Source organism: Streptococcus mitis, assembly GCF_946188695.1.
Classification (GTDB): domain Bacteria; phylum Bacillota; class Bacilli; order Lactobacillales; family Streptococcaceae; genus Streptococcus; species Streptococcus mitis_DF.
This window is the reverse complement of record NZ_CAMHWI010000012.1, coordinates 1-57671: the sequence shown is the minus strand read 5'-3', so window position 1 is coordinate 57671 and position 57671 is coordinate 1. Positions and strand designations below refer to the sequence as shown.

At 40.4% G+C, this 57671-nt stretch carries 52 protein-coding genes, 1 pseudogene and 1 riboswitch (1 of these 54 running past the window's edge); of the genes and pseudogenes, 42 read left to right on the top strand and 11 right to left on the bottom strand.

Annotated features, from left to right (window positions below):
* A protein-coding gene (rpoC, locus tag N8L33_RS06405; protein WP_050261998.1) for a DNA-directed RNA polymerase subunit beta' crosses the window boundary here: on the top strand, nt 1-706 show its 3' portion. Its footprint begins 2972 nt before the window's first position; 706 of the gene's 3678 nt are visible here — the last part of the coding sequence; its start codon lies off the left edge, out of view; its stop codon occupies nt 704-706.
* 106 nt (nt 707-812) lie between these two features.
* Nucleotides 813-1226 (top strand): nucleoside-diphosphate kinase, encoded by a 414-nt coding sequence (gene ndk / locus N8L33_RS06400; protein ID WP_033678439.1) that lies wholly within the window; start codon nt 813-815, stop codon nt 1224-1226.
* 508 nt (nt 1227-1734) lie between these two features.
* On the opposite strand, the gene N8L33_RS10170 is transcribed toward ndk, so the two are convergent.
* The 5 genes from N8L33_RS10170 to N8L33_RS06375 form a co-directional block, all read right to left on the bottom strand.
* A complete protein-coding gene (locus N8L33_RS10170) occupies nt 1735-2013 on the bottom strand; it encodes a competence protein ComA (RefSeq protein WP_314725985.1) in 279 nt (92 codons plus the stop codon).
* A gap of 140 nt (nt 2014-2153) precedes the next feature.
* On the bottom strand, nt 2154-2786 hold the full coding sequence (locus N8L33_RS06390) for an ABC transporter ATP-binding protein (RefSeq protein ID WP_261059290.1): 633 nt from the start codon (nt 2784-2786) through the stop codon (nt 2154-2156).
* Nucleotide 2787: 1 nt separating this feature from the next.
* Nucleotides 2788-4803, bottom strand: coding sequence for a bacteriocin-associated integral membrane family protein (locus N8L33_RS06385; RefSeq protein ID WP_261059289.1), 2016 nt, complete (start codon nt 4801-4803; stop codon nt 2788-2790).
* Nucleotides 4804-4979: 176 nt separating this feature from the next.
* Entirely contained in the window at nt 4980-5399 is a 420-nt protein-coding gene (locus N8L33_RS06380; protein ID WP_049493769.1) for a GNAT family N-acetyltransferase, read from the bottom strand.
* Between the two features lie 70 nt (nt 5400-5469).
* Entirely contained in the window at nt 5470-5640 is a 171-nt protein-coding gene (locus tag N8L33_RS06375) for a PhrA family quorum-sensing system peptide (protein ID WP_261059288.1), read from the bottom strand.
* A gap of 190 nt (nt 5641-5830) precedes the next feature.
* Here N8L33_RS06375 and N8L33_RS06370 point away from each other — a divergent pair, with 190 nt between their 5' ends.
* The 9 genes from N8L33_RS06370 to N8L33_RS06330 all read left to right on the top strand — a co-directional run bounded on the left by N8L33_RS06370 (nt 5831) and on the right by N8L33_RS06330 (nt 14635).
* Nucleotides 5831-6694 carry a helix-turn-helix domain-containing protein gene (locus N8L33_RS06370; protein ID WP_261059286.1) on the top strand — a complete coding sequence of 288 codons (864 nt, stop codon included), beginning with the start codon at nt 5831-5833 and terminating at the stop codon, nt 6692-6694.
* A gap of 263 nt (nt 6695-6957) precedes the next feature.
* Nucleotides 6958-7578 carry a hypothetical protein gene (locus N8L33_RS06365; protein ID WP_261059285.1) on the top strand — a complete coding sequence of 207 codons (621 nt, stop codon included), beginning with the start codon at nt 6958-6960 and terminating at the stop codon, nt 7576-7578.
* Between the two features lie 219 nt (nt 7579-7797).
* A complete protein-coding gene (tsaE, locus tag N8L33_RS06360; RefSeq protein WP_000288241.1) occupies nt 7798-8241 on the top strand; it encodes a tRNA (adenosine(37)-N6)-threonylcarbamoyltransferase complex ATPase subunit type 1 TsaE in 444 nt (147 codons plus the stop codon).
* Nucleotides 8231-8749 carry a GNAT family N-acetyltransferase gene (locus tag N8L33_RS06355; protein WP_261059283.1) on the top strand — a complete coding sequence of 173 codons (519 nt, stop codon included), beginning with the start codon at nt 8231-8233 and terminating at the stop codon, nt 8747-8749. The genes tsaE and N8L33_RS06355 overlap by 11 nt, the downstream gene beginning before the upstream one ends.
* A gap of 7 nt (nt 8750-8756) precedes the next feature.
* On the top strand, nt 8757-9773 hold the full coding sequence (gene lytR, locus N8L33_RS06350; RefSeq protein ID WP_060805191.1) for a glycopolymer--peptidoglycan transferase LytR: 1017 nt from the start codon (nt 8757-8759) through the stop codon (nt 9771-9773).
* Nucleotides 9774-9858: 85 nt separating this feature from the next.
* Nucleotides 9859-11115 (top strand): competence/damage-inducible protein A, encoded by a 1257-nt coding sequence (locus tag N8L33_RS06345; RefSeq protein ID WP_261059281.1) that lies wholly within the window; start codon nt 9859-9861, stop codon nt 11113-11115.
* A gap of 54 nt (nt 11116-11169) precedes the next feature.
* Nucleotides 11170-12336, top strand: a complete 1167-nt coding sequence (recA, locus tag N8L33_RS06340) for a recombinase RecA (protein WP_261023959.1) — start codon at nt 11170-11172, stop codon at nt 12334-12336.
* A gap of 115 nt (nt 12337-12451) precedes the next feature.
* Nucleotides 12452-13822, top strand: a complete 1371-nt coding sequence (locus N8L33_RS06335; RefSeq protein WP_261059280.1) for an MATE family efflux transporter — start codon at nt 12452-12454, stop codon at nt 13820-13822.
* A gap of 96 nt (nt 13823-13918) precedes the next feature.
* Complete coding sequence (locus tag N8L33_RS06330; protein WP_000532883.1) at nt 13919-14635, top strand: YebC/PmpR family DNA-binding transcriptional regulator; 717 nt, start codon at nt 13919-13921, stop codon at nt 14633-14635.
* A 55-nt stretch (nt 14636-14690) separates the two neighbouring features.
* Here the strand turns inward: N8L33_RS06330 and N8L33_RS06325 are convergent, their stop codons facing one another.
* Nucleotides 14691-15332: a CD20-like domain-containing protein gene (locus N8L33_RS06325; protein WP_261059279.1), complete on the bottom strand. Its 642-nt coding sequence runs from the start codon at nt 15330-15332 to the stop codon at nt 14691-14693.
* Nucleotides 15333-15545: 213 nt separating this feature from the next.
* On the opposite strand from N8L33_RS06325, the gene N8L33_RS06320 reads away from it, so the two are divergent.
* From N8L33_RS06320 to N8L33_RS06250, 15 genes are all read left to right on the top strand, one after another.
* A complete protein-coding gene (locus N8L33_RS06320; RefSeq protein ID WP_261059278.1) occupies nt 15546-16007 on the top strand; it encodes a MarR family winged helix-turn-helix transcriptional regulator in 462 nt (153 codons plus the stop codon).
* Complete coding sequence (locus tag N8L33_RS06315; protein ID WP_261059277.1) at nt 15991-17760, top strand: ABC transporter ATP-binding protein; 1770 nt, start codon at nt 15991-15993, stop codon at nt 17758-17760. Before N8L33_RS06320 ends, N8L33_RS06315 begins: the two co-directional genes overlap by 17 nt.
* Nucleotides 17750-19510, top strand: coding sequence for an ABC transporter ATP-binding protein (locus tag N8L33_RS06310; RefSeq protein ID WP_261059274.1), 1761 nt, complete (start codon nt 17750-17752; stop codon nt 19508-19510). Before N8L33_RS06315 ends, N8L33_RS06310 begins: the two co-directional genes overlap by 11 nt.
* Before the next feature lie 234 nt (nt 19511-19744).
* Nucleotides 19745-20248 carry a phosphatase PAP2 family protein gene (locus N8L33_RS06305; protein WP_261059272.1) on the top strand — a complete coding sequence of 168 codons (504 nt, stop codon included), beginning with the start codon at nt 19745-19747 and terminating at the stop codon, nt 20246-20248.
* A gap of 219 nt (nt 20249-20467) precedes the next feature.
* Nucleotides 20468-20914 (top strand): LytTR family DNA-binding domain-containing protein, encoded by a 447-nt coding sequence (locus N8L33_RS06300; RefSeq protein WP_000776607.1) that lies wholly within the window; start codon nt 20468-20470, stop codon nt 20912-20914.
* A gap of 4 nt (nt 20915-20918) precedes the next feature.
* The gene (locus N8L33_RS06295; protein WP_261059271.1) at nt 20919-21593 is read left to right on the top strand and encodes a hypothetical protein; all 675 of its coding nucleotides are present in this window, start codon (nt 20919-20921) and stop codon (nt 21591-21593) included.
* A 105-nt stretch (nt 21594-21698) separates the two neighbouring features.
* Entirely contained in the window at nt 21699-21887 is a 189-nt protein-coding gene (gene rpmB / locus N8L33_RS06290; RefSeq protein WP_001140948.1) for a 50S ribosomal protein L28, read from the top strand.
* Between the two features lie 155 nt (nt 21888-22042).
* Nucleotides 22043-22408 (top strand): Asp23/Gls24 family envelope stress response protein, encoded by a 366-nt coding sequence (locus tag N8L33_RS06285; protein WP_000216437.1) that lies wholly within the window; start codon nt 22043-22045, stop codon nt 22406-22408.
* A gap of 2 nt (nt 22409-22410) precedes the next feature.
* Nucleotides 22411-24078 carry a DAK2 domain-containing protein gene (locus N8L33_RS06280; protein WP_000036655.1) on the top strand — a complete coding sequence of 556 codons (1668 nt, stop codon included), beginning with the start codon at nt 22411-22413 and terminating at the stop codon, nt 24076-24078.
* A 200-nt stretch (nt 24079-24278) separates the two neighbouring features.
* The gene (locus tag N8L33_RS06275; RefSeq protein ID WP_000411735.1) at nt 24279-25979 is read left to right on the top strand and encodes an acetolactate synthase large subunit; all 1701 of its coding nucleotides are present in this window, start codon (nt 24279-24281) and stop codon (nt 25977-25979) included.
* A complete protein-coding gene (ilvN, locus tag N8L33_RS06270) occupies nt 25972-26448 on the top strand; it encodes an acetolactate synthase small subunit (RefSeq protein ID WP_001253803.1) in 477 nt (158 codons plus the stop codon). Before N8L33_RS06275 ends, ilvN begins: the two co-directional genes overlap by 8 nt.
* Before the next feature lie 171 nt (nt 26449-26619).
* The gene (ilvC, locus tag N8L33_RS06265; protein ID WP_000290683.1) at nt 26620-27642 is read left to right on the top strand and encodes a ketol-acid reductoisomerase; all 1023 of its coding nucleotides are present in this window, start codon (nt 26620-26622) and stop codon (nt 27640-27642) included.
* 83 nt (nt 27643-27725) lie between these two features.
* Nucleotides 27726-28082, top strand: a complete 357-nt coding sequence (locus tag N8L33_RS06260) for a hypothetical protein (protein ID WP_001027897.1) — start codon at nt 27726-27728, stop codon at nt 28080-28082.
* A gap of 50 nt (nt 28083-28132) precedes the next feature.
* Entirely contained in the window at nt 28133-29383 is a 1251-nt protein-coding gene (gene ilvA / locus N8L33_RS06255; protein WP_000952975.1) for a threonine ammonia-lyase IlvA, read from the top strand.
* Between the two features lie 828 nt (nt 29384-30211).
* Complete coding sequence (locus N8L33_RS06250; RefSeq protein ID WP_001130036.1) at nt 30212-30427, top strand: capsule biosynthesis transcriptional regulator; 216 nt, start codon at nt 30212-30214, stop codon at nt 30425-30427.
* A 204-nt stretch (nt 30428-30631) separates the two neighbouring features.
* Here the strand turns inward: N8L33_RS06250 and N8L33_RS06245 are convergent, their stop codons facing one another.
* Nucleotides 30632-31372 (bottom strand): amino acid ABC transporter ATP-binding protein, encoded by a 741-nt coding sequence (locus N8L33_RS06245; protein WP_000189477.1) that lies wholly within the window; start codon nt 31370-31372, stop codon nt 30632-30634.
* Nucleotides 31372-32937: an ABC transporter substrate-binding protein/permease gene (locus N8L33_RS06240; protein WP_261059270.1), complete on the bottom strand. Its 1566-nt coding sequence runs from the start codon at nt 32935-32937 to the stop codon at nt 31372-31374. Before N8L33_RS06240 ends, N8L33_RS06245 begins: the two co-directional genes overlap by 1 nt.
* Nucleotides 32938-33075: 138 nt before the next feature.
* Here N8L33_RS06240 and N8L33_RS06235 point away from each other — a divergent pair, with 138 nt between their 5' ends.
* Together N8L33_RS06235 and N8L33_RS06230 are read left to right on the top strand one after the other, a co-directional pair.
* Nucleotides 33076-34965 (top strand): DUF2207 family protein, encoded by a 1890-nt coding sequence (locus tag N8L33_RS06235; RefSeq protein WP_261059267.1) that lies wholly within the window; start codon nt 33076-33078, stop codon nt 34963-34965.
* Between the two features lie 61 nt (nt 34966-35026).
* Nucleotides 35027-35872: an undecaprenyl-diphosphate phosphatase gene (locus N8L33_RS06230; RefSeq protein ID WP_247942156.1), complete on the top strand. Its 846-nt coding sequence runs from the start codon at nt 35027-35029 to the stop codon at nt 35870-35872.
* A 138-nt stretch (nt 35873-36010) separates the two neighbouring features.
* On the opposite strand, the gene dinB is transcribed toward N8L33_RS06230, so the two are convergent.
* Entirely contained in the window at nt 36011-37072 is a 1062-nt protein-coding gene (gene dinB / locus N8L33_RS06225) for a DNA polymerase IV (RefSeq protein WP_261059265.1), read from the bottom strand.
* A 238-nt stretch (nt 37073-37310) separates the two neighbouring features.
* Here dinB and pflB point away from each other — a divergent pair, with 238 nt between their 5' ends.
* Complete coding sequence (pflB, locus tag N8L33_RS06220) at nt 37311-39635, top strand: formate C-acetyltransferase (protein WP_000260631.1); 2325 nt, start codon at nt 37311-37313, stop codon at nt 39633-39635.
* 340 nt (nt 39636-39975) lie between these two features.
* Here the strand turns inward: pflB and N8L33_RS06215 are convergent, their stop codons facing one another.
* Both N8L33_RS06215 and trkA read right to left on the bottom strand, forming a co-directional pair.
* Nucleotides 39976-41415, bottom strand: coding sequence for a TrkH family potassium uptake protein (locus N8L33_RS06215; RefSeq protein ID WP_261059264.1), 1440 nt, complete (start codon nt 41413-41415; stop codon nt 39976-39978).
* 3 nt (nt 41416-41418) lie between these two features.
* Complete coding sequence (gene trkA, locus N8L33_RS06210; protein ID WP_070482190.1) at nt 41419-42768, bottom strand: Trk system potassium transporter TrkA; 1350 nt, start codon at nt 42766-42768, stop codon at nt 41419-41421.
* 188 nt (nt 42769-42956) lie between these two features.
* On the opposite strand from trkA, the gene N8L33_RS06205 reads away from it, so the two are divergent.
* From N8L33_RS06205 to N8L33_RS06145, 13 genes and pseudogenes are all read left to right on the top strand, one after another.
* Nucleotides 42957-43805, top strand: a complete 849-nt coding sequence (locus N8L33_RS06205) for an SAM hydrolase/SAM-dependent halogenase family protein (RefSeq protein ID WP_261059263.1) — start codon at nt 42957-42959, stop codon at nt 43803-43805.
* Nucleotides 43806-43823: 18 nt separating this feature from the next.
* Entirely contained in the window at nt 43824-44372 is a 549-nt protein-coding gene (locus N8L33_RS06200; protein ID WP_000403160.1) for an ECF-type riboflavin transporter substrate-binding protein, read from the top strand.
* Nucleotides 44373-44540: 168 nt separating this feature from the next.
* On the top strand, nt 44541-46223 hold the full coding sequence (locus tag N8L33_RS06195; protein WP_261059261.1) for an ABC transporter ATP-binding protein: 1683 nt from the start codon (nt 44541-44543) through the stop codon (nt 46221-46223).
* The gene (locus N8L33_RS06190; protein ID WP_261059259.1) at nt 46208-47038 is read left to right on the top strand and encodes an energy-coupling factor transporter transmembrane component T family protein; all 831 of its coding nucleotides are present in this window, start codon (nt 46208-46210) and stop codon (nt 47036-47038) included. The genes N8L33_RS06195 and N8L33_RS06190 overlap by 16 nt, the downstream gene beginning before the upstream one ends.
* A gap of 192 nt (nt 47039-47230) precedes the next feature.
* Entirely contained in the window at nt 47231-47734 is a 504-nt protein-coding gene (locus N8L33_RS06185; protein ID WP_261059258.1) for a tRNA (cytidine(34)-2'-O)-methyltransferase, read from the top strand.
* Between the two features lie 59 nt (nt 47735-47793).
* Nucleotides 47794-48028: riboswitch (FMN riboswitch) on the top strand.
* A gap of 164 nt (nt 48029-48192) precedes the next feature.
* The gene (locus N8L33_RS06180) at nt 48193-48756 is read left to right on the top strand and encodes an ECF transporter S component (RefSeq protein ID WP_000185823.1); all 564 of its coding nucleotides are present in this window, start codon (nt 48193-48195) and stop codon (nt 48754-48756) included.
* Nucleotides 48746-49396: a phosphatase PAP2 family protein gene (locus tag N8L33_RS06175; protein ID WP_261059256.1), complete on the top strand. Its 651-nt coding sequence runs from the start codon at nt 48746-48748 to the stop codon at nt 49394-49396. The genes N8L33_RS06180 and N8L33_RS06175 overlap by 11 nt, the downstream gene beginning before the upstream one ends.
* 27 nt (nt 49397-49423) lie before the next feature.
* Nucleotides 49424-49766 (top strand): annotated as a pseudogene (locus N8L33_RS06170) (chromosome partitioning protein ParB).
* A gap of 4 nt (nt 49767-49770) precedes the next feature.
* Complete coding sequence (locus N8L33_RS06165) at nt 49771-50220, top strand: GNAT family N-acetyltransferase (protein ID WP_261059292.1); 450 nt, start codon at nt 49771-49773, stop codon at nt 50218-50220.
* Nucleotides 50221-50490: 270 nt separating this feature from the next.
* Nucleotides 50491-51537: a phenylalanine--tRNA ligase subunit alpha gene (gene pheS, locus N8L33_RS06160; RefSeq protein WP_031237702.1), complete on the top strand. Its 1047-nt coding sequence runs from the start codon at nt 50491-50493 to the stop codon at nt 51535-51537.
* Nucleotides 51537-52046 carry a GNAT family N-acetyltransferase gene (locus tag N8L33_RS06155; RefSeq protein ID WP_000619949.1) on the top strand — a complete coding sequence of 170 codons (510 nt, stop codon included), beginning with the start codon at nt 51537-51539 and terminating at the stop codon, nt 52044-52046. Before pheS ends, N8L33_RS06155 begins: the two co-directional genes overlap by 1 nt.
* A gap of 76 nt (nt 52047-52122) precedes the next feature.
* Nucleotides 52123-54528: a phenylalanine--tRNA ligase subunit beta gene (gene pheT / locus N8L33_RS06150; protein ID WP_261059255.1), complete on the top strand. Its 2406-nt coding sequence runs from the start codon at nt 52123-52125 to the stop codon at nt 54526-54528.
* 468 nt (nt 54529-54996) lie between these two features.
* On the top strand, nt 54997-57671 hold a 2675-nt coding region (locus N8L33_RS06145), incomplete at its 3' end, for a SasC/FmtB family protein (protein WP_261059253.1).

Sequence of the window (57671 nt, the reverse complement as noted above, 5' to 3'; positions counted from 1 at the left end):
GAAAGTCTTTGTTAAGGGCGAAACTGGTGAAGGTGAATATGTCGTTCCATTTACTGCTCGTATGCGTGTTGAAGTTGGAGACCAAGTAGCGCGTGGTGCCGCTCTGACAGAAGGTTCTATCCAACCAAAACGTCTCCTTGCAGTTCGTGATGTCTTGTCAGTTGAAACTTACCTTCTCGGTGAAGTACAAAAAGTTTACCGTAGCCAAGGGGTAGAAATCGGTGACAAACACATCGAGGTAATGGTTCGTCAAATGATCCGTAAAGTCCGTGTCATGGATCCAGGTGATACAGACCTTCTCATGGGTACCCTTATGGATATCAATGACTTTACAGATGCTAACAAAGATGTCCTTATCGCAGGTGGAGTTCCAGCGACAGGTCGCCCAGTCCTTATGGGAATTACCAAAGCCTCACTTGAAACCAACAGTTTCTTGTCAGCGGCTTCCTTCCAGGAAACAACTCGTGTCCTTACGGATGCGGCTATCCGTGGTAAGAAAGACCATCTCCTTGGACTTAAAGAAAATGTTATCATCGGTAAGATCATCCCAGCAGGTACTGGTATGGCCCGTTACCGTAACCTTGAACCACATGCTATCAACGAAGAAGAATACCTTAACCCTCCAGTAGAGGAAGAAGGAAATGAAGAAACAACAGAAGTAGTTGTGGATACTGCCGTTGAAACTGTGGAAGAAACAGTAGAATAAAAGAGAATGGAGAACCTTCGGGTTCTCTTTTCTTTTCTGAAAACTTTCTCCGTTTTTCCATAAAATGTGGTAAAATAAAAGAAAGAAGCTGACAAAGGAGACAGGTATGGAACAAACATTTTTTATCATTAAACCAGATGGTGTAAAAAGAGGACTAGTAGGTGAAGTGTTGAAACGCATCGAACAGCGTGGCTTTACAATCGAAAAATTGGAGTTGCGTACAAAGGTTTCAGAAGAGTTGATTGACCAGCACTATCAGGACTTGGTTGGTCAGAGTTTTTACCCACCGATTCGTGAATTTATGACTTCAGGACCGGTTCTTGTAGGTATCATTTCGGGTCCCAAAGTAATCGAAACTTGGCGGACTATGATGGGTGCGACTCGTCCAGAAGAAGCTTTACCAGGAACGATTCGAGGTGATTTTGCAAAAGCTGCTGGAGAAAACCAAGCTATTCAAAATGTTGTACATGGTTCAGATTCAGAAGAGTCAGCTAAGCGAGAAATTGCTCTTTGGTTTTAAGAGTGGATTGGCTCAATCAATTGGTTAAAAGCTCATTTGAATAGAAAGTATAGTCAATTAGTTTAAGACATGACGCATGATATCAAACTTTTTAGTTTTTGATATGGTGCGTTTTTTGATTATGTAACTATTAGTCCGTCTCGCTCCGTTAGGTGCGAGACAAAAAAACACCCGCTATGCGGGTGCGCGTCGAAGGTTATACCAAAAAAACTCCAAACGCGATACAATAAAGGTGTTCAAGCCAATTGTAAAGCGAAAGGAGAAAAATATGGCACAAAAGGTTCTTTTGTCCTGTTCTTGTTTCAATTGACTATATTTCTATACTTTTTCTTCCTTTCTCTGTGAAAATCGCAAGTTTTTCCCACCTTTTCTCAATACTGAAACAACATCTTTCCAGAACTTCAATAATTTCTTTTTGTGTTAAATCATTATTTAACTAAATCTTTGGAGGTAATACGTTTTCAAAGCTACTTTTTTACCATAGATTTTGAGCCTTCAACACAGATTACTAAGCCAAAAATGCTCTAAATTTTTGAAATTCTAACAAATCCCACTCAACTTCATCATCATCTTTGACTTTCACAATATCTTCCTCAAAATAACATGGAATAAAGATAGTTTTCTTTTGAAACGGTTGTAGGAGGAAAAACTCTCCTACACTATTATTGATTCTGAGAGAAAATTGCAAAATATCATCTACCAAACTTTCAATTATTAAGATTTTTTGCAGTTTATCTGAATTAGAATCGCAAGGCTTCTCAATAATATAATTGTCGAATTTTTTCAATTTAACTTCCTCTCCACTATTTCTTCCTTTATCAAGAAAAAGTTACCTCAATATTAATAAAGTACAATTCTAAATTAACTCCAATTATTGATTCATGATAATATTTCAGTAACTCATCGTGCAATTAAAAACAAGGATTTTTATTTCAGACGATCCATCGTGAACACTTCATCAGCCATCTCCCAAATTGCCGAATTATGTGTTGCAATAATGATTAGCCTATTATCATCTCGAAGAGATAGCAAAATCTCCATAATCAACTGAGAGGTTGCTGGGTCTATTGAAGCTGTTGGCTCATCTGCCAGAATAAGGGGTGGATTCTTTAAGATAACTTTTGCCAAGGCAACCCGTTGCGATTCTCCGCCCGATAACTCAAAGATGCGCTTATTTAGGTCAAGATAAGCCAGGCCGACCTGTTCTAAAGCCTGCTTCTGCCTCAACCGCTGTTCCGACCGACTCAACTTTTGACCAATGAGACCTAGCTTAAGGTTTTCTTCAATACTTTGGTTTTCAATTAAGCCAAAGTTCTGGAAGAGGTAGCCCAATTCGTGACGGAAAAAAACACTCGATTTATAATTGGCCAAGTCTTTACCTCGGTAAAAAATCGTGCCATCATAAGATTCTAATTTCCCAATCATGTTCATCAAGGTTGTTTTTCCGCTACCACTTGAACCAATTAAGGCATAGACTTTTCCAGCCTCAAATGTTATTGAAAGATTCGAAAATAACTCTCGTTCTCCAAAAGATTTACTCACCTGTTTAAGTTCAATCATATTAACCTCCCTTCAAAACAAGCATGGACATCTTGTTTTCTTTCTGCATTTGGACATGTAACTGTAAAAGAGATAGACCAGTAAAGAGTAACGAGACTAAGAAAGCAACTACTATCTCTACCATGAGAAATACACTCGCAATAAATCCCAGTAAAAACACACCCAGTTGAGCAAAGAGATAAGTGCGATGGATTTCTAAGAACCTGAGACCTGCAATGCGTTTGATAAAAATGGCACGTCTAAATTCTTCAAAGTAGAGCCTATTCATAGTGTTAAACAACAAGATTGAAGTTGCAATCCCAAGCACAGCTCCTGCTAGCATTACCCAACGTTCCCTCTGGATATTATCCAATAATGTGATGTAGTTGTGGTAACCTGTTTGCATTTCTGAGACCCAATTTTCAATGCCTTGTCTCTGGATAAGCTCCTGGGCATCAGACAATCGATTAAAGAGAACGTAGTTCTGTACTGCGTCTACCCAAAACAAAACGGACTGTGGACCAGTTGATTGGGGTGTTATAACAATGATGATTGGATCTTTCAAAAACTGCTGGTAAGAAATAGGGGTCGTATTATACACAAAACGATCCTGACCTGATTCCAAATAACCTACCGTAGCAGTCATTTGCTGTCGTTCATCTCGACTAGACACGCGACTGGTTAAGTCGTCTTCAAAAACAGATTTATAATGTTCTTCCTCTGAACGGAGGTGTTCAGGCAGCAATAAGACAAACTCCCCTACATTAAGGTGATTCATCTTTTGCTCAATAGTTGTATCTACAGGAATGTTTTGACGCTCCAAGTATTGCGGTGTGACGATAAGGACATTGCCATTTGGGTTGTAATCGTGCCATTCTGTAGAGGTTATAAAGTTTTTGGAGGAAGCCATGCCATTTTGCAAAGTACGGTCAATTAACTGGTGTCTAGATAAGAAAGCCTTTTGTTCTGAAACAGCCAGATCCATCAATTGATACCAAGTTCTGAGTTTCCTTTGAGCTTGTTCATCAAAACCAGGACTCGTTCCTTCACGGCTGATTGATAGGGTAATCAGTTGCCTTTCCTGGCTCCAAGCCTCTTGTCCAATCCGATGCTGTTGCCAGGCTTGGGAATACTTTAAGCTACTCCCTATTCCCAGCGTTACAATAATAATCGCTAATAGTTGACCGATTAAAATCAAACTAATGATTCCTCTGACAGGCACTTGCCCTTTTATAATCTGCATCAGGTGTATCTTTTTTATCCCAACTGCGAAGAGTTGAGCGAAAAACAGGGAGATCGACAACAAGATGAGATTATAACTGAGCAAGCCTTCTCCTATGGTCATTAGGGATTGCGTTGGAAGCGACAGAATTTTTTGCATAAGAATGGCGAGCACGCCAGCTAAACTGAAACCAACAGCTATCCCTTTCAAATCCTCACCAACTGGTCTAAGGAAAATGGACCACCGTTTCTCTCCTGAAATGAGGCGAATGCCCGACGACCGTAATTGGCTAATTTGACTAATTAAAGTCAGTGCTCCAAAGGTTAAGATGAAAATCAATAGACTGATTAACTGAAATCCGTTACTAAAGATAGCCATTAACGTAGATAGTTTAGATGGAATTGTCAGGTGCATGTTAGTCAAGCCAAGTTGACTTAGCTCCTCCCTTAGCAAGTGAATATCTAGGTTTCCATCGAATACAAAATAGTTTGTTTCAACACTACTACTTTGAGCATCTTCTAGATTTTTTTCCTGAAGCCCATCAGGCAACTTTCCGTTCCCAAAGGTTGTATAAGAAAACACTGGAGCACCTTCTGAGTTAGGATCCTGGTGTTGAATCGCAATAAAGCTATCCGTTTCTTCTGCTAGTTTTTTCAAGCGTGTAGCAACATGCTGAAAAGTTGTTTCAGGGGAAGAATCACGTACAACAACGTTGGGGTAATAATAGGAGACATATGTATCAGTCCAAATGGTAAATACCCAAACAAAGAACAAACTAGCAAGTAGGTTGGATATGAGTATAAATAATTTTTTCATAGTGCATTCCTTATTCTAAAACAGAGGGCAGAAATACCCCTTCCCTCTATAAACTAACAAGCTTACTAAACTATTGATAAAATAATCTTCTTCATTATATACTAACAGTGGTGTCTTAAGATTATTTTCATTAACTAGATTAGTAAAATCAATATTAGAATTTTTATAAAACATTTTTATTTCTCTATTCTTTTACTCAAAAAGTATTCTTTATGCCCATCTGGAGAGTCATTAAGAATTCCAAAAACTTCAAAACCTTGACTTAAGTAGAAATCTAAACCTTGGAAGTCAAAGGTGCTTAAATGAACAATACTACATCCGTAATTTTTGGCACTTTCTAAAACATTATTTAACAATGCAGTTGCTATCCCTTGACGTCTATAAGTGTTTTTAACCCAAAGTGTATCAATATATAATATTTTCCAAATAACCGAATAAGCTACGATGCCACCTACTATCTCTTGATTATTCTCAACAATAAAAGCAATCTGTTTATAGTCCTCATCCTGACATGAAGGTAAACATTTCTTATTGTGTTCCAATAGCATTTCTTCTATGTAGTCAATATTTTCATTATTTGCATCAGTAATCTTCATTCTTGCACCTACAATTTTTAATGAATAATAAAAGAGAATATACTAGAGACTAATTCTATTCCATTATTCTTTAATCTGCCTTTCCAACATCAAGTCCATTCGATTTTTTTTGTGATTGTACTCGAACTTCCAATTGTCTATTCTTCTGAACAAACTGTTGATAGGGAATTGTATTACCAAATGCAAGAACACATAGTAATACAAATATAACTATTTTTTTAATTCCACGATTTTTCTTCATTCGTGAAACCCTTTTCTTTTTCATTATCCTTATTTTAACAGATATATTTTATTTAGCCAAGTATTTTTATGCAATTTTTGACTTTTTTTTTTGTTTATTACTATAAAGAATTATTTATTTCTTTAACTTGCTATTCTGAACTAAAAATTTTATAATGAAATTAAGCAAATAGGAAGGTTTATTATCTTTAATGAATACACTCGCAGAGAAATTCAGATTGAAAAGAAAAGAGCTGAGACTCTCCCAACAAACTCTTGCAGAAGGAATTTGTGAACAAAGCCAGATTAGTAAAATTGAGAGAGGGCATTTCATTCCCTCCGCAGACCTTTTGTTCAAACTCTCACAACGACTTGAAGTGCCATTAGATTATTTTTTTAATGAACAAATTGAAATTAAATCTAACCTCTCTAATTTCAAGCAACTATCTGCTCGACTATTAGATGACAGAAATTATGACAATTTGGAATATATTTATAGAATAGAGATTGAACGAAGTACTTTTCTAACACTAGAAGACCGAACTTACCTTGAATGGATTAAAGCTATTATTGACTTCTATCAATATGACAGTAAGTATGAGGCTATTTCTTCATTGGAAAATATATTATTAGAAGTCTCCTCAAATACTCTGATTTATTTAAAGGCATTGAATACTCTATCGAATTTCTATTCCTTAGTGGGTCGTGAACAAGAATATGAGGTAAACTACTTTCATTTAATGGAGTTATATCAGACAAAAAATTTTGATCATCAAGAGTTTTTATTTGGCTACATCAGAGTTCGTTACAACTACGCTCACTACCTAGTATCAAAGGAAAAATATAACGAAGCCATCCAAGAAGCTCTTGAGACGATTGAATTCTGTAAACAAAGACAGACAAGCTACCAACTGGCTCCCCTACTTATTCTTGTAGGAAATGCTGGAGCCAAATTTCTAGATAAAGAACAAGTCAAAAATTATTATATAGAAGCAAGAGAGTTATGTAAGATTTATAACAATCCTTTAATGTTGATGAAGATAGAAAATTATTTAAAGGAATTAGATACTGTTTAGTTAATCTTGACATTATAGTTTTTCTGAAACGTTAAATAACCTGTAAGGCTGATAGTGAAATTAATACTATCAGTCTTATTTCAAGTTTATATTCTTCTAAAATCTCTTCAAACCACGTCAGCTCTAGCCGCAGGTTGCTCTTTGATTTTCATTGAGTATTAGTCTCTGGTGTTTGTTTAGCGTCTTAAAGAGACATTTGAGAAGATTGGAAACAGTTCCCTCTTTTCTCCTAGTATAATGATTGGTAGGAGGGGAGAGAAAAGATGAAATCAATGAGAATCTTATTTTTGTTAGCTTTAATTCAAATCAGTTTGAGTAGCTGTTTCCTATGGAAGGAATGCATCTTGTCCTTTAAACAAAGTACAGCTTTTTTTATCGGAAGTATGGTCTTTGTTTCAGGAATCTGTGCTCGGGTAAATTATCTTTATACTCGTAAGCAAGAAGTCCATAGTGTCCTAGCCAGTAAGAAGTCAGTGAAGCTTTTTTACAGTATCCTGCTCTTAATAAATTTGTTAGGAGCTGTCCTTGTTTTGTCAGACAACTCGTTCATCAAAAATACGTTGCAGCAAGAATTAGTTGACTTTTTATTGCCATCCTTCTTTTTTCTGTTTGGGCTAGATTTGTTGATTTTTTTACCCTTGAAAAAATACATGCGCGATTTGCTTGCTATGCTAGATAGAAAAAAGACGGTGTTGGTGACTATTTTAGCAACACTTCTTTTCTTAAGAAATCCAATGACCATTGTCTCACTTCTGATTTATATTGGACTGGGTTTGTTTTTTGCAGCCTATCTTGTCCCAAATTCTGTTAAAAAGGAAGTTTCCTTTTATGGTCATATTTTCCGAGATCTTGTATTGGTCATTGTTACGCTCATTTTCTTTTAGAGCAAGCTTGTTTTTATGGATGTTATGATGGTAATACTCTTCGAAGATCTCTTTATAAACTACGTCAGCTCTATCTGCAACCTCAAAACAGTGTTTTGAGCAGCCTACGGCTAGCTTCCTAGTTTGCTCTTTGATTTTTATGATTTTCTTTGATTTTCATTGAGTATAAGTTTAGCAGGAAAATAGACACAGAAGAAAAGTTTTTGGTATAATAAGAGTATGTACACAAAAAATGAAGAAGAGCTACAAGCCTTAGGGGAACGATTGGGTCATTTATTAGAAAAGAATGATGTTTTAATCTTAACTGGAGAACTGGGTGCAGGTAAAACGACCTTTACTAAGGGACTTGCTAAAGGTTTACAGATTTCTCAAATGATTAAAAGTCCAACCTATACTATCGTAAGAGAGTATGAAGGTAGACTGCCACTTTATCACCTAGATGTTTATCGTATTGAAGGAGATGCGGATTCTATCGACTTGGATGAGTTTCTCTTTGGTGGCGGAGTAACTGTCATTGAGTGGGGCAATCTCTTAGGAGATGCCTTGCCAGATACTTATTTAGAGTTGGAAATTCTAAAAGAAGAAGACGGTCGCAGATTAAATTTCCAAGCAAAGGGTTTGCGTGCAGAAAAGCTTTTAGAGGAGCTTCAACATGGAGTATGAATTGCTCATTAGGGAAGCAGAGCCTAATGATGCGGCTGAATTAGTGGCCTTTTTAAATCGTGTAAGTTTGGAGACAGATTTTACCAGCTTAGACGGAGATGGTATTCTCTTGACCAGTGAGGAGATGGAAATATTCCTCAACAAGCAAGCTAGTTCGGACAATCAGATAACCTTACTTGCATTTTTAAATGATAAAATTGCTGGTATTGTAAATATTACAGCTGATCAGCGCAAGAGAGTCCGTCATATTGGAGATCTCTTCATTGTGATTGGAAAAAGATATTGGAATAATGGATTGGGAAGTTTGTTGCTAGAAGAAGCGATAGAGTGGGCACAAGCAAGTGGTAGTCTGCGTCGTCTCCAATTGACTGTCCAAACTCGTAATCAAGCTGCAGTCCATCTTTATCAAAAGCATGGCTTTGTCATTGAAGGTTGCCAAGAGCGTGGAGCATATATAGAAGAAGGGAAATTTATCGATGTTTACTTGATGGGTAAACTGATCGATTAGTAGAAATATGGTTAAAAAAATTATTGGAATGGTATTAGCTTTTCTAGCTGTGACAGTTTTGGGTGTCGGTGTTTTTGCTTATACTATTTATCAGCAAGGCACACAAACCTTATCAAAGACCTATAAAAAAATCGGAGAAGAAACCAAGGTTATTGAAGCAACAGAACCTTTGACCATTCTGTTGATGGGGGTTGATACTGGGAATGTAGAGCGTACAGATCAGTGGGCTGGAAATAGTGATTCCATGATTCTCTTGACTGTCAATCCACATACTAAGAAGACCATGATGTTGAGTTTGGAACGTGATATCCTGACTAAAATTCAACATAAAGATGGTAGTATTGAAGAAGCGAAGTTAAACGCTGCCTATGCTGGTGGTGGAGCAGAACTTGCTATAGAAACAATTCAAAAGATGATGAATATCCACATCGATCGCTATATTATGGTTAATATGCAAGGATTGCAACAATTGGTCGATGCAGTGGGAGGTATTACGGTCAATAATACACTAGGTTTCCCGATTTCTATCAGTGACCAAGAAGAATTTAACACCATTTCTATCGGCGTTGGAGAACAGACAATAAATGGAGAAGAAGCGCTTGTTTATTCACGCATGCGTTATCAAGACCCAGAAGGAGACTACGGACGTCAGAAGCGTCAGCGTGAAGTCATTCAAAAAGTTGTTGAAAAAGTTCTTAGTTTAAATAGTGTCAGTCACTATCAGTCTATCTTAAAAGCCCTAAGTACTAATATGCAGACTAATATTGATTTATCTGCGAAAAGTATTCCAAGCTTGTTGGGCTACAAAGATTCATTTAAAACCATTGAAACACAACAGTTGAAGGGTGAAGGGGAGATGCTACAAGGCGTTTCTTATCAAATTGTTACGAGAAACCACATGTTGGAAATGCAGAATCTTTTGAGACGTTCTTTGGGACAAGAAGAGGTCACTCAGCTTGAAACAAATGTTGTCTTATTTGAAGATTTATTTGGACGAACACCCGTTGGTGACGAAGACAACTAACTTTATTACTATAAATAAAAAAATCAATCGTGGGAAATTTCCTGCGATTTTTTCAAAAAATACGAATAGATAGGTAGGAGGAAATATGAAAGCAGAAATCATTGCTGTTGGAACAGAGATTTTGACAGGACAGATTGTCAATACCAATGCTCAGTTTTTATCAGAAAAACTAGCAGAGATTGGGGTAGACGTATATTTTCAGACGGCTGTAGGAGACAATGAAGCTCGTCTCTTGTCTTTGCTTGAAATTGCCAGTCAACGTAGTAGTCTGGTGATTTTGACAGGTGGTTTAGGGCCAACTGAGGACGATTTGACCAAACAAACTCTGGCTAAATTTTTAGGGAAAGAATTAGTCTTCGATCCTCAGGCTCAGGAGAAGTTGGATATCTTTTTTGCCCAGAGACCAGATTATGCCCGAACACCGAATAACGAAAGACAAGCTCAACTTATAGAAGGAGCGACTCCACTGCCAAACGAAACAGGACTGGCTGTGGGAGGAATATTGGAAATCGATGGAGTGACCTACGTTGTCCTTCCAGGTCCACCAAGTGAATTGAAACCCATGGTCTTAAACCAACTTCTACCCAAGTTGATGACAGGGAGAAAGCTATATTCCCGAGTTCTTCGTTTCTTTGGGATTGGCGAGAGCCAGCTGGTTACGATTTTGGCTGATTTAATTGATAATCAAACCGATCCTACCTTGGCACCTTATGCCAAGACAGGAGAGGTAACCTTGCGTCTGTCAACAAAGGCTAGCAGTCAAGAAGAGGTGAACCAAGTGCTGGATATCTTGGAAAATCAAATCTTGGACCGCCAGACCTTTGAAGGCCTTTCTTTACGAGACCTTTGTTATGGGTATGGGGAAGAGTCCAGTTTGGCCAGCATTGTGGTAGAAAAACTGAAAAAACAAGGGAAAACTATCACGGCTGCAGAGAGTTTAACGGCAGGGCTTTTCCAAGCCAATGTAGCGGATTTTTCGGGTGCTTCAAGTATATTTAAGGGTGGTTTTGTAACCTATAGCCTGGAGGAAAAATCAAAGATGTTGGATATTCCTGTCAAGGATTTGGAAGAATATGGTGTTGTGTCTGAATTTACAGCTCAGAAGATGGCTGAGCAGGCACGAAGCAAGACCCAGTCAGATTTTGGCCTTAGTTTGACTGGAGTGGCAGGACCAGATAGCCTAGAAGGGCACCCAGCTGGAACAGTCTTTATAGGCTTGGCTCAAGAGCATGGAACTGAGGTCATCAAGGTCAATATTGGAGGCAGAAGTCGAGCAGATGTACGTCACATTGCTGTTATGCATGCCTTTAACCTAGTTCGCAAGGCTTTATTAAGTGACTAACTTTTGATATAATAGTAGATAGGTCTGAGGACCATTAGAATGTAGGAGAATAGAATGGCGAAAAAACCAAAAAAATTAGAAGAAATTTCAAAAAAATTCGGGGCAGAACGTGAAAAAGCCTTGAATGACGCTCTTAAACTGATTGAGAAAGACTTTGGTAAAGGATCAATCATGCGTTTGGGTGAACGTGCCGAGCAAAAGGTGCAAGTGATGAGCTCAGGTTCCTTGGCTCTTGACATTGCCCTTGGTTCAGGTGGTTATCCTAAGGGACGTATCATTGAAATTTATGGACCAGAGTCATCTGGTAAGACAACAGTTGCCCTTCATGCAGTTGCACAAGCGCAAAAGGAAGGTGGGATTGCAGCCTTTATCGATGCGGAACATGCCCTTGATCCAGCTTATGCTGCGGCCCTTGGTGTTAATATTGACGAATTGCTCTTGTCACAACCAGACTCAGGAGAGCAAGGTCTTGAGATTGCAGGAAAATTGATTGACTCAGGAGCCGTGGATCTTGTCGTAGTCGACTCAGTTGCTGCCCTTGTACCTCGTGCGGAAATTGATGGCGATATCGGAGATAGCCACGTTGGTTTGCAGGCTCGTATGATGAGCCAGGCTATGCGTAAGCTCGGTGCCTCTATCAATAAAACCAAAACAATTGCCATCTTTATCAACCAATTGCGTGAAAAAGTTGGAGTGATGTTTGGAAATCCAGAAACAACTCCTGGTGGACGTGCTCTGAAATTCTACGCATCAGTCCGTTTGGATGTTCGTGGAAGTACGCAAATCAAGGGAACTGGTGACCAAAAAGATACCAACGTTGGTAAAGAAACTAAGATCAAGGTCGTGAAAAACAAGGTGGCTCCACCATTTAAGGAAGCCTTCGTTGAAATCATGTACGGAGAAGGGATTTCTAAGACTGGTGAGCTTTTGAAGATCGCAAGCGATTTGGATATCATCAAAAAAGCAGGAGCTTGGTACTCTTACAAGGATGAGAAAATCGGGCAAGGTTCTGAAAATGCTAAGAAATACTTGGCAGATCACCCAGAAATCTTTGATGAAATTGACCATCAAGTCCGTGTTCAATTTGGTTTGATTGATGGAGAAGAAGCTTCTGTAGAAGGTGTTGAAGTTAAAAAAGATGAAGCAGTTCAAGCAGATTCTGTGAATGAAGAAGTAACTCTTGACCTAGGCGATGAGCTTGAAATCGAAATTGAAGAATAAGCTGTTAAAGTAGTGGAGAACATCCGCTGCTTTTTCGGTTTTTTGTTCAAGTTTTCAGATTGCCTACAATTTGCTGTTTCTTGTCGCTCCTCTAGAAAGCTGATATAATAGCCTTATGAATAAAAAACGAACAGTGGACCTGATACATGGTCCGATTCTTCCCTCGCTTTTGAATTTTGCCTTCCCAATCTTGCTGTCTAATATTTTTCAACAGCTCTATAATACTGCTGATGTCTTGATTGTTGGGCGTTTTCTTGGTCAAGAATCCTTGGCTGCAGTAGGAGCGACAACAGCGATTTTTGACCTGATTATAGGTTTTACTCTTGGTGTTGGCAATGGCATGGGGATTGTCATTGCCCGTTATTATGGTGCTCGGAATTTTACAAAAATCAAGGAAGCAGTAGCCGCCACCTGGATTTTAGGTGCTCTTTTGAGTGTTGTAGTGATGCTGCTGGGCTTTCTTGGCTTGTATCCACTCTTGCAGTACCTAGAGACTCCTCCAGAAATTCTCCCTCAATCCTATCAATACATCTCCATGATTGTGACCTGTGTCGGTGTCAGCTTTGCTTATAATCTTTTTGCAGGCTTGTTGCGGTCTATTGGGGACAGTCTAGCTGCCCTTGGATTTTTGATTTTTTCTGCCTTGGTCAATGTGATTTTGGATTTGTATTTCATTACGCAATTGCATCTGGGAGTTCAATCCGCAGGACTAGCTACCATTATTTCGCAAGGCTTATCAGCGGTTCTCTGCTTTTATTATATCCGTAAGAGTGTGCCAGAACTTTTGCCTCAACTCAAGCATTTCAAATGGGACAAGGCCTTGTACGAGGATCTCTTGGAGCAAGGTTTGGCTATGGGCTTGATGAGTTCAATTGTATCCATCGGCAGTGTGATTTTACAGTCTTCTGTTAATACCTTTGGTGCCGTGATTATTAGTGCCCAGACGGCGGCTCGACGCATTATGGCTTTCGCCCTTCTTCCTATGACTGCTATTTCTGCTTCGATGACGACCTTTGCTTCTCAGAATTTAGGTGCTAAGCGTCCAGACCGCATTGTTCAAGGTCTTCGAATCGGCAGTCGTTTAAGTATATCCTGGGCAATTTTTGTTTGTATCTTCCTCTTTTTTGCCAGTCCAGCCTTGGTTTCCTTCTTGGCTAGTTCGACGGATGGTTACTTGGTAGAAAATGGAAGTCTCTATCTGCAAATCAGTTCAGCCTTTTATCCTATTTTGAGTCTCTTGTTGATTTATCGCAATTGTTTGCAGGGCTTGGGGCAAAAGGTTCTTCCTCTGGTTTCTAGCTTTATCGAACTAATCGGGAAAATCGCTTTTGTGGTCTTGATTATCCCTTGGGCAGGCTATAAGGGAGTTATCCTTTGCGAACCCCTAATCTGGGTTGCCATGACCATTCAGCTGTACTTCTCATTATTCCGTCACCCCTTGATAAAAGAAGGTAAGGCCATCTTGGCAACAAAAGTGTCTTCATAGCTCGATTTGCTGAATAAAATCTATTTCCTCTAGTGAAAATCGAAAAAACTTGTGTTATAATAAGAAAGATTAAAATGTGAAAAAAGGAGATTCCTAATGGGACGTAAATGGGCCAATATCGTAGCCAAGAAAACGGCTAAAGATGGAGCTAACTCTAAAGTATATGCAAAATTTGGTGTAGAAATCTATGTAGCAGCTAAAAAAGGTGATCCAGATCCAGAATCAAACTCAGCTTTGAAATTCGTTATCGACCGTGCTAAACAAGCTCAAGTGCCAAAACACGTTATCGATAAAGCTTTGGACAAGGCTAAAGGAAACACAGACGAAACCTTTACAGAAGGACGTTACGAAGGTTTTGGACCAAATGGTTCTATGCTGATTGTTGATACTTTGACTTCAAATGTCAACCGTACAGCGGCTAATGTCCGTGCAGCTTTTGGTAAAAATGGCGGAAACATGGGCGCTTCAGGTTCTGTTTCATACCTCTTTGACAACAAGGGAGTTATTGTATTTGCAGGTGAAGATGCGGATGCAGTCTTTGAGCAATTGCTAGAAGCAGATGTGGATGTGGACGATGTAGAAGCAGAAGAAGGTACAATCACAGTTTACACAGCTCCAACTGACCTTCATAAGGCTATCGTTGCCCTCCGTGAGTCTGGCGTTGAAGAGTTCCAAGTGACAGAATTAGAAATGATTCCTCAATCAGAAGTGGAATTGTCAGGCGATGACCTTGAAACCTTTGAAAAACTTTACAGCGTCCTTGAAGACGACGAAGACGTACAAAAGATCTACACAAACGTAGATGGATTCTAATAGAAAAACGAACAGTTTTACTAGCTGTTCGTTTTTTTGATATTTGAACTTAGACTCAGGTTTCAGAATCGTTTTGTTGCTTGCTTTTTTCTAGACCTAGACCGACTGCATGTTTTTGGACGAGCAAGAGCTGTCCATTGTCCTGTTTTGCAAAAGTTAAGGTAACAGTCTTAGTCTTGTCTCCAATAGAGATATAGGTGATTTTTTTCGTATTGTAACCCCCAAGAGTGAAGTCAAACTCGGAATCTGGCTTTCCGTGTTTATTGATAATATCCTCGTAGGTGGTACCACCTTTTCCTTTGTTGTCAAGGTCGCCTTCGATTAAGGCGTCGAACTGTTCTTGGGTCCAGGTGAAGATATCGTCTGTCAAGTCGCTTTTTTCTTCGCGTTCCATTGAGGCACTCGTATCCATGTAGGAACGGTTAAACTCCTTGGCATACTCTTTGTAGACATCAGCGTATAGTGCCTGACTCGTAAAGAAAAGTACAACAGAGGCAACTGCCAGGGATGTTCCGATAATAGCCATTGTTTTCCGTTTTTTGAGGTTGACGATAAGGCCGATAATCCCCAAGATAAATGCGACGATGGCGATGAACAACGATAGATAGTTAATAAACGGGATCCAGGATCCTAAAAGTGCAATGGCTCCAAAAATGGTTGCTAAGATTCCTAAAACTCTTTGTTCTTCTGGTTTCATTTGAAAGTTTTCTCCCTTTATTGAGTGAATGGATTTCTATCCACAGTAGTTAGCGCTTATTATATAAAAGATATTGCCTAATGTCAATTTAAACTAAGATAGTTCTCATGAAAACTTTTTCTTGACATCTTTTCTGAAAATGGTAAAATAGTTCTCATGGAAACTTATTTAGTTCCTAGGAGAACTAAATGTGATGGTTAGAAAGGAATTAGTATGGATAAACCGATGTTGGTCTTTAAGCGTTTTGGTCACCAGATTCATCTGATGGTGCAAAAGGAAGCCAAGCGTTGTGGCATTGAATTTATGGGTGGACCTCAAGGACAGGTTGTCCGTTTTTTGGATAGCCGTGAGGAAAATCAAGACTTGGTCTTGATTAAAGATATCGAGCAGGAACTCAATATTACCAAGTCTGTGGCGAGTAACTTGGTCAAGCGTATGGTGCAAAATGGTTTGGTGGAATTGGAGGCGAGTTCTAGCGATAAGCGGGCGAAGTTTGTTCGTCTGACGGACAAATCGCGTTCTCAGATGAAGCAGGTCAAGGCCTTCTTTGAACGCATTGACAACCAGTTGATGGCAGACATTGATGAAGATGAATTACTGATTTTTGAGAAAGTCCTCAATCAACTACAGGAAAATATCAAGAGAATAGGAGGAGATAATGAAGAAATTAGCTAAACGAATTAGTAGAAAAGAATGGGGGATGATTTTTCTAGCCATTCTCTTTACCTGCTTTTCAGTTTACCTAGAGTTAGAAGTGCCGACCTATATTTCTAAGATCACGGATTTGCTAGGAAGTCAAGGAACCAACTTGGATGAGTTATGGCAACCAGCAGGTATGATGGTCGGAATGTCCTTTTTTGCCTTCTTGTCCGCAGTCGCAGTTGGATTTTTTGCATCCAGAGTAGCCGCTTCCTATACTAGTAGGTTAAGAAGCGACATTTTTAACCGAGTTTTGGATTACTCGCAGACAGAGATTAAGAAATTCTCTATTCCCAGCCTCCTAACTCGTACCACTAATGATATTACCCAAGTTCAGATGTTGATTACTATGGGCTTGCAAGTGGTTACGCGTGGTCCGATTATGGCTATCTGGGCTATTGGGAAGATTTTAGGTCATTCAGAATACTGGCTCTGGGCCGTACTTGTGGCAGTGATTGTCAATGTTTTGATGACAACAGTTTTGATGACGCTGGCCTTTCCAAAACAGTCCTTGATTCAGAGTCTGACTGATAAATTGAACAGCATCACTCGTGAAAGTTTAACAGGTATTCGCGTCGTTCGTGCCTACAATGCTGAAAAGTACCAAGATGAAAAATTTGCAGCAGCAAATGATGAACTGACACGCTTGAATTTGTTTGTAAACCGTCTCATGGCCATTTTAAATCCCATTATGATGGGGATTTCAAGTGGTTTGAGTGTGGCGATTTACTGGATTGGTGCCTATGTGATCAACGATGCTGCTCCGACAGCGCGTCTGCCCCTTTTTAGTGATATGGTTGTTTTCATGTCTTATGCCATGCAGGTTGTCATGGGATTCCTTCTCATGGGAGCGCTCTTCATCGTTCTTCCCCGAACTATGGTCTCTGCCAAGCGGATTAATCAGGTTCTAGATTTGCATTCTTCTATCCAAAATCCTGCTCAAGTGCAGCTGGCTGATGAAAACCTTAAAGGTCAGGTCGAGTTTAAGGATGTGACCTTCCGCTATGCGGCAAATTCGGAGCCAGTTATCGAGAATGTTAGCTTTAAAGCAGAAGCTGGTCAAACAGTGGCTTTTATAGGCTCAACGGGTTCTGGTAAATCAACTCTAGTCAATCTGATTCCACGTTTCTATGATGTATCCGCAGGAGAAATTCTAGTAGACGGTGTCAATGTTCAAGACTACGGTTTGGAAGATTTGCGCAACAAGGTTGGTTATATACCACAAAAAGCTGTACTCTTTTCAGGTGATGTCAAGGGCAATCTAGACTTTGGACATAGTCAAGAAACACCGCTTAGTGAACAAGCTATGTGGCAAGCCTTGGAATTGGCCCAGTCTAAGAACTTTATCGAAGACAAGGAAGCTGGCTTGGGGTCAGAAGTAGCTCAAGGAGGAACCAACTTCTCAGGTGGACAAAGACAACGTTTGGCCATTGCGCGTGCCTTGGCTCGGAAGCCAGAAATCCTCATCTTTGATGACTCCTTCTCAGCCTTGGACTACAAAACAGATCGTGTCTTACGCCAAGAGCTAGCAGAGAAAACAAAATCTATGACTAAACTTATCGTCGCACAGCGTATTTCAACGATTATGGATGCAGATTTGATTTTGGTCTTGGATCAAGGTAAAGTCGTGGGACAAGGCACCCACAAGGAACTTCTAGCTACCAACGAAGTTTACCAAGAAATTGCCTATTCACAACTATCGAAGGAGGAATTGGAACATGGAAAATAAGAGAATGTCCCTTTGGAAACAGAGTAAACCCTATCTTGCAGGTCTCCAGTTTGCCCTTCTGATAGCCTTTCTAGCAACAATCTTATCCAACATCATTACTGTATATGGGCCAACCCGTATCAAGGAAATGACCAATATTATTGCCAGTGGCCTAGAAACAAGTGTGGATGTCGCTGCGGTTGCAGCCATTGGTAGTTTTTTGGCCGTCATCTATGTGATTGGGCTTCTATCAAATTATTTGCAGGCCTTTCTGTTTACAACAGCCATTCAACGTTTTTCAGAACGTTTGAGAAGAGCGATTGCAGAGAAAATTAATCGTCTTCCATTAGGGTATTTTGATGGACATTCTCAAGGAGATACCTTGTCTCGTGTGACTAATGATGTTGACACTGCAGCTCAGTCCCTCAATCAAAGTCTGGGAACAGTTCTTTCATCCACTTTATTGGTCGTGGCAGTCTTGGTAACCATGTTTGGGATGAACTGGATTTTAGCCTTAGTGACTGTTGTTTCAACTCTTATCGGTTTTGCCTTTGTATCCGTCTTTATGGGCAAATCGCAGGGATTCTTTAAGAATCAGCAACAAGACTTGGCAGCTGTCAATGGCTATGTGGAGGAAATGTACTCTGGCCATAATGTGGTGACCAGCTACAATGCCATCGAAAGTACGAAAGAAGAGTTTGCGAAATTAAACAATCGTCTGTATGATAGTATCTGGAAATCTCAGTTTATTTCAGGGATTATGATGCCGATTATGATGTTCATTGGGAACTTTAGTTATGCCTTAGTGATTATTGTTGGTGCAGCCTTGGCTCTGAATGGGAGGATTAGTATCGGGATTATCGTTGCCTTTATGGCCTACGTTCGTATCTTTTCTCAGCCTCTTTCTCAAATCGCTCAAGGGATTACTAGTTTGCAGCAGGCTAGTGCAGCCATGGGACGTGTCTTTGAATTTTTAGGTGAAGAGGAAATGGAAGATGAATCCCATAAAGAAAGACAATTGAGCGCTATGAAAGGTCAAGTAATCTTTGATCGAGTTTCCTTTGGCTACACACCAGAGCGCACGATCATCCATGACTTTTCTGCGACTGCTCATGCAGGTCAAAAGGTTGCCATTGTCGGACCAACTGGGGCTGGGAAGACAACTATTGTCAATCTTTTGATGAAGTTTTATGAGATTGATAAGGGAAGTATTCGCATCGATGGCGTGGATACCAAGGAGATGAAGCGTTCGGAAGTACACGATGCTTTTTCAATGGTCTTGCAGGACACCTGGCTCTTTGAAGGCACTATCCGAGATAATCTCATCTATAACCAAAAGGGTATTAGTGATGAGCGCGTGATTGAAGCTAGCAAGGCTGTAGGGATTCACCACTTTATTATGACCCTACCAGATGGTTACGATACCGTCTTGGATGATACAGTGACCTTGTCTGTCGGGCAAAAACAACTCTTAACTATTGCTCGTGCTTTGCTGAAAGATGCACCACTCCTAATCCTAGATGAGGCGACCTCTTCGGTTGATACCCGTACAGAGGAATTGATTCAGAAGGCCATGGACCGTTTGATGGAAGGCAGAACTTCCTTTGTCATCGCCCACCGCTTGTCAACCATCCGTAATGCTGATTTGATTCTGGTTATGAAAGATGGGAATATCATCGAGCAAGGAAATCATGATGAGCTGATGGCACAAGCTGGTTTCTACGCTGACCTCTACAACAGTCAGTTTACAGAAGACGAAGCAGAAGAATAAATCGAAAGAAGGCTTGACGGCCTTCTTTTTCTGCACTATACTAGAAGACAAATGCTTCCCTGCAAGCAATACTCTTCGAAAATCTCTTCAAACCGCGTCAGCTTCGCCTTGTAGTAGGTATATGAGTCTTATTTACAACCTCAAAGCAGTGCTTTGAGCAGTCTGTGGCTAGCTTCCTAGTTTGCTCTTTGATTTTTATTGAGTATAAAATTTGAGTAAGTGATGAGAAAATATATGAAAAATTATCAAGAATGGTATGGCCATATGGCTTCTAACATTAAAAATAAGCCCTTTCTTCTGAGCTTGTTAAGATCTTTCAATCGGTTTATGACAGTAGTTATGCCTATAGTTTATCTAACCTTATTAGCCACTACCTACTTCCAAGAGGGACTTGAGAAACAGGTCGGAATCTATTTGTTTATTCCAGCGTCAGGTTTTGTGATTTTGTCCTTTCTTCGTAAGAAAATCAATGCCCCTAGGCCTTATGAGGAATGGGATATTAAACCCTTGCTTGACAGAGATAGTCCTGGTCAGTCTATGCCCAGTCGTCATGTCTTTTCAGCAACCATTATCTCCATGGCTTGCTTACATACTAGTCTAACTATGGGGATGATTTGTTTGATATTATCAGCCTTCCTGGGGCTAGTGAGAGTCTTGGGTGGAGTGCATTTTCCCAAGGATGTAGTAGTTGGTTATATTTGTGGTCTTGTGTGGGGTGTGCTTTTCTTTCTATTTTGACCTGTAAGTTAATACTCAATGAAAATCAAAGAGCAAACTAGGAAGCTAGCCGCAAGCTGTACTTGAGTACGGTAAGGCGACGCTGACGTGGTTTGAATTTGATTTTCGAAGAGTATAAGGCGGTCCTAGAACCACTTACGTGCCTAAAGTAACCACTTGCTTTTTTGCTCTTGTTTTCTTATTTTAGCTTTGATATAGTAGAGTCAGAAAGGAGATGGAATGAAGTTACGAATCGAAATTGACAGCAATTTAGAGGAAACTGAAATTGTCATCAAGGCAGCGGCTTTGACAGATGAGATTGCGGATTTACAGCGGCTCTTGCAAGAATCCAAGTCTCCTCGGTTGATTTTTTACAAGGGAACAGGTGAATATTATCTGGACTTATCGGAAATTCTCTTCTTTGAGACGGAAGGTAGCAAGATTTATGCTCATACCCAGAAAGATGCCTACGAGGTTCGGCTTAAACTCTATGAGTTGGAGTCTATCCTGCCCCGTTATTTCAGTCGGGTATCCAAGTCAACTATCGCAAATATCCGTCAGGTTTACTCGGTTGACAAGTCCTTTTCAGGAACGGGCACCATTTCCTTTTATCAGACCCACAAGGAGGTTCATGTCTCACGACATTACCAATCCCTCCTAAAAGAAAATCTAAGAAACATGAGGTAAGAACATGAAAAAGAAAGTATTTGGTATTGTGTTGTTAGTATTGGCAGCATGGATTTTATTACAGGGACATTATGGTGTCCCATCCTTGGAGACTAAGTATTCTCCCTTCATCTTTATCGCTTTTCTTTTTTATAAGGCAATAGAATCTTCCCTTAGGCATCATTGGACAAGTGCCACTTTTTTAGCATTAACAGCATTAAATATAGTGAATCTTTTTTATGATTGGATTCAGCTATCTCCTATTTCGCTTATTTTAGCTAGTATTTTAATCGTAATGGGTGTCAGCGTACTCACTCATTCTAACAGAACTTGGAATGGGAAAAAATGGTGGTATGATGGGGAAAAAAACATTCTTATAGATAAGGAAGTTGCTTTTGGAACAGGGACTTTCTACAAGCAAGACCAAGAATTGGTAGAGGATCAAGTAGAAGTTGGTTTTGGGAATGCCAAGATTTATTATGACAATGCAGAGATGTTGGGAGATAGCGCAACCTTGAAGATAGAAGTCGGTTTTGGCAATGCAGTTATCTTTGTTCCCCAACATTGGAGAGTTGATTTAAAAGTAGAAACTTTCTGTGGCGTAGCCAAGGCAGATACTCCTCTAGCTCCAACCAGTAAAACTTTGATTATCCGTGGAGATGTGGCTTTTGGGAAATTGGGAATTGTCTACGTTAAATAAAAAAATCTTCCAATTCCCTTGCAAAAATGAAGAAAGTGTGATAACATAGTACGGTATGTGGTGCTAGCACATCCGCTATATTAGATCTAATAGGAGGAAAACACAATGGCTAAAGTATGTTACTTTACAGGTCGTAAGACTGTATCAGGAAACAACCGTTCACACGCGATGAACCAAACAAAACGTGCCGTAAAACCAAACCTTCAAAAAGTTACTGTTCTTATCGATGGTAAACCTAAAAAAGTTTGGGCTTCAGCTCGTGCTTTGAAATCAGGTAAAGTTGAACGCGTTTAATAATAAAAGTAAGGAGACCTTAGGGTCTTTTTTCTTTTACTGTAGATATAAAATCATTTGAAAAATAGAGTAAATATCCGCTGATACAGTATTCTGCTTTTACACTTGGGCTGAAATATGATAAAATAGAGTATCAACTAGTTGAGGTAAAAAGGATGACTGTAAAAATTAATACAAAAGATGGTCAAATCGAACTAACAGATGAAGTGATTGCAACCGTCGTAGGTGGAGCAGCAACTGAGATTTTTGGTGTGGTCGGTATGGCTAGTAAAAATGCCCTCAAAGATAATTTCCAAGCCCTTCTAGGTAAGGAAAATTATTCCAAAGGTGTCGTCGTAAAAGCGGCCGAAGATGGCAGTATTGCAGTTGATGTATATACCGTGTTGAGCTACGGAACAAAGATTAGCGAAGTGTCAAAAAACATTCAAGAGCGTGTTCGTTTTAGTTTGGAAAACCAACTTGGAATTACTGCTCAGACTGTAAATGTCTACATTCAAAATATCAAAGTTGTAGGAGAATAACCGTGTCAAAAATTACTACTAGCTTATTTCAAGAAATGGTGCAGGCTGCATCAACTCGTTTGAATAAGCAAGCTGAATATGTCAATTCATTAAACGTCTTTCCAGTTCCAGATGGAGATACTGGAACAAATATGGGAATGACCATTGAAAATGGAGCCAAAGAAGTTGCAGACAAACCAGCTTCTACAGTTGGAGAGGTAGCGAGCATTCTTGCTAAAGGTCTTTTGATGGGAGCGCGTGGGAACTCAGGAGTTATTACGTCTCAGCTTTTCCGTGGATTTTCACAAGCCATCAAGGATAAAGACGAGTTAACAGGTCAAGACTTGGCCCTTGCCTTCCAATCAGGTGTAGAAGTTGCCTATAAGGCAGTGATGAAACCAGTTGAAGGAACGATTTTGACAGTTTCTCGTGGGGCTGCTATCGGTGCTAAGAAAAAAGCTGAGCAAACAGATGACGCTGTTGAAGTCATGCGCGCAGCCTTGGAAGGTGCTAAAACAGCTCTAGCTAAAACACCAGACATGCTTCCAGTATTGAAGGAAGTTGGCGTTGTGGACTCAGGTGGCCAAGGATTGGTCTTTATCTACGAAGGTTTCCTTTCAGCCCTTACTGGCGAATATATTGCATCTGAGGACTTTGTAGCGACTCCTGCCAACATGAGTGAAATGATCAATGCAGAGCACCACAAGTCTGTGGCTGGTCATGTGGCGACTGAGGACATTACCTTTGGTTACTGTACCGAAATCATGGTAGCTCTTAAGCAAGGTCCCACCTATGCTAAAGATTTTGACTACGACGAGTTCCGTAACTACTTGAATGAACTTGGGGATTCTCTCCTTGTTGTCAATGATGATGAAATTGTCAAAGTCCATGTCCATACAGAAGATCCAGGACTTGTTATGCAAGAAGGTCTTAAATACGGTAGCTTGGTCAAGGTAAAAGTTGACAATATGCGTAACCAACACGAAGCACAGGTTGAAAAAGAAGCTGCCCAAGTTAGCAAGCCTGCTGAAGAAAAAGAGTATGCTTTGATTGCTGTGGTGGCTGGTAAAGGTCTAGCAGATATCTTCCGTTCTCAAGGTGTGGATTATGTTATCGAAGGCGGTCAAACCATGAACCCTTCAACAGAAGACTTTATCAAGGCTGTTGAACAGGTCAATGCTCGTAACATCATCTTCCTGCCAAACAACAAAAACATCTTCATGGCAGCTCAATCTGCAGCAGAAGTTTTGGAGCAACCAGCAGTAGTGGTAGAAGCTCGTACTCTTCCTCAAGGTTTGACAAGTCTTCTTGCCTTTGATCCAAGCAAGTCCATCGAAGAAAACCAAGAGCGTATGACTGCTGCTCTTAGCGATGTCGTTAGCGGAAGCGTCACAACAGCTGTGCGTGATACAACAATCGATGGTTTAGAAATCCATGAAAATGATAATCTTGGTATGGTTGATGGGAAAATTCTCGTGTCAAACCCTGACATGCACCAAACCTTGACAGAAACCTTGAAACATATGTTGGATGAAGATAGTGAAATCGTAACCTTCTACGTCGGTGAAGACGGAAGCGAAGAACTTGCCAATGAAATTGCTCAAGAAATCGCAGAAGAATTCGAAGACGTTGAAGTCGAGATTCACCAAGGTCAACAACCTGTTTACCCATACCTATTTAGTGTAGAATAAGATTAATGAAGGACTGAGAAATCAGTTCTTTTTTATTGTTTAGTAAATGAAATCGATATCTTTTTAATAAAAACAAAAATAACATTCATAAATAAACGTTAAAATAGAAAATTCAGAAAATTTCTTCTTTTGTCTTGAAAAATTTTGAAAAAGTGGTATGATAGTAACAAGTTATTTTTAAGAGAAGAGAAAGGGGAACAATGGAGAAAATCAGTTTAGAATCTCCTAAGACGGGGTCGGACCTAGTTTTGGAAACACTTCGTGATTTAGGAATTGATACCATCTTTGGTTATCCTGGTGGTGCAGTCTTGCCTTTTTATGATGCGATATATAATTTTAAAGGCATTCGCCACATTCTAGGACGCCATGAGCAAGGTTGTCTGCATGAAGCTGAAGGTTATGCCAAATCAACTGGAAAGTTGGGTGTTGCCGTCGTCACTAGCGGACCAGGAGCAACAAATGCCATTACAGGGATTGCGGATGCCATGAGCGACAGTGTTCCCCTTTTGGTCTTTACAGGTCAGGTGGCGCGAGCAGGGATTGGGAAAGATGCCTTTCAGGAGGCAGACATTGTTGGAATTACCATGCCAATCACTAAGTACAATTACCAAGTTCGTGAGACAGCTGATATTCCTCGTATCATTACGGAAGCTGTTCATATCGCAACTACAGGTCGACCAGGGCCAGTTGTCATTGACCTACCTAAAGACGTATCTGCTTTAGAAACGGACTTCATCTATTCACCAGAAGTGAACCTACCAAGCTATCAGCCAACTCTTGAGCCAAATGATATGCAAATCAAGAAAATCTTGAAGCAATTATCCAAGGCTAAAAAACCAGTCTTGTTAGCTGGTGGTGGGATTAGTTATGCTGAAGCTGCTGCAGAATTAAATGAATTTGCAGAACGCTATCAAATTCCAGTAGTAACCAGTCTTTTGGGACAAGGAACTATTGCAACGAGTCATCCACTCTTCCTTGGAATGGGAGGCATGCACGGGTCATTCGCAGCTAATATTGCCATGACAGAAGCGGACTTTATGATTAGTATTGGTTGCCGTTTTGATGACCGTTTGACGGGGAATCCTAAGACCTTCGCTAAGAATGCTAAGGTTGCCCACATTGATATTGACCCAGCCGAGATTGGCAAGATTATCAGTGCAGATATTCCTGTAGTTGGAGATGCTAAGAAAGCTTTGCAAATGTTGCTGGCTGAGCCGACAGTTCATAACAATACTGAGAAATGGATTGAAAAAGTCACTAAAGATAAGAACCGTGTTCGTTCTTATGATAAGAAAGAACGTGTGGTTCAGCCGCAAGCTGTTATTGAACGAATTGGTGAATTGACGAATGGAGATGCCATTGTGGTAACAGACGTTGGTCAACACCAAATGTGGACAGCTCAGTATTATCCCTACCAAAACGAACGTCAGTTAGTGACTTCAGGTGGTTTAGGAACCATGGGATTTGGAATCCCAGCAGCAATCGGAGCTAAAATTGCTAACCCAGATAAGGAAGTAGTCTTGTTTGTTGGGGATGGCGGTTTCCAAATGACCAACCAGGAATTGGCTATTTTGAACATTTACAAGGTGCCAATCAAGGTGGTTATGCTGAACAACCACTCGCTTGGAATGGTTCGCCAATGGCAGGAATCCTTCTATGAAGGTAGAACATCTGAGTCGGTCTTTGATACTCTTCCTGATTTCCAATTGATGGCACAAGCTTATGGCATTAAAAACTATAAGTTTGACAATCCTGAGACCTTGGCTCAAGACCTTGAAGTCATCACTGAGGATGTTCCTATGCTAATAGAGGTAGATATTTCTCGTAAGGAACAGGTGTTACCAATGGTACCAGCTGGTAAGAGTAATCATGAGATGTTGGGGGTGAAGTTCCATGCGTAGAATGTTAACAGCAAAACTACAAAATCGTTCAGGAGTCCTCAATCGCTTTACAGGTGTCCTATCTCGTCGTCAGGTTAATATCGAAAGCATTTCTGTTGGAGCAACAGAAGATCCGAATGTATCGCGTATCACCATTATTATTGATGTTGCTTCACATGATGAAGTGGAGCAAATCATCAAGCAACTCAATCGTCAGATTGATGTGATTCGCATTCGAGATATTACAGACAAGCCTCATTTGGAGCGCGAGGTGATTTTGGTTAAGATGTCGGCGCCAGCTGAGAAGCGCGCTGAGATTCTAGCGATTATTCAACCTTTCCGCGCAACGGTGGTAGACGTAGCGCCAAGCTCGATTACCATTCAGATGACAGGAAATGCTGAAAAGAGTGAAGCTCTATTGCGAGTCATTCGACCATACGGTATTCGCAATATCGCTCGAACGGGTGCAACTGGATTTACCCGCGATTAATACTCTTCGAAAATCTCTTCAAACCACGTCAGCTTCGCCTTGCCGTACTCAAGTACAGCCTGTGGCTAGCTTCCTAGTTTGCTCTTTGATTTTCATTGAGTATAAAAATCCAACTTAAAATTGTTAAACCAGCCTAAAAGGCAATAAATAATAGAAAAGAGAGAAAAAACTATGGCAGTTCAAATGGAATATGAAAAAGATGTTAAAGTAGCAGCACTTGACGGTAAAAAAATCGCCGTTATTGGTTATGGTTCACAAGGACATGCGCATGCTCAAAACTTGCGTGATTCAGGTCGTGACGTTATTATCGGTGTACGTCCAGGTAAATCTTTTGATAAAGCAAAAGAAGATGGATTTGACACTTACACAGTAGCAGAAGCTACTAAATTGGCTGACGTTATCATGATTTTGGCACCAGACGAAATCCAACAAGAATTGTACGAAGCAGAAATCGCTCCAAACTTGGAAGCTGGAAACGCAGTTGGATTTGCCCATGGTTTTAACATTCACTTTGAATTTATCAAAGTTCCTGCAGATGTAGATGTCTTCATGTGCGCTCCTAAAGGACCAGGACACTTGGTACGTCGTACTTATGAAGAAGGATTTGGTGTTCCAGCTCTTTACGCAGTATACCAAGATGCAACAGGAAATGCTAAAAACATTGCTATGGACTGGTGTAAAGGTGTTGGAGCAGCTCGTGTAGGTCTTCTTGAAACAACATATAAAGAAGAAACTGAAGAAGATTTGTTTGGTGAACAAGCTGTACTTTGTGGTGGTTTGACTGCCCTTATCGAAGCAGGTTTCGAAGTCTTGACAGAAGCAGGTTACGCTCCAGAATTGGCTTACTTTGAAGTTCTTCACGAAATGAAATTGATCGTTGATTTGATCTACGAAGGTGGATTCAAGAAAATGCGTCAATCTATTTCAAACACTGCTGAATACGGTGACTATGTATCAGGTCCACGTGTAATCACTGAACAAGTTAAAGAAAATATGAAAGCTGTCTTGGCAGACATCCAAAATGGTAAATTTGCAAATGACTTTGTAAATGACTATAAAGCTGGACGTCCAAAATTGACTGCTTACCGTGAACAAGCAGCTAACCTTGAAATTGAAAAAGTTGGTGCAGAATTGCGTAAAGCAATGCCATTTGTTGGTAAAAATGACGATGATGCATTCAAAATCTATAACTAATTAGAAAGCAAAGAATTTTGCTAAAATAGTAGCTTCAGCTATTCGTGGGATATTAGATATACTTATTTAGGGGTTGAAATCATATGAATATTACCAATTTGTTTTCTATCAAGACAGGATGTGATGAAACTGATAGGCAACTGCAAAAATTATTTTTTCAGTTGGATTTACAATTGGGAGAATTGACAGATCAACTAAGAAAATTAGATTCTAATTTTGTTCCTCGTAGTCAATTTGTAGACACGCTGGATTTAAATGATGTAGAATATAAAGAAATTTTAAACTATTTTATCTTCCATCGTAATGATAGTGAAGAAAGTTTGGCAGAATGGTTATATGATTGGATTTCCACAAATCGTTATGAACTTCCTAAAGAGTTTTCAATTCGTATGGCTCATAAATATCATGAAAGTGTTGCTGAAGTTTTTGGAGATGAATAACTAAAAAAACAGTCATTAGTGACTGTTTTTTATAGAAAAAGAGGTTTTATATGTTAAGTTCAAAAGATATCATCAAGGCTCATAAAGTCTTGAACGGCGTGGTTGTGAATACCCCACTGGATTATGACCATTATTTGTCGGAGAAGTATGGTGCTAAGATTTATTTGAAAAAGGAAAATGCCCAACGTGTTCGTTCTTTTAAAATTCGTGGTGCCTATTATGCCATTTCCCAGCTCAGCAAGGAAGAACGTGAGCGTGGGGTAGTCTGCGCTTCTGCGGGGAATCATGCGCAGGGAGTAGCCTATACCTGTAATGAAATGAAGATTCCTGCTACTATCTTTATGCCCATTACAACTCCGCAACAAAAGATTGGCCAGGTTCGCTTTTTTGGTGGGGACTTCGTAACCATTAAACTAGTTGGAGATACCTTTGATGCTTCTGCTAAGGCAGCTCAAGAATTTACAGTTTCTGAAAATCGTACCTTTATTGATCCCTTTGATGATGCCCATGTTCAAGCAGGTCAAGGGACTGTTGCTTATGAGATTTTAGAAGAAGCTCGAAAAGAATCGATTGATTTTGATGCTGTCTTGGTTCCTGTTGGTGGTGGCGGTCTCATTGCTGGGGTTTCTACCTATATCAAGGAAACAAGTCCAGAAATTGAAGTCATTGGAGTAGAGGCTAATGGAGCGCGTTCCATGAAGGCGGCCTTTGAAGCTGGTGGGCCAGTCAAACTCAAAGAAATTGACAAATTTGCGGATGGGATTGCTGTACAAAAGGTAGGTCAATTGACCTATGAAGCAACTCGTCAACATGTTCAAACCTTAGTAGGTGTCGATGAGGGATTGATTTCTGAAACCTTGATTGACCTTTACTCTAAGCAAGGGATTGTTGCAGAACCTGCTGGAGCGGCTAGTATTGCTTCTTTAGAAGTTTTAGCTGAATATATCAAGGGGAAAACCATTTGTTGTATCATTTCTGGAGGAAATAATGATATCAACCGTATGCCAGAAATGGAAGAACGTGCCTTGATTTATGATGGGATCAAGCATTACTTTGTGGTCAATTTTCCACAGCGTCCAGGTGCTCTGCGTGAGTTTGTAAATGATATCCTGGGGCCAAATGATGATATCACACGTTTTGAGTATATCAAACGAGCTAGCAAGGGAACAGGACCAGTATTAATTGGGATCGCTTTGGCAGATAAGCATGATTATGCAGGATTGATTCGTCGCATGGAAGGTTTTGATCCAGCTTATATTAACTTAAATGGGAATGAAACGCTCTATAATATGCTTGTCTGAGGACTAATAAAAAAATATCATATTATTTGCACAACTGATGTATAGGTGTTATAATAAGGGTGAAGAAAGGGGGCGATTCCTATGGACTTAGGAAATCTATCGTGCTATTTCTACTACAACTCACTATAGCACCTATTATTTTTGATTCTGTTTATATTAAGGCGCCAGAATTACTTACTATATAAGGAAATTTTTTGAAATCCCCAATTGTATATATCCCTAATTTGAACTTTCAATAAATATAATAGGAATCAGAAAAAATAATCAATGTTTGTGAGATGGTTGCTAGGTGAGTCGGCTGAAAAACTCGTGAGATAAACAATAGTGCTAGACATGAAACAGCTAGTGATACTGTTTTTAAATGACTAGCTGGAAAGCGGGTATGTAATCAGAAGGTGCAAGATTGGACAAAGTAAGTAGTACCGGTTGTAAAACGAATAAGATATAGATAAGGACAGGAAAGGAACCAAAGAAGGAGAAAGAAAAACGGAATGGTTTAGAGATAGTGTGGAGTGAAAGACTATCTTTAGTGGACTTGTTGATTTAAAAGGAATATATAGAATGAAATAGTAAATCCTGTCTATCCTATTGAGAAACTGGCATTCAGTATACATGAATATTTTTACAAGTTTAAAGTTTAATAATGCAATTGTTTTTTAGGAGCATACTAATGGGTTATAGTAAGCGAAAACCTATATATTATCGGCTTTAAAAAGGAAGTAAGAAGATTCTAGATCATTTATTTTATTGAATATATGTTTTTTTATTGACAAAAGACATAAAAACGTATAGAATAATATAACGTAAAGAAGAAAATAGGAGAAGAACATGGCTAAGTCAAACTTTGAAAAAGTAGAATCAGTTGTTGGCTGGGTTCGTGATAAGAAAATCACAGGCTACCGTATCTCTAAAGAAACGAATGCGCGTGAAATGTCTATCATTGCTCTAGCGCAGGGTCGTGCAAAAGTAAAAAATATTTCATTTGAAACAGCTCTAGGTTTAATTGATTTCTATGAAAAAAATCATGAAAAATTTGAAGATTAATCTTTGGATAATGGCGGATTCTTGAATAAGGTCTGCCTTTTCATTTTGATACTCAATGAAAATCAAAGAGCAAACTAGGAAGCTAGCCGCAGGCTGCTCAAAACACTGTTTTGAGGTTGCAGATAGAGCTGACGTGGTTTGAAGAGATTTTCGAAGAGTATGAGGACAGCAAAAAGACTGCACGATTGATGCAGCCTTTTCTTTTTATTTGAGATAGCGTTGAAGAAATTCTTTTGTACGATCTTCTTTAGGATTGGTGAAGAGGTCTTCTGGTTTGCCTTCTTCAGCGATTACACCCTTATCCATGAAGATAACACGGTGAGAGACATCACGGGCAAATTCCATTTCATGGGTTACGACAATCATAGTCAAGCCTTCCTGAGCCAGATCTTGCATGATTTTGAGGACCTCTCCAACCATTTCTGGATCGAGAGCTGATGTTGGTTCATCAAAGAGAATGGCGTCAGGATTCATTGAAAGGGCACGAGCGATGGCCACGCGTTGTTTTTGACCTCCTGAGAGTTGTTTTGGTTTCGCTTGCCAGTAGCGTTCTCCCATGCCGACCTTTTCCAAGTTTTCTTTGGCGATCTTTTCAGCTTCTGTACGTTCGCGTTTAAGGACAGTCGTCTGAGCGACAATTGTGTTTTCAAGTACGTTAAGATTTTCAAAGAGGTTAAAGGATTGGAACACCATCCCCAACTTTTCACGGTATTGCGTGAGGTCATAGCCTTTTTCGAGGACGTTTTGTCCATGATAAAGAATTTGTCCATCAGTTGGCGTTTCAAGTAGGTTAATGGAGCGTAGGAAGGTAGATTTCCCGCTTCCAGAGCTTCCGATGATAGAGATGACCTCTCCCTTGTGGACAGTGAGAGAAATGTCTTTTAGCACTTCGTTTTGTCCATAGGATTTTTTGAGGTGTTTAATTTCAAGGATTGCTTGGGTCATTATTTCAAATCCTCCGTTTGCATTTGGTTAGCACCTGTAGTATAGGTATCCATGTCCATGCGGCGTTCGATGAAGCGTAGGATACGTGTTACGGTGAAGGTGAGGACAAAGTAAATCACGGCGATGATTGTAAATGTCTGGAAGTATTGATAGGTTTGCGTTGCCACTGTATTTCCTGAGAAATAAAGTTCGACAACAGAGATAACGTTCAATACAGATGTATCTTTGATATTGATGACAAATTCATTACCAGTTGCTGGTAGGATGTTACGGACTACCTGAGGTAGGACAATCTTACGCATGGTTTGGTTATGAGTCATACCAAGAGCAGTCGCAGCTTCAAATTGTCCCTTATCAACTGCTAGGATACCACCACGGACGATTTCAGTCATGTAGGCACCGGTATTGATTGAAACGATGAAGATAGCAGCCAGTGTACGGTCAAGGTTGATCCCGAAAGCTTGGGCAGTTCCATAGTAGATAACCATTGATTGAACAATCATTGGCGTACCACGGAAAATTTCAATGTAGACGTTGAGAATCCAGCCGACTAGTTTTTGTAGGCCGTAGATAGCTTTATTTTCAGAGAGGGGAGCAGTACGGAAAACACCAATGGCAAGACCGATAATGAGACCTATGATGGTTCCGACGATAGAGATTAAAAGAGTGATACCAGCACCACGCAAGAGTTGTTGCCAGTTTTCAGAAAGAATTTTAGCGACTTGGCTAAAGAAATTACTGCTAGTCTCTTCAGTTGTTGTAGCTTCGGCAGGTTGTTCCTTGATCATACGATCCATCAAGGCAACTTGGTCATCTTTTGAAATAGTTTCAATGCTGGCATTGATTTGGCTAATACGATTGTCATCTTTACGAAGTCCGATGGCGATAGCTGTATCTTCTTCCCCAGTCTTGAAACCTGGTTCTACTTGGACCATCTTAAACTTAGAGTTAGCAGCTTCAGCAGTCAGAGCTTCTGGGCGTTCAGAAACATAAGCATCGATGACACCAGCCTCAAGAGCTTGGCGCATTTGAGCGAAGTCTCCCATGGCAGTTTCTTTTTTAGCACCCGGGATTTGTGCAATCAAGTCGTAAAGGTAGACACCTTGTTGAGAAGTGACTTTCGCACCTTTAAAGTCATCCAAAGATTTAGCACTTGCATAGGCAGAATCTTTTTTGACTAGTAGGACTGGTTCGCTAGTGTAGTAACTGCTTGAAAAGGCAATTTCTTGTTTACGCTCGGCAGTAGGACTCATACCTGCGATAATCATGTCAATCTTACCAGAAGTAAGGGCAGGAACTAGACCTTCCCACTTTGTTTTAACAACCAAAGGTTCTTTACCTAAGTCCTTAGCGATTTTCTTGGCGATTTGAACATCGTATCCGTTAGCATACTGGTTAGTCCCATCGATTTTGACAGCCCCATTGCTATCATCATCCTGAGTCCAGTTAAAGGGAGCATATGCTGCTTCCATCCCGATGCGTAAATATTCATCAGCTTGAGCAACATTGACAAGTCCCAGCATCAGCAAGAGACTTGTGAAAATAGATAAGTATATTTTTCTCATGATTTCTCCTATTTCTAATCTATTAAAAAATAACTGTCTCCTATTTTATCGAAAAAAACTCTATTTTTCAATACAGGTAAGCCCTTACTTGAGAAAAAATGATATAATGATAGCAAAGATAAAAAGGGGGCTTAGTTGATGAAAAAAACTTTTTTATTACTGGTGTTAGGCTTGTTTTGCTTTCTGCCACTCTCTGTTTTTGCCATTGATTTCAAGATAAACTCTTACCAAGGGGATTTGTATATTCATGCAGACAATACGGCAGAATTTAGACAAAGGATAGTTTATCAGTTTGAGGAGGACTTTAAGGGCCAAATCGTGGGACTTGGACGTGCTGGCAAGATGCCTAGTGGATTTGACATTGATCCTCATCCAAAGGTTCAGGCTGCGAAAAACGGTGCTGAACTAGCAGACGTTACTAGCGAAGTGATAGAAGGAGCAGATGGTTATACTGTTAAAGTTTATAATCCAGGTCAAGAAGGCGACACAGTTGAAGTTGACCTTGTCTGGAACTTAAAGAATTTGCTTTTTCTATATGATGACATTGCTGAATTAAATTGGCAACCTTTAACAGATAGTTCAGGGGCTATTGGCAAGTTTGAATTTCATGTAAGGGGAGATAAGGGGGCTGAAAAACTCTACTTCCATACAGGGAAACTCTTTAGAGAGGGGACGATTGAAAAGAGTAACCTTGATTATACTATCCGTTTAGACAATCTTCCGCCTAAGCGTGGAGTTGAATTGCATGCCTACTGGCCTCGGACCGATTTTGCTAATGCTACGGATCAGGGATTGAAAGGGAATCGTTTAGAAGAGTTTAATAAGATAGAAGACTCGATTGTTAAAGAAAAAGAGCAAAGTAAACAACTCCTTACTTGGGTCTTTCCTTCCATACTTTCTATCTCCTTGTTATTGAGTGCCTGCTTCTATTTTATTTATAGAAGAAAGACCACTCCTTCAGTCAAATATGCCAAAAATCATCGTCTCTATGAACCACCAATGGAATTAGAGCCTATGGTTTTATCAGAGGCTGTCTACTCGACCTCCTTGGAGGAAGTGAGTCCCTTGGTCAAGGGAGCTGGAAAATTCACCTTTGACCAACTTATTCAAGCTACCTTGCTAGATGTGATAGACCGTGGGAATGTCGCTATTATTTCAGAAGGAGATGCAGTTGGTTTGAGGCTAGTAAAAGAAGATGGTTTGTCCAGTTTTGAGAAAGACTGTCTAAATCTGGCTTTTTCAGGCAAAAAAGAAGAGATTCTTTCCAATTTGTTTGCGGATTACAAGGTATCTGATAGTCTTTATCGTAGAGCAAAAGCCTCTGATGAAAAACGGATTCAAGCAAGAGGGCTTCAACTCAAATCTTCTTTTGAAGAAGTATTGAAAGAGATGCAAGAAGGGGTGAGAAATCGAGTTTCTTTCTGGGGGCTTCCGGATTATTATCGTCCCTTGAATGGTGGAGAAAAGGCCTTGCAAGTGGGGATGGGACTCTCTACTATCCTACCCCTATTTATCGGATTTGGTTTGTTCTTGTACAGTTTGGATGTTTATGGCTATCTTTTCCTCCCCTTGCCTATACTTGGCTTTCTAGGTTTGGTTTTGGCTGTTTTCTATTATTGGAAGCTTCGATTAGATAATCGTGATGGTGTCCTAAATGAAGCAGGAGCAGAAGTATACTATCTCTGGACCAGTTTTGAAAATATGTTGCGTGAGATTGCACGATTGGATCAGGCTGAATTGGAAAGTATTGTGGTCTGGAATCGCCTCTTGGTCTATGCGACCTTATTTGGCTATGCGGACAAGGTCAGCCATTTGATGAAGGTTCATCATATCCAAGTGGAAAATCCAGATATCAATCTATATGTAGCTTATGGCTGGCACAGTATGTTTTATCATTCAAGCGCGCAAATGAGCCATTATGCTAGTGTCGCAAATACAGCAAGTACCTACTCCGTGTCTTCTGGAAGTGGAAGTTCTGGCGGTGGTTTCTCTGGAGGCGGAGGTGGCGGCAGTATCGGCGCCTTTTAAAGAGAGCTATCACTGGCTGAAAAAATATGCTATAATGGAAGATAGAAAAAAGGAGTAATCTATGTATCTTATTGAAATTTTAAAATCTATCTTCTTCGGGATTGTTGAAGGAATTACGGAATGGTTGCCCATTTCCAGTACAGGTCACTTGATTTTAGCAGAGGAATTTATCCAATACCAAAATCAGAATGAAGCCTTTATGTCTATGTTTAATGTCGTAATTCAACTTGGTGCGATTTTAGCGGTTATGGTGATTTACTTTAACAAGCTCAATCCCTTTAAACCGGGTAAAGACAAGCAGGAAGTTCGTAAGACTTGGAGACTGTGGTTGAAGGTCTTGGTTGCCACTTTACCTTTGCTTGCCGTCTTTAAATTTGATGATTGGTTTGATACCCACTTCCATAATATGGTTTCTGTTGCTCTTATGTTGATTATCTATGGGATTGCCTTTATCTATTTGGAAAAACGAAATAAAGCGCGTGCTATCGAGCCAAGTGTAACAGAATTGGACAAGCTTCCTTATACGACAGCTTTCTATATCGGACTTTTCCAAGTTCTTGCCCTTTTACCAGGAACTAGCCGTTCTGGGGCAACGATTGTCGGTGGTTTGTTAAATGGAACCAGTCGTTCAGTTGTGACAGAATTTACCTTCTATCTTGGAATTCCTGTTATGTTTGGCGCTAGTGCCTTAAAAATTTTCAAATTTGTGAAAGCAGGACAGCTCTTGAGCTTTGGGCAGTTGTTCTTGCTCTTGGTTGCGATGGGAGTCGCTTTCGCAGTCAGCATGATCGCTATTCGTTTCTTGACAAGCTATGTGAAAAAACACGACTTCACCCTTTTTGGTAAATACCGTATCGTGCTTGGTAGTGTCTTGCTACTTTACAGCTTTGTTCGTTTATTTGTATAAGAAAAACCTTGAAGGGGCAGCTCTTCAAGGTTTTATACTCTTCGAAAATCAAATTCAAACCGCGTCAGCTTCGCCTTGCCGTACTCAAGTACAGCCTGCGCCTAGCTTCCTAGTTTGCTCTTTGATTTTCATTGAGTATTAAAATCCAGTCATGGTAATCCCTAGCAGGCGGACACCTCTTTCTTTCTCGCTTAATTCTTCATAGAGTTGCAGGGCTATTTGGCTTATCTGGCTAGCATCCTGTGTTTTTTGAGCAAGACTTTTTCGTTTAGTAAGAGTTGAAAAGTCCTCGTAGCGGATTTTCAAAATGACAATTTTTCCAGTTTTCTCTTGTTGATTGAGATTGAGAGCGACTCGTTCTGATAGGAGAGTCAGCTCTTTTTTGATGTCCTCCTCGGCACGGAGAATCTTTCCATAGGTTTTCTCCTTCCCAATTGATTTACGGATGCGATTGGATTTGACGGGGGAATTGTGAATACCACGAGCCTTTCGATACAGGTCATAGCCCAGTCTGCCAAAACGGTCTATTAGGGTCACTTCAGGAACTTCAAGTAGATCAGCGCCAGTAAAAATCCCCATTTGATGAAGACGTTCTACTGTCTTTTTTCCTACTCCATGAAACTTGGAAATATCCATTTGTTTGAGAAAATCCTCAGCTTGGTCAGGTAGAATCACTGTCAGACCATGTGGCTTTTGATAATCGCTGGCCATTTTAGCTAAGAATTTGTTGTAAGAAACGCCAGCAGAAGCAGTTAGATGGAGTTCTTGCCAGATATCCTCTTGAATGAGGCGAGCGATTTTGACCGCTGACTTGATACCGAGTTTATTTTCTGTTACATCCAAATAGGCTTCGTCAATGCTCATAGGTTCTATTAAATCTGTATATCGCTTAAAGATAGTTCGAATCTGGAGGCCAACAGATTTATATTTTTCATAATTCCCTGAGATAAAGACGGCCTGGGGACAACGCTCATAGGCTTCCTTAGAGCTCATGGCTGAATGGACACCAAAAGCTCGTGCCTCATAGCTACAGGTAGAAACGACTCCCCGCCCACCTGTTTGCCGAGGGTCGCTGCCGATAATGACAGGTTTTCCTCTGAGTTTAGGATTATCCCTGATTTCCACTGCAGCAAAAAAGGCATCCATGTCAATATGGATGATTTTTCTTGACAAATCATTTAATAAAGGAAAAATCAACATGTCTGGTCCCCTTTTTACTGCTTATTTTCTTTTATTATACCCTTTTTTCTGAAAAAAAGAAAAAAGGCTTTAATTTTTTCAAAAATATAATACAGTTTGGGATAAAATATAGACTGTTTTAGAAAAGAAAGTGTAAAAATAGGGATTTATCACTTGTTGAAATCGGTTACTGTATGGTATACTTGTCTCATGAATGTAACAGATGGATGTTACTAGAAAGAAAAAAGAGGACATTAACATGGTTGTTAAGACAGTTGTTGAAGCACAAGATATTTTTGACAAAGCTTGGGAAGGCTTCAAAGGCGTAGATTGGAAAGAAAAAGCAAGTGTATCACGCTTCGTACAAGCTAACTACACACCTTACGATGGAGACGAAAGCTTCCTTGCAGGACCAACAGAACGTTCACTTCACATCAAAAAAATTGTAGAAGAAACTAAGGCTCACTACGAAGAAACTCGTTTCCCAATGGACACTCGCCCAACATCTATCGCTGATATCCCAGCAGGATTTATCGATAAAGAAAACGAAGTTATCTTCGGTATTCAAAATGATGAACTCTTCAAATTGAACTTCATGCCAAAAGGTGGTATCCGTATGGCTGAAACTACTTTGAAAGAAAATGGATACGAACCAGACCCAGCTGTTCACGAAATCTTCACTAAATACGTAACAACAGTTAACGACGGTATCTTCCGTGCCTACACTTCAAATATCCGTCGCGCTCGTCACGCACATACTGTAACTGGTCTTCCAGATGCATACTCACGCGGACGTATCATCGGTGTTTACGCACGTCTTGCTCTTTACGGTGCAGACTACTTGATGCAAGAAAAAGTAAACGACTGGAATGCAATCGAAGAAATCGATGAAGAAACAATCCGTCTTCGTGAAGAAATCAACCTTCAATACCAAGCATTGCAACAAGTTGTTCGCTTGGGTGACCTTTACGGAGTTGATGTTCGCAAACCAGCGATGAACGTTAAAGAAGCGATCCAATGGGTTAACATCGCCTTCATGTCTGTCTGCCGTGTTATCAACGGTGCTGCTACATCTCTAGGACGTGTACCAATCGTTTTGGACATCTTTGCAGAACGTGACCTTGCTCGTGGTACATTTACTGAATCAGAAATCCAAGAATTCGTTGATGATTTCGTTATGAAACTTCGTACAGTTAAATTTGCTCGTACAAAAGCTTACGACCAATTGTACTCAGGTGACCCAACTTTCATCACAACTTCTATGGCTGGTATGGGTAACGACGGTCGTCACCGTGTTACTAAGATGGACTACCGTTTCTTGAACACTCTTGACAACATCGGTAACTCACCAGAACCAAACTTGACAGTTCTTTGGACTGACAAATTGCCATACAACTTCCGTCGCTACTGTATGCACATGAGCCACAAACACTCTTCTATCCAATACGAAGGTGTAACAACAATGGCTAAAGACGGATATGGTGAAATGAGCTGTATCTCATGCTGTGTGTCTCCACTTGACCCAGAAAATGAAGAACAACGCCACAACATCCAGTACTTCGGTGCGCGTGTAAACGTATTGAAAGCCCTTCTTACTGGTTTGAACGGTGGTTACGACGATGTTCACAAAGACTACAAAGTATTTGACATCGAACCAATCCGTGACGAAGTTCTTGAATTTGAATCAGTTAAAGCTAACTTTGAAAAATCTCTTGACTGGTTGACTGACACTTACGTAGACGCTTTGAACATCATCCACTACATGACTGATAAGTACAACTACGAAGCTGTTCAAATGGCCTTCTTGCCAACTAAACAACGTGCCAACATGGGATTCGGTATCTGTGGATTTGCCAACACTGTTGATACATTGTCAGCTATCAAATACGCTACAGTTAAACCAATCCGTGATGAAAATGGCTACATCTACGATTACGAAACAATCGGTGAATACCCACGTTGGGGTGAAGATGACCCACGTTCAAATGAATTGGCAGAATGGTTGATCGAAGCTTACACAACTCGTCTACGTAGCCACAAACTTTACAAAGACGCAGAAGCTACTGTATCACTATTGACAATCACATCTAACGTTGCTTACTCTAAACAAACTGGTAACTCACCAGTCCACAAAGGTGTATACCTCAACGAAGATGGTTCTGTGAACTTGTCTAAACTTGAATTCTTCTCACCAGGTGCTAACCCATCAAATAAAGCTAAAGGTGGATGGTTGCAAAACTTAAACTCACTTTCTAGCCTTGACTTTAGCTATGCAGCTGATGGTATCTCATTGACTACTCAAGTTTCACCTCGCGCTCTTGGTAAGACTCGTGACGAACAAGTTGATAACTTGGTAACAATCCTTGATGGTTACTTCGAAAACGGTGGACAACACGTTAACTTGAACGTTATGGACTTGAACGATGTTTACGAAAAGATCATGTCAGGTGAAGACGTTATCGTACGTATCTCTGGATACTGTGTAAATACTAAATACCTCACTCCAGAACAAAAAACTGAATTGACACAACGTGTCTTCCACGAAGTTCTTTCAATGGATGATGCCTTGGATGCATTGAGCTAATCAAGTTCTTGAATAATGAAATAAGGAACCCTCGGTCAGTCGACTGAGGGTTGTTTTTTGGGCTCTTCAATTCCTTGAATCAGGCACTAAAATGTCTGACCAGGATTTACAGATACTTGTTGAGTTGCGGGAGGTATTTGATACTCAATGAAAATCAAAGAGCAAACTAGGAAGCTAGTCGCAGATTGCTCAAAGCACTGCTTTGAGGTTGTAGATAAGACTGACGAAGTCAGTTACATATTTCTACGGCAAGGCGAAGCTGACGTGGTTTGAATTTTATTTTCGAAGAGTATGAAAATAAAAACACCACACTTTGTAAGGAACAAGGTGTGGTTGTATTTTATCTCTTAGACCAAGTTCTCTTCATAAAGAGAAGGAGGATTGGGTAAATCTCCAAGCGCCCTGCAATCATTGCAAAGGAGAGGAGAATTTTTGAGATAGGACTAAAGATTGAGAAGCTAGAGGTGGTTCCTAGGATAGGACCGATGTTATTGAAACAGCTAAAGACAGCACTGGTCACTACCAGAAAATCATTGCTATCTAGGCTGACAATAAAGATAAGCGCTAGCAAAATCATAGCATAGATGACAAAGTACTTGAGAATCTTATGCTGGGTATCCTTATCAATCACCGTTTTATTCACATGGAGAGTCAAAACACGGTGGGGAGATAGAATTGACAAAATTTGATTTTTGGCAATTTTTGAAAGGATGAGACCTCGAATAACCTTGAGTCCACCTGCGGTTGATCCAGCAGAGCCACCGATTCCCATGAGGAAGAGGAGGATAAACTGGGAGAAGAGGGGCCAGTTGGTAATATCTCCATATCCAAAACCAGTTGTTGTAATGATGTTGGAAACCTGGAAGAAGGCCATTTCAAAGCTTTTGGAAAATCCTGGGTAGAGGTAGAGAGTATTGAGGCTAATCAAGCCTGTAGAAATTATTACGATGACTAAGTAAGCCCGAAGTTCTTCATCTCCAAAGAAGGCTTTGACGCGACGGAGCATAAGGTAGTAGTAGAGATTGAAATTTACCCCAAAAACCAGAACTCCGATACTGACTAGATAGGTAATCAGTGAGCTACCATAGTGGGCGATTCCATCGTTATAGACTGTAAAACCTCCTGTACCTGCTGTTCCCATGGCAATGACAAAACTATCAAATAGGGGCATGCCAGCCAGATAATAGATGATGACAAAGAGGGAGAAGAGAGCTAGATAAAGGAGATAGAGAATCTGGGCAGTATTTTTGAGTTTGGATACAACCTTACCGAAAACAGGGCCAGGAACCTCAGCCTTCATCACTTCTAGGTGACTATTTTTGGCATTGTCCATAATAGCGAGTGCAAAAACAAGCACTCCCATCCCTCCAATCAAGTGGGTAAAACTTCGCCAGAAGAGGAGGGAACGACTGAGAACCGAAACGTCATTCAGAATAGTTGCTCCAGTAGTTGTAAAGCCAGAACTGATCTCAAAAAAGGCATCTATAACGCTGGGAATTTGTCTAGCAAAGACAAAGGGGAGACCACCAAAGAAGGACCAAAGGATCCAACAGAGGGCAACAATCAAGACTCCCTCCTTGGCATAAATCCGTTGATTTTTGGGCTTTTGTAAAATTCCTGAACCGCCTAGTAATACGAGAATCCCTATTGTTGAAAAGAGGGCCGTAAAGACTTGGCTCGATTCACGGTAATAGACAGCGACAGACACAGGAACCAAAAGAAGAACAGCTTCAATCAAAAGTAACTTTGAAAGGAGGTAACGAATCATACTTTTATTCATCTCTTACCTCGCAATCAAGTCATAAATCTTGGTGATGTTTGGCAACAAGGTTGTTACTAGGAGCTTGTCTCCAACTTCCAACATATCCTCCCCAGTAGGGAAAATAGTCTTGCCCTTTCGAATGATGGCCGCAATAAGAACCCCTTTTTTCAGTTTTAGTTGAGAAAGAGGTTTGGCAGTCATTTTATTGGCTTCCTTGATATGGAATTGCAGGGTTTCGATTTGGCCATTGGCTAGATGGTGCATGGCCTGAAGGTCTGAATACTGGGCATTAACACGACCACGAATAAAGTGCATGATTGTATCTACAGCGATGCTTTTAGGTGTGATGATACTTGAAAAATCAGGCGCATTGATGATCTCGAGGAGACTGGTACGATTGACCTTGGTAATATTTTTCTGTACACCTACCCTGTCAAGGAACATAGAGGTAATCAGATTTTCCTCATCGACTCCTGTTAGAGTCGCAACGGCGTCATAGTTTTGAGCACTTTCTTCCAGCAGAATATCTTTTGCGGTACCATCTCCTTGAACGATGTAGAGGTTTGGAAATTTCTCGCTAAAGAAGCTAGCGATTTCAGGATTGATTTCAATAACCTTGGTATCGATACGACTGTCTTTGAGGATACCTAGTAGATAATAGGCAATTCTACCTGCACCGACGATGAGAAGGCTCTTCACGGCACGAGATTTAAAATAATTATGGAAGAGCATCATATCAACACGGTTACCAGTGACAAAGATTCTATCTTTATCTTGTACAGTCATGTCACCACTTGGGATGATAATTTGATGGTCCCTCTCTATCGCACAGACAATGACATTACCGAATTTTTTACGAAAATCAGAAATGGGCATTTGACAAAGACCGCTGGAAGATTTAACAGTGAATTCCATCAAGCTGACCCGTCCTCCAAAGAAACGTTCGACAGACAGGGCATTGGGGAAGTCAATGATGTTAGCGATAGCGCGGGCAGCCAGAAGCTCAGGGTTAACGATAAGAGAAAAACCGAGAATATTCTTTTCTTTGAAATAAGAGTTAGAATATTCAGGGTTCCGCACCCGAACGATGGTCTCTTTAGCTCCCATTTTCTTGGCTAGAACAGCTGCAATCATGTTCACTTCATCGTACTCAGTCAGGGCGATAAAGATATCACAATCCTGGACACTGGCTTGCTCAAGGATGGTAAAATCGGCCCCGTTACCAAGGATACCCATGATATCAAAGCGATTAACAATATGATTGAGAACGGCTTCGTCTTGCTCGATCAGCAAAACATCGTGCTTTTCTGCAACTAAGGAGCGACAGAGGGCAAAACCAACTTTTCCCCCTCCGACAAGGATAATTTTCATATTAAAACCTACTTTTTCATGATGTAACTATCATACCTTTTTTCAAGAAAAAATGCACCTACTAGCTAATAACCAGAGTTTTTAGTAGGAAATTTGCTATAAGGTAAAACTATACCCTAAGCAATTGAAATAGCTATTAGCACCTTTCTCTGAAATATGGTATGATAAAGGATATACAAGGAGATAAAATGAATAATAATTTACTGGTATTACAATCAGACTTTGGTCTGGTTGATGGTGCGGTATCGGCTATGATTGGAGTGGCTTTAGAAGAATCTCCAACCTTAAAAATCCATCACTTGACGCACGATATCACGCCATATAATATTTTTGAGGGTAGTTACCGTCTCTTTCAGACGGTGGATTACTGGCCTGAGGGAACGACTTTTGTATCGGTTGTCGATCCGGGTGTCGGCTCAAAACGTAAGAGCGTGGTTGCCAAGACTGCAAAAAATCAATATATTGTCACGCCAGACAATGGGACTCTTTCCTTTATCAAGAAACACGTTGGTATTGTAGCCATTCGTGAAATTTCTGAGGTAGCCAATAGACGTCAAAACACAGAGCATTCTTATACCTTCCACGGTCGTGATGTCTATGCCTATACTGGTGCTAAACTGGCCAGCGGTCACATTACTTTTGAGGAAGTGGGACCAAAGCTCAGTGTGGATCAAATTGTAGAGCTTCCAGTCGTAGAGACTATCATAGAAGATCATCTGGTAAAGGGAGCCATTGATATTCTGGATGTGCGTTTCGGTTCGCTTTGGACCTCTATTACGCGAGAAGAATTTTACAAACTGGAACCAAAATTTGGTGACCGTTTTGAAGTGACTATCTATCATGCAGATATGCTGGTCTATCAAAATCAGGTTGTCTATGGCAAATCATTTGCAGATGTGAGAATTGGGCAACCCATCCTTTACATCAACTCTCTCTATCGTTTAGGTCTGGCTATCAACCAAGGTTCCTTTGCCAAGGCCTATAATGTGGGTGTCGGTTCATCTTGGACCATTGAAATAAAGAAAATAGAAGGATAAAATAGGAGAATAAATAGTATGGAAATCAAATTTACAATTAAACAAGTTGTTGCTGTCGGAATTGGTGCTGCCCTCTTTGTCGTCATCGGTATGATCAACATTCCGACTCCTGTTCCAAATACAAGCATCCAGCTTCAGTATGCGGTACAAGCGCTACTTTCTATTATTTTTGGACCGATTATCGGTTTGCTTGTCGGGTTGATTGGTCATGCAATCAAGGACTCTCTTGCTGGTTATGGTCTATGGTGGACTTGGATTATCGCTAGCGGGCTCTTTGGTCTAGCTGTGGGGCTATTTAGAAAGTACGTTAGAGTGATCAATGGTGTCTTTGACTGGAAAGATATTCTTATTTTTAACCTCATTCAACTACTTGCAAATGCTCTTGTTTGGGGTGTCTTGGCACCACTTGGAGACGTTGTGATTTATCAAGAAGCTGCAGAAAAAGTATTTGCCCAAGGGATTGTTGCGGGAATTGCTAATGGTGTATCTGTAGCTATTGCAGGAACTCTTCTCTTGCTTGCCTATGCAGGAACTCAAACTCGTGCAGGAAGTTTGAAAAAGGATTAAAATGATGGGGAAGACTGGGCAACCAGTCTTTTTCGATGTTTATAGATTAGTGAGGCAAGTAAGCTGGGATAGGAATCTTTTTGGCGCTAAGATTTTAAGAGAAGAGACTGCAAGAAGGGGTAGATTTATGATAAAATAGAAGTCTAAGAAGCGAATGAAGAGAGTAAGATGAAAGAAGCTATAATTGAGTGGAAGGATTTCTCTTTCCGGTATGAAACACAACAAGAACCGACCTTGCAAGGGGTAGACTTGACCATTTACAAGGGAGAGAAAGTCTTAATTGTTGGGCCATCTGGGTCAGGCAAGTCTACCTTGGGTCAGTGTTTGAATGGAATTATTCCCAATATTTACAAGGGGCAGATGTCTGGAGAATTTTTGATCAAGGGGCAAGCAGCCTTTGATATGAGTATCTATGATAAATCTCATCTAGTCAGTACAGTTTTGCAGGATACAGATGGGCAGTTTATCGGTTTATCCGTGGCAGAGGATTTGGCTTTTGCTCTGGAAAATGACGTGACAGCTCTAGATGAGATGAAAAGTCGTGTTCATAAATGGGCTGAAAAGCTGGACCTTCTTTCTTTACTGTCTCAGCGTCCCCAGGATTTGTCAGGTGGACAAAAGCAGCGAGTCAGTCTAGCTGGTGTCTTGATCGATGAAAGTCCGATTCTCTTGTTTGATGAGCCACTCGCCAATCTAGATCCCAAGTCAGGTCAGGACATTATCGAATTGATTGATCAGATTCATAAGGAAGAGGGGACGACGACTCTTATTATCGAGCACCGTTTGGAGGATGTTCTGCATCGGCCTGTGGATCGGATTGTCTTGATAAACGATGGTCGTATCCTCTTTAATGGGAGTCCTGACCAGCTACTGGCTACTGATTTATTGACCCAGAATGGAATTCGAGAACCCCTTTATCTCACCACTCTCCGTCAATTGGGTGTGGATTTAGTTAAGGAAGAACAGTTAGCAAATCTGGGCAACTTGTCTATCTCAAAAGGCCAGGTTCAGCTGCGGACTGAATTGGCAAAAGAAACCCCAGAATTGCAGTTACTCTTTAGACTAGAGGATGTGTCCTTTTCTTATGATGATAGACCGATTTTAAAATCCCTACATTTGGATATTAAAAAGGGTGAAAAGATTGCCATTGTCGGAAAAAATGGTGCTGGGAAATCAACTCTAGCCAAGGCCTTAAGTAGTTTTATTCAGACGGAAGGCCACTATCTTTGGGAAGGACAAGATATAAAAGGAGATTCGGTAGCAGAACGGGCGGAACGAGTAGGCTATGTGCTGCAAAATCCCAATCAAATGATTTCAACCAATATGATTTTTGATGAGGTGGCTCTAGGACTTCGTTTACGAGGTGTGGACGAGCAGGAAATTGAAACGAGAGTCTATGAAACCTTGAAAATCTGTGGATTGTATGAATTCCGTAATTGGCCCATTTCTGCCCTGTCATTTGGTCAGAAAAAGCGTGTCACGATTGCATCGATTTTGGTCTTAGGAGCTGAAATTATCCTCCTAGATGAACCGACTGCAGGTCAAGACCAAAAGAACTATACTGAGATTATGGAATTTCTCGAAGAACTGCATCAAAAAGGGCATACCATTGTCATGATAACCCATGATATGCAATTGATGCTGGATTATTCAGACCGAGCTCTTGTCATGGTGGATGGGGAATTGATTGCCGATACTGATCCAGCTAGTCTGTTGAGCAATCCGGAGTTGTTAGTAAAAGCCAATCTAAAAGAAACCTCTATCTTTAACTTGGCCAAGAAACTAGATGTGGATCCACTTGCTTTAACGGCATTTTACAAAGAAAGGAGAGAAGGATGCAAGCTAAATTAATTGGTTACCAGCATAGAGATACTGTGATTCATCGCTTGTCAGGAGCTGGGAAACTTCTCTTTTTCATCCTCGTGTCATTGGCGGCCATGATTAGCTATGATACCAGACTGCTTGTTCTGATTGCCATCTTTTCGGTATTTTTCCTCTATTTGTCAGAAATCCGCTTTAAAGATGTTTCCTTTGTAGCCGTTTTTGCGACGGTATTTGCCATTTTGAATGTTTTGATGGTCTATCTCTTTTCTCCCGAATATGGGGTTGGACTTTACGGCGAGAGAAGTGTGATTTGGCAGGGAATCGGAGTTTACACTCTGACCAGTCAAGAGCTTTTTTATCTACTAAATCTGGCTATTAAGTACCTTTGCACCATTCCTCTGGCTATTATCTTTTTGATGACAACTCATCCTAGTCAGTTTGCTTCTAGTTTAAATCAAATCGGTGTGCCTTATAAGATTGCCTATTCTGTCAGTCTGACCTTGCGCTATATTCCAGATTTGCAGGAAGAATTCTTTACCATCAAGATGTCTCAGGAGGCGCGTGGGATGGAATTATCCAAGAAAGCTTCTCTCATGCAACGAATCAAAGGCAATCTGCGCATTATTACTCCCTTGATTTTCAGCTCGCTAGAACGCATTGATACCATCGCGACCGCCATGGAGCTTCGACGCTTTGGAAAAGAGAAAAAACGTACTTGGTATAGTTATCAGGCCTTGAAAAAAGGAGACTATCTTACCTTGCTCTTGGCAGCCTTGTTTTTAGTAGCTAGTTTACTACTTATCTTGCAGAATCAGGGACGATTTTACAACCCTTGGAAATAGCTTGAAAAAATTGAAAAAATCAAGTCGTTTCTATTGACAATGATTCTGAAAGTGTTATACTAAGAAAGTAGTTTCGCTGATTTACTTCAAACCTGTTGTGAGGTAAGTTAACGATGCCTTAACCACGCTGTTTGCTGAGCTTGACTCCGGGCAGTGTGGCTATTTTTTTGCAATGGTGAAAGGAAGCAAGTCATGACAAATCACATTGTATTATTTGAACCACAAATTCCACAAAATACAGGTAATATCGCGCGTACCTGCGCTGCAACCAATTCTCCCCTCCACATCATCAAGCCTATGGGTTTTCCTATTGATGACCGCAAGATGAAGCGGGCTGGGTTGGATTATTGGGATAAGCTAGAGATTTATTTTTACGATAGTTTGGAAGATTTCATGTCTCAGATGAAAGGAAAACTCTATTTGATTTCGAAATTCGCTGAGAACGTGTATTCTGAGGTGGATTTATCGACTGACGAGGATCATTATTTTCTCTTTGGACGTGAAGACAAGGGATTGCCTGAGGAGTTTATGCGAGAACATCCTGAGAAGGCTCTCCGTATTCCCATGAATGATGAACATGTCCGCAGTCTCAATGTGTCTAATACCGTCTGCATGATTGTCTACGAAGCTCTTCGCCAGCAGAACTTTGCAGGTCTTGAGCTTGTTCATACCTATGAAGTAGATAAGTTGAAATAAAAAATGAAAATGAAAACGAACAAAATGCTTGCGCTTGCAAGCGTTTTTTGTTATGATAAAAGAGTCTTCAGGGCAGGGTGTGATTCCCGACCGGCGGTGACTTTAACTAGGAAATGATCTTTTCCTTTTATACTTTGTTGACAAGCTTTGCCTAACCAGAAGTTATGCCTACAGCTTGTCGCCTAGTCTAAAAGAAAAAGCTCTATTTCCTTCTCTTTAAAGAAGTCCGCGAGCGCAAGCTGATGTGGTGAGATTCCACAACCGACAGTATAGTCTGGATGGGAGAAGACGAAAGAATAGCTTTGTCTGTTCTGATAGATTTATAGCCAAACTGTAACCGCTTGCTTTTGTTTTCTTTAATAGAGTGAGAGGGAACTTTTGGGATATAAAAATAAAGAATAGATAGAGGAATCCTTTCTAACTTCTTCTGATTTTATAGAAAATTGGAGGAACCTGTTATGACAAACACACGTCGACTTTCGACCATTGCAATTCTATCAGCCATCTCATTTGTGCTGATGTACTTTGACTTTCCGCTTTTGCCAGCGGCGTCCTTCCTCAAGATAGAATTTAGTATCTTGCCAGTCCTTGTGGGCTTGGTGGTCATGGATTTGCCTGCTGCGCTAGGAATTCTCTTGCTTCGCTCACTCTTGAAACTGCTTCTTAACAGCCAGGGAGTGAATACTTACATTGGCTTGCCAATGAATATCGTTGCTTTGGGAGTTTTTGTTATCGTATTTGCTTTGATTTGGAAAAAGGAACGGACAACCCTTCGTTTCCTACTAGGCTCTCTAGCTGGGACTATTGGTTTAACCGTGGCTATGTTGGTTCTCAACTATGTTTACGCTGTTCCTTTGTACGCTAAATTTGCTAACTTTGATATTGGAAAAATTTTGGGACTTTCCAACTACCTAATGACCATGGTATTACCTTTTAACTTGATTGAAGGTGTAATCTTTTCCGTTTCATTCTGGTTGTTGTATGTTCTCTTGAAACCAACCTTAAAACATTATGAGAGATAAACAAACATTTTTAATGAAGGGCAGTTTTGCCCTTTTACTTTTCGTTATTCTTGGCTACATGGTCAAATTTTACCCTGAAACGCTGGTCGGTTTTGACCAACCGATACAGACTGCCGTTCGAGGAGACTTGCCAGATTACTTGACTATTCTTTTCAGGGCCATCACACGCTTGATTGATATCCCAGTGATTATCACTTGGGTTGTCATTACAGCTTTTGTCTTTTATCGTAAGCGGTGGAAGATAGAAAGTTTCTTCATGCTGGGAAATCTGGCTTTGGCAGGTCTTTTAATCGTGACCTTTAAAAATATTTACCAGCGCCCACGACCAGCTATTTTACACTTGGTTGAGGAGAAGGGATTTTCCTTTCCAAGTGGCCATTCTCTGGCTGTGACGCTGATGGTAGGGACTTTGATTGTTATTCTTAGTCAACGGATGAAAGATCCAGTCTGGAGAAAAATCGTGCAAATCGTGCTAGGTCTCTACCTAGTCAGTGTGTTGGTATCAAGGGTCTATCTGGGAGTTCATTACCCATCAGATGTACTTGCCAGTCTCTGTGTGGGCTTGGGAGTCTTGTTTATCGAATTTCCCTTCTATGACAAGCTACGCTTCCAATGGCGATTTAAAGGTAAGCAGAAGTGAATATCAAATTCCTTTGAGGAGAAAGAAATGAAAGTCAATATAGCAGATCTTCATCCGACTCAACTATACTTATCAGAAAAGAAACTGCTTGTTGATTACAGATGGGCATCACAGGGCTTATCAGACTTTATTGGCAGGTAGGGATACGATTTCTGCTGAGTGGGATAGAGATGGTGGTGATGAACTATATCATCTCTATGCGCAAGCCTGCGAAGAAAGAAAAATTTACTCTGTTCTGGATTTAAAAAATCATATCTTAGCTAAAGATGAGTATGAAGCAAAATGGTATAACTGGTGTGATGGTTTTAATCAAGCAGCAACTCTTTTGTTGAAAAGGAAAGCAGATGAAACGGATTTTACAAATAGATAATGCACTGCGTCTTGTTCCTTATTATAAGGTCAATCATTGTGAAGAAGCTTTTGCTTGGTATCAGGATGTGAACTTGGTTCACCTCGTAGATGGTGTGAAGAGACCTTATAGTCAAGAAACTTTGGAAGCTATGTATTCCTATTTGGATCAGCATGGTGAGCTTTTTTGGATTGAAGTCAAGGAGAAGGGTGAATGGTTTCCAATTGGGGATGTTACACTATCTCAGGATAATCTCCCCATTGTGATTGGAAATCCCGCTTACCAACATCGAGGACTTGGAAAAAAGATCCTAAGTACTTTGATTGAATTGGCTCGAATAAAAGGATGGAAAGAATTGAGAGTCAAGGAAATCTACACTTACAATCATGTATCTAGGCGCTGTTTCAAGTCGCTTGGATTTATGGAAAATGGAGCAACAGAAAAAGGAATGAGTTTTATATTGAAATTAATCTAATCTAACTTGTTTTTTAACTCAAAATCTGATAAACTATGTAGTAATTGAATAGAAATCTGCAAGACTAGTAACTCAAGGGAAGTATATCAGGGAGGAGAGCCGTGACTGCAAGCTCTCTATATGAAAGCTGGGTGAATTCACTTGTGCATGGATTTAGAAATGAAGGTCTGACTTGTCAGATAAAAACGGATGGTACCGCGTGTCAACGCTCCGAGTGGAGTTTTTGGCATGTGGTTTTCTTTTTATCTACGAGAGACTGATGGAGGAATTATGTCAACTATTGAAGAACAATTAAAAGCGCTTCGTGAAGAAACGCTGGCTAGCTTGAAGCAGATTACTGCTGAAAATAAAAAAGAGATGCAAGATTTGCGTGTTTCTGTCCTTGGGAAAAAGGGTTCACTTACTGAAATCCTCAAAGGGATGAAAGATGTCTCTGCTGAGATGCGTCCGATTATCGGGAAACACGTCAATGAAGCTCGTGATGTCTTGACAGCAGCCTTTGAAGAAACAGCTAAACTATTGGAAGAAAAGAAAGTCGCAGCTCAACTGGCTAGCGAGAGTATCGATGTGACACTTCCAGGTCGCCCTGTTGCGACGGGTCACCGTCATGTCCTCACACAAACCAGTGAAGAAATCGAAGATATCTTCATCGGTATGGGTTACCAAGTCGTGGATGGTTTTGAAGTAGAGCAAGACTACTATAACTTTGAACGTATGAACCTTCCAAAAGACCACCCAGCTCGTGATATGCAGGATACATTCTATATCACAGAAGAGATCTTGCTCCGTACTCATACATCTCCTGTGCAGGCGCGTGCCATGGATGCCCATGATTTCTCTAAAGGTCCTTTGAAAATGATCTCACCAGGGCGTGTGTTCCGTCGTGATACGGACGATGCAACCCACAGTCACCAGTTCCACCAAATCGAAGGCTTGGTTGTTGGGAAAAATATCTCTATGGCTGACCTTCAAGGAACCCTTCAGTTGATTGTGCAAAAAATGTTCGGTGAAGAGCGTCAGATCCGTCTGCGCCCATCTTACTTCCCATTCACAGAGCCATCTGTTGAGGTGGATGTTTCTTGCTTCAAGTGTGGTGGAGAAGGCTGTAACGTATGTAAGAAAACAGGTTGGATCGAAATTATGGGTGCCGGTATGGTTCACCCACGTGTCCTTGAAATGAGTGGTATCGATGCGACTGTTTACTCTGGATTTGCCTTTGGTCTTGGACAAGAGCGTGTAGCTATGCTCCGTTACGGAATCAACGATATCCGTGGATTCTACCAAGGGGATGTCCGCTTCTCAGAACAGTTTAAATAATGATTAGAAAAGTAGAAATGGCAGATGTTGAGGTGTTGGCTAAAATAGCCAAACAAACCTTTCGTGAAACATTTGCGCATGATAATACGGAAGAGCGGTTACAGGAATACTTTGAAGAGGCTTATAGTCTGAGAGTTTTGTCAACTGAGTTGGAAAATCCAGAATCTGAAACCTATTTCATTATGCATGAAGAGGAGATAGCTGGTTTTCTCAAAGTCAACTGGGGAAGTGCTCAAACTGAGAGAGAATTAGAGGATGCTTTTGAAATTCAACGCCTCTATGTTCTACAAAAATTTCAAGGATTTGGACTAGGTAAGCAACTGTTTGAATTCGCTCTTGAACTTGCTACAAAAAATAGTTTTTCCTGGGCTTGGTTAGGTGTTTGGGAGCATAATACAAAAGCTCAAGCGTTTTATAACCGATATGGTTTTGAAAAATTTAGCCAACATAGTTTTATGGTTGGTCAAAAAGTAGATACAGATTGGTTACTGAAAAAGAAATTAAGGTAAGAAGAGGATTCTTCTATTGAAATGATAGGAAAGGAAAAGAACTAGAGTGGCAACGGTCATTCTGGAGAACTAAATTATGCTTGTATCTTATAAATGGTTAAAAGAATTGGTGGACATTGATGTGCCATCACAAGAGTTGGCTGAAAAAATGTCAACTACAGGGATCGAGGTAGAAGGTGTCGAATCACCTGCTGCCGGTCTCTCGAAAATTGTCGTCGGTGAGGTCTTGTCTTGCGAAGATGTGCCAGAAACTCACCTCCATGTTTGTCAGGTTAACGTTGGCGAAGAAGAAGCCCGTCAAATTGTTTGTGGTGCCCCAAATGTGCGTGCTGGCATCAAGGTTATGGTGGCTCTTCCAGGAGCTCGCATCGCTGACAACTACAAAATCAAAAAAGGAAAAATCCGTGGTCTTGAGTCACTTGGGATGATCTGTTCACTTGGTGAATTGGGAATTTCTGACTCAGTTGTGCCTAAGGAATTCGCAGATGGCATCCAAATCTTGCCAGAAAATGCCGTTCCAGGTGAGGAAGTCTTCTCATATCTAGACTTGGATGATGAAATCATCGAACTTTCTATCACACCCAACCGTGCAGACGCTCTTTCTATGCGTGGGGTAGCTCACGAAGTGGCAGCCATCTATGACAAGGCGGTCAACTTTAAAGAATTTACTCTAACAGAAACTAATGAAGTTGCGGCAGATGCCCTTTCTGTAGGTATTGAGACAGACAAGGCGCCTTACTATGCAGCTCGTATCTTGGACAATGTGACTATCGCACCAAGTCCACAATGGTTGCAAAATCTTCTTATGAATGAAGGTATCCGTCCTATTAACAACGTGGTGGACGTGACCAACTACATCCTTCTCTACTTTGGTCAACCAATGCACGCCTTTGACTTGGATACCTTTGAAGGGAGTGACATCCGTGTGCGTGAAGCGCGCGTCGGTGAAAAATTGGTGACCTTGGATGGTGAAGAACGTGACCTGGACGTGAATGACTTAGTTATCACTGTCGCAGACAAGCCAGTAGCCCTTGCAGGTGTCATGGGCGGTCAAGCAACAGAAATCTCTGAGAAATCTAGTCGTGTCGTCCTTGAAGCTGCTGTTTTCAATGGCAAATCTATCCGTAAGACAAGTGGTCGCCTGAACTTGCGCTCTGAGTCATCTTCTCGCTTTGAAAAAGGTATCAATGTGGCAACTGTTAACGAAGCCCTTGATGCGGCGGCTAGCATGATTGCAGAACTTGCAGGTGCGACGGTGCGCAAAGGCATCGTTTCAGCGGGTGAGCTTGATACCTCTGATGTGGAAGTTTCTTCAACTCTTGCTGATGTTAACCGTGTCCTTGGTACAGAACTTTCTTACGCGGATGTAGAAGACGTCTTCCGTCGTCTTGGCTTTGGTCTTTCTGGGAATGCAGACAGCTTTACAGTCAGCGTCCCACGTCGTCGCTGGGATATCACTATCGAGGCAGACCTCTTTGAAGAAATCGCTCGTATCTATGGATATGACCGCTTGCCAACCAGTCTTCCAAAAGATGACGGTACAGCTGGTGAATTGACTGCGACACAAAAACTTCGCCGTCAAATTCGTACGATTGCTGAAGGGGCAGGTTTGACAGAAATCATCACCTATGCTCTGACAACTCCTGAAAAAGCAGTTGAGTTTACGGCTCAACCAAGTAACCTTACTGAACTTATGTGGCCAATGACTGTGGATCGTTCAGTCCTCCGTCAAAATATGATTTCTGGTATCCTTGATACAGTGGCTTATAACGTAGCTCGTAAGAATAAAAACTTGGCCCTTTATGAGATTGGAAAAGTCTTTGAACAAACAGGTAATCCAAAAGAAGAACTTCCAAATGAAATCAACAGTTTTGCCTTTGCCTTGACAGGCTTGGTTGCAGAAAAAGATTTCCAAACAGCAGCAGTTCCAGTTGATTTCTTCTATGCTAAAGGAATCCTAGAAGCATTATTTACTCGCTTGGGAATAGAAGTGAGCTATACAGCTACAGCTGAAATTGCAAGCCTCCACCCAGGTCGTACAGCTATGATTTCACTCGGTGACCAAGTTCTTGGTTTCCTTGGCCAAGTGCATCCAGTCACTGCTAAGGCTTACGATATTCCAGAAACGTATGTAGCGGAGCTTAACCTTTCAGCTATCGAGGCTGCCCTTCAACCAGCTACTCCATTTGTGGAAATTACTAAATTCCCAGCAGTTAGCCGTGACGTTGCCCTCCTTCTCAAGGCAGAAGTGACTCACCAAGAAGTTGTGGACGCTATCCAAGCAGCCGGCGTGAAACGTTTGACAGATATCAAACTCTTTGACGTCTTCTCAGGTGAGAAATTGGGACTAGGTATGAAATCAATGGCTTATAGCTTGACCTTCCAAAATCCAGAAGATAGCTTAACGGACGAAGAAGTCGCACGCTATATGGAAAAAATCCAAGCATCGCTCGAAGAAAAAGTCAATGCAGAAGTGCGTTAAGTTATTAGAGTTTGAAATGAAAGTTTAGACTTAAACATAAAAAACGAATAAAACTAGTTTTCTAGACGGTTAGAATTCTATTTTGTTCGTTTTTTGTTTTTAAATCTTAGATCTTGTTAGTGTGAATGAAGCTGTTCTTATATACTTTCTTGATTTCGCTTTTATAACTGTTTAAGACTACAGTAGATTGAAATAAACTGCGAACAAATCTATTGGGGAATTCAAACAAGTTTATAGCAATGTTTTAGAAGTTTCAATGTGCTGTTTCAACTTCGGCATGAAATAAAATCTAAGTGTATTTTTATTTTTCTGTCTAATAAGTTAAAACACTTGATTTATTAGCATAACAATGATAAAATTAAGTCGGAAACAATTTATAGGTTATAACTTTAGTTAATATATATATATATATATTAACTAGTATTGCCGTTTTCACTAGTTTAATAAATTATAAAGGAGTCTTTATAGATGGAAAATAATCATTCTATGAGTCGAGTAGAACGCTCACGTCGTGAGAAGGTAACTCGTTACTCTGTCAGAAAAGTAAGTTTTGGTGCGGCCAGTGTAGCAGTTGCAGCATTTTTTATGTTTTTGGGAAATGGTGCAGTGTATGCAGCAGAACCAAACGTAACAGCAACAGATTCTGCCCTAGCAGCTATTCCAGCAAATAATCAGTTGGATGAAAATTCTGGTAGCAGTGAAGCTACTGCTCCGAAAGCTCAAGCAGACACAACTACTCCAGCACCTACTGATGCAAGCTCAACATCAGTGGAGTCATCTACTGTTTCGAAAGCCCAAGCAGACGCAACTACTTCAAAACCTGCTGATGCTACTCCAGCGCCAGTAGTATCATCTACTACTTCAACAACAGAAGAAACACCAGAAAAGGCTACACCTGCCTTGGATAAAAAACAGCTGGAAGATTACGTAGCAGAAATTGATGCTAAATTAGCCTCAGATAGCTATGCTACTAAGACAGATGAAAGTGTAGCAACCCTTAAAGAACATCTAGGGTTAGCAAAACTTGCCCTAACAACAGCCAAAAGTCAAGACGAGTTAACAAAAGCTTATAGAAGACTCTTTATGACAGTGAACAGCGGTTTACGTAGTAAGCCTAAAGCGCAGGTGGAAAGTCCTAAACTAGATACAACAGAAGGCAAAGCGACTGTTGGTAAGAAAGCCAGCAATACTGAGAAAGCTACAGGCACCAACTCTATCGCCAATTCAGGAAAACATGATCCACGTAATGGACAAGCCCTAGATGCAAACAATCCATTCCGAACAGGTGATACAGCTACAACAGATGAAGATAACGATTCATCTATCAATGAAACGGATTTAAATGTAGTAAACCCATATTTTGAAGCTAACGGAACACCAACCAAAGAAGAAAAATGGAAAGTTATTGATAAAATAGATCTTGTCGGATGGCAATTAAGTAATAGTAATCAAACAAAGGTTGTTATTGTGAATGGTAAAGCTACTTCATATGGAGGATACGGAGGGGTTGTTAACCAAACACATCCATATTCTATACCTTTAGCTTTATACAGTACTAAAAATGATGCTACAAGTAAGAGTGATAAATTTGGAGGAGTTTATCAAGATATTGATGTAAAACCAGGACAAGAAGTGGTAGTAGGATTTAACTCTACAAACTTCGGAGGTTTTGCTACGCAGAATAACAGAGTTAAAGTAACAGTATCATATCCAGAAAGAGGGAATGACATTCAAGGGACTATTACCTGGAGAACCTTAGGAAGCCCATATTCAGGAGTATTTACAGTTCCGAAGGGAGTTACAAAAGTTAGAGTCCGTTTAGAGGCTGCAGATGGTAATGTAAGTCAAGATGATGGTGGGAAAATCAATATAGATGGTAACAATTATTATCTTGGACCTATGGTTTCTAACTTAACGATTAGTACAGGTTCACACATTGTTACAACTACACCACAAGTTGATTATAAAGAAGTATCACCATCAGCAACGGCAACAACTGTACAGGCCACAGTTAGTTTGGATGTTGAAAATAAAGGACACTATTCTTCAGGTAATAATAAATACATAGTAAAACTGCCAGATAATGCTAAATATATATCTTCAACGGGTGGAACAAAAGCGCAAGTAAATGATGGTACTTTGACTATAGATTATAAATCATTAGCTCCAGGTGAGAAAAAAACATTAACCTATACAGTAGAATTACCAGCGGATAAACCAAGTTCAAATGATTTTAACGGTGTTAACTCGTTTAGAACATCTACACTTTATAATGGATTATCAGGAGATGTTGTTGCAGGAGGAGCGACTGGAACAGTAGGACCACAAACTCGTAATATTCCAGTCAAAACTCAAAATGTAACAGTTAACATGTACAAAACAGACTTAGAAAATAAAGTCAATGAGTTAGAAACTAAATTAGCACAGTTAAACGAAAGCGACTATACGCCAGATAGCTGGAAAGCGATGAAAGAACAACTTGCTACAGCTAAGCAAATCCTTAATGAAGAACAAGATAAAGTACCGGTAGCTGATCGAAAAAATCAAGCTGAAATTAACGCTAAATTAGTATTACTAGAAAAAGAAAAAGCTAAATTAGATTTAGAAAAAGCAGCTAAAGATCAAATTGCTGCGATTGAAGCAGTTGATGGTTCAGTAAAAGAAGAAAAAGAAGCCGCTAAAGCAAAAGTAATTGAAGCCTTAGCAGCAGCTAAAAAAGCAGTAGACTCAGCAACAACCGAAGCTGATGTAGCAGCAAAACTGACAGAAGAAACAAACAAGATTACTCCAATACTTCCAGCAGAAGAAGTTAAGACAGCAGCTAAAAATGATATTCAAAGCGTACTCGAAGAGAAGAAATCTCAAATAGCAGCTCGTGATGACCTAACTACTGAAGAAAAAGAAGCAGCTGTAAAAGAAGCAGAACGTTTAGCACAAGATGCAAAAAATAAAGTGGATTCAGCAACTACTGAAGAATCTGTGGAACGTAATAAAGACCGCGGTGAAGAAAAAGTAGAAAAAGTAGATCCAGCAGCTAAAGTCAAACCAGCAGCTAAAGCAGCGATTGATGCAGCATTAAAAGCACAAGAGCAAGCAATTGATGCAAAACCTGATTCAACGAAAGAAGAAAAAGAAGCAGCTAA

Bases quoted from the DNA above. Each gene is read 5' to 3' on its own strand.
- ndk (WP_033678439.1), top strand. From the start codon at position 813: ATGGAACAAACATTTTTTATCATTAAACCAGATGGTGTAAAAAGAGGA.
- N8L33_RS06390 (WP_261059290.1), bottom strand. From the start codon at position 2,786: ATGATTGAACTTAAACAGGTGAGTAAATCTTTTGGAGAACGAGAGTTA.
- N8L33_RS06385 (WP_261059289.1), bottom strand. From the start codon at position 4,803: ATGAAAAAATTATTTATACTCATATCCAACCTACTTGCTAGTTTGTTC.
- N8L33_RS06380 (WP_049493769.1), bottom strand. From the start codon at position 5,399: ATGAAGATTACTGATGCAAATAATGAAAATATTGACTACATAGAAGAA.
- N8L33_RS06375 (WP_261059288.1), bottom strand. From the start codon at position 5,640: ATGAAGAAAAATCGTGGAATTAAAAAAATAGTTATATTTGTATTACTA.
- N8L33_RS06370 (WP_261059286.1), top strand. From the start codon at position 5,831: ATGAATACACTCGCAGAGAAATTCAGATTGAAAAGAAAAGAGCTGAGA.
- N8L33_RS06365 (WP_261059285.1), top strand. From the start codon at position 6,958: ATGAAATCAATGAGAATCTTATTTTTGTTAGCTTTAATTCAAATCAGT.
- tsaE (WP_000288241.1), top strand. From the start codon at position 7,798: ATGTACACAAAAAATGAAGAAGAGCTACAAGCCTTAGGGGAACGATTG.
- N8L33_RS06355 (WP_261059283.1), top strand. From the start codon at position 8,231: ATGGAGTATGAATTGCTCATTAGGGAAGCAGAGCCTAATGATGCGGCT.
- lytR (WP_060805191.1), top strand. From the start codon at position 8,757: ATGGTTAAAAAAATTATTGGAATGGTATTAGCTTTTCTAGCTGTGACA.
- N8L33_RS06345 (WP_261059281.1), top strand. From the start codon at position 9,859: ATGAAAGCAGAAATCATTGCTGTTGGAACAGAGATTTTGACAGGACAG.
- recA (WP_261023959.1), top strand. From the start codon at position 11,170: ATGGCGAAAAAACCAAAAAAATTAGAAGAAATTTCAAAAAAATTCGGG.
- N8L33_RS06335 (WP_261059280.1), top strand. From the start codon at position 12,452: ATGAATAAAAAACGAACAGTGGACCTGATACATGGTCCGATTCTTCCC.
- N8L33_RS06330 (WP_000532883.1), top strand. From the start codon at position 13,919: ATGGGACGTAAATGGGCCAATATCGTAGCCAAGAAAACGGCTAAAGAT.
- N8L33_RS06325 (WP_261059279.1), bottom strand. From the start codon at position 15,332: ATGAAACCAGAAGAACAAAGAGTTTTAGGAATCTTAGCAACCATTTTT.
- N8L33_RS06320 (WP_261059278.1), top strand. From the start codon at position 15,546: ATGGATAAACCGATGTTGGTCTTTAAGCGTTTTGGTCACCAGATTCAT.
- N8L33_RS06315 (WP_261059277.1), top strand. From the start codon at position 15,991: ATGAAGAAATTAGCTAAACGAATTAGTAGAAAAGAATGGGGGATGATT.
- N8L33_RS06310 (WP_261059274.1), top strand. From the start codon at position 17,750: ATGGAAAATAAGAGAATGTCCCTTTGGAAACAGAGTAAACCCTATCTT.
- N8L33_RS06305 (WP_261059272.1), top strand. From the start codon at position 19,745: ATGAAAAATTATCAAGAATGGTATGGCCATATGGCTTCTAACATTAAA.
- N8L33_RS06300 (WP_000776607.1), top strand. From the start codon at position 20,468: ATGAAGTTACGAATCGAAATTGACAGCAATTTAGAGGAAACTGAAATT.
- N8L33_RS06295 (WP_261059271.1), top strand. From the start codon at position 20,919: ATGAAAAAGAAAGTATTTGGTATTGTGTTGTTAGTATTGGCAGCATGG.
- rpmB (WP_001140948.1), top strand. From the start codon at position 21,699: ATGGCTAAAGTATGTTACTTTACAGGTCGTAAGACTGTATCAGGAAAC.
- N8L33_RS06285 (WP_000216437.1), top strand. From the start codon at position 22,043: ATGACTGTAAAAATTAATACAAAAGATGGTCAAATCGAACTAACAGAT.
- N8L33_RS06275 (WP_000411735.1), top strand. From the start codon at position 24,279: ATGGAGAAAATCAGTTTAGAATCTCCTAAGACGGGGTCGGACCTAGTT.
- ilvN (WP_001253803.1), top strand. From the start codon at position 25,972: ATGCGTAGAATGTTAACAGCAAAACTACAAAATCGTTCAGGAGTCCTC.
- ilvC (WP_000290683.1), top strand. From the start codon at position 26,620: ATGGCAGTTCAAATGGAATATGAAAAAGATGTTAAAGTAGCAGCACTT.
- N8L33_RS06260 (WP_001027897.1), top strand. From the start codon at position 27,726: ATGAATATTACCAATTTGTTTTCTATCAAGACAGGATGTGATGAAACT.
- ilvA (WP_000952975.1), top strand. From the start codon at position 28,133: ATGTTAAGTTCAAAAGATATCATCAAGGCTCATAAAGTCTTGAACGGC.
- N8L33_RS06250 (WP_001130036.1), top strand. From the start codon at position 30,212: ATGGCTAAGTCAAACTTTGAAAAAGTAGAATCAGTTGTTGGCTGGGTT.
- N8L33_RS06245 (WP_000189477.1), bottom strand. From the start codon at position 31,372: ATGACCCAAGCAATCCTTGAAATTAAACACCTCAAAAAATCCTATGGA.
- N8L33_RS06240 (WP_261059270.1), bottom strand. From the start codon at position 32,937: ATGAGAAAAATATACTTATCTATTTTCACAAGTCTCTTGCTGATGCTG.
- N8L33_RS06235 (WP_261059267.1), top strand. From the start codon at position 33,076: ATGAAAAAAACTTTTTTATTACTGGTGTTAGGCTTGTTTTGCTTTCTG.
- N8L33_RS06230 (WP_247942156.1), top strand. From the start codon at position 35,027: ATGTATCTTATTGAAATTTTAAAATCTATCTTCTTCGGGATTGTTGAA.
- dinB (WP_261059265.1), bottom strand. From the start codon at position 37,072: ATGTTGATTTTTCCTTTATTAAATGATTTGTCAAGAAAAATCATCCAT.
- pflB (WP_000260631.1), top strand. From the start codon at position 37,311: ATGGTTGTTAAGACAGTTGTTGAAGCACAAGATATTTTTGACAAAGCT.
- N8L33_RS06215 (WP_261059264.1), bottom strand. From the start codon at position 41,415: ATGAATAAAAGTATGATTCGTTACCTCCTTTCAAAGTTACTTTTGATT.
- trkA (WP_070482190.1), bottom strand. From the start codon at position 42,768: ATGAAAATTATCCTTGTCGGAGGGGGAAAAGTTGGTTTTGCCCTCTGT.
- N8L33_RS06205 (WP_261059263.1), top strand. From the start codon at position 42,957: ATGAATAATAATTTACTGGTATTACAATCAGACTTTGGTCTGGTTGAT.
- N8L33_RS06200 (WP_000403160.1), top strand. From the start codon at position 43,824: ATGGAAATCAAATTTACAATTAAACAAGTTGTTGCTGTCGGAATTGGT.
- N8L33_RS06195 (WP_261059261.1), top strand. From the start codon at position 44,541: ATGAAAGAAGCTATAATTGAGTGGAAGGATTTCTCTTTCCGGTATGAA.
- N8L33_RS06190 (WP_261059259.1), top strand. From the start codon at position 46,208: ATGCAAGCTAAATTAATTGGTTACCAGCATAGAGATACTGTGATTCAT.
- N8L33_RS06185 (WP_261059258.1), top strand. From the start codon at position 47,231: ATGACAAATCACATTGTATTATTTGAACCACAAATTCCACAAAATACA.
- N8L33_RS06180 (WP_000185823.1), top strand. From the start codon at position 48,193: ATGACAAACACACGTCGACTTTCGACCATTGCAATTCTATCAGCCATC.
- N8L33_RS06175 (WP_261059256.1), top strand. From the start codon at position 48,746: ATGAGAGATAAACAAACATTTTTAATGAAGGGCAGTTTTGCCCTTTTA.
- pheS (WP_031237702.1), top strand. From the start codon at position 50,491: ATGTCAACTATTGAAGAACAATTAAAAGCGCTTCGTGAAGAAACGCTG.
- N8L33_RS06155 (WP_000619949.1), top strand. From the start codon at position 51,537: ATGATTAGAAAAGTAGAAATGGCAGATGTTGAGGTGTTGGCTAAAATA.
- pheT (WP_261059255.1), top strand. From the start codon at position 52,123: ATGCTTGTATCTTATAAATGGTTAAAAGAATTGGTGGACATTGATGTG.